The organism is Phenylobacterium sp., from assembly GCF_030698145.1.
In the GTDB taxonomy this organism is placed as follows: domain Bacteria; phylum Pseudomonadota; class Alphaproteobacteria; order Caulobacterales; family Caulobacteraceae; genus Phenylobacterium.
Genome location: NZ_JAUYNW010000020.1, coordinates 1 through 43,550 on the forward strand (window position 1 = coordinate 1; position 43,550 = coordinate 43,550).

45 protein-coding genes, 1 pseudogene and 3 riboswitches are annotated in these 43,550 nt (G+C 68.0%); of the genes and pseudogenes, 23 read left to right on the forward strand and 23 right to left on the reverse strand.

The genetic code is table 11. The features are described from left to right. On the reverse strand, positions 1-1,277 hold a 1,277-nt coding region (locus Q8Q77_RS02185; protein WP_305580723.1), incomplete at its 3' end, for an AMP-binding protein. Positions 1,278-1,459: 182 nt separating this feature from the next. On the opposite strand from Q8Q77_RS02185, the gene Q8Q77_RS02190 reads away from it, so the two are divergent. The 3 genes from Q8Q77_RS02190 to Q8Q77_RS02200 all read left to right on the forward strand — a co-directional run bounded on the left by Q8Q77_RS02190 (position 1,460) and on the right by Q8Q77_RS02200 (position 6,890). Then, a complete protein-coding gene (locus Q8Q77_RS02190) occupies positions 1,460-3,250 on the forward strand; it encodes a cation:proton antiporter (RefSeq protein WP_305580725.1) in 1,791 nt (596 codons plus the stop codon). Between the two features lie 532 nt (positions 3,251-3,782). Further along, positions 3,783-4,979 carry an OmpA family protein gene (locus Q8Q77_RS02195; RefSeq protein ID WP_305580727.1) on the forward strand — a complete coding sequence of 399 codons (1,197 nt, stop codon included), beginning with the start codon at positions 3,783-3,785 and terminating at the stop codon, positions 4,977-4,979. A 126-nt stretch (positions 4,980-5,105) separates the two neighbouring features. Next, the gene (locus tag Q8Q77_RS02200; protein ID WP_305580729.1) at positions 5,106-6,890 is read left to right on the forward strand and encodes an SLC13 family permease; all 1,785 of its coding nucleotides are present in this window, start codon (positions 5,106-5,108) and stop codon (positions 6,888-6,890) included. Positions 6,891-6,929: 39 nt separating this feature from the next. On the opposite strand, the gene Q8Q77_RS02205 is transcribed toward Q8Q77_RS02200, so the two are convergent. From Q8Q77_RS02205 to Q8Q77_RS02220, 4 genes are all read right to left on the reverse strand, one after another. After that, positions 6,930-7,379 carry an ester cyclase gene (locus tag Q8Q77_RS02205; RefSeq protein WP_305580731.1) on the reverse strand — a complete coding sequence of 150 codons (450 nt, stop codon included), beginning with the start codon at positions 7,377-7,379 and terminating at the stop codon, positions 6,930-6,932. A 110-nt stretch (positions 7,380-7,489) separates the two neighbouring features. Continuing rightward, positions 7,490-7,771, reverse strand: a complete 282-nt coding sequence (locus tag Q8Q77_RS02210) for an antibiotic biosynthesis monooxygenase (protein WP_305580733.1) — start codon at positions 7,769-7,771, stop codon at positions 7,490-7,492. A 5-nt stretch (positions 7,772-7,776) separates the two neighbouring features. Continuing rightward, positions 7,777-8,595, reverse strand: a complete 819-nt coding sequence (locus Q8Q77_RS02215) for a dienelactone hydrolase family protein (protein WP_305580735.1) — start codon at positions 8,593-8,595, stop codon at positions 7,777-7,779. 23 nt (positions 8,596-8,618) lie between these two features. Beyond that, entirely contained in the window at positions 8,619-9,071 is a 453-nt protein-coding gene (locus Q8Q77_RS02220; RefSeq protein ID WP_305580737.1) for a hypothetical protein, read from the reverse strand. 96 nt (positions 9,072-9,167) lie between these two features. Here Q8Q77_RS02220 and Q8Q77_RS02225 point away from each other — a divergent pair, with 96 nt between their 5' ends. Continuing rightward, positions 9,168-10,091 (forward strand): GlxA family transcriptional regulator, encoded by a 924-nt coding sequence (locus Q8Q77_RS02225; protein WP_305580739.1) that lies wholly within the window; start codon positions 9,168-9,170, stop codon positions 10,089-10,091. Between the two features lie 162 nt (positions 10,092-10,253). Beyond that, complete coding sequence (locus Q8Q77_RS02230) at positions 10,254-10,904, forward strand: glutathione S-transferase family protein (protein WP_305580741.1); 651 nt, start codon at positions 10,254-10,256, stop codon at positions 10,902-10,904. Positions 10,905-10,928: 24 nt separating this feature from the next. Here Q8Q77_RS02230 and Q8Q77_RS02235 read toward each other — a convergent pair whose 3' ends face one another. The 4 genes from Q8Q77_RS02235 to Q8Q77_RS02250 form a co-directional block, all read right to left on the reverse strand. Then, positions 10,929-12,008 carry a sensor histidine kinase gene (locus tag Q8Q77_RS02235; RefSeq protein ID WP_305580743.1) on the reverse strand — a complete coding sequence of 360 codons (1,080 nt, stop codon included), beginning with the start codon at positions 12,006-12,008 and terminating at the stop codon, positions 10,929-10,931. A 220-nt stretch (positions 12,009-12,228) separates the two neighbouring features. After that, complete coding sequence (locus Q8Q77_RS02240; protein ID WP_305580745.1) at positions 12,229-12,906, reverse strand: nitroreductase; 678 nt, start codon at positions 12,904-12,906, stop codon at positions 12,229-12,231. 163 nt (positions 12,907-13,069) lie between these two features. Beyond that, on the reverse strand, positions 13,070-13,459 hold the full coding sequence (locus Q8Q77_RS02245) for a hypothetical protein (protein WP_305580747.1): 390 nt from the start codon (positions 13,457-13,459) through the stop codon (positions 13,070-13,072). 366 nt (positions 13,460-13,825) lie between these two features. Further along, positions 13,826-14,380, reverse strand: coding sequence for a carboxymuconolactone decarboxylase family protein (locus Q8Q77_RS02250; protein WP_305580749.1), 555 nt, complete (start codon positions 14,378-14,380; stop codon positions 13,826-13,828). A gap of 88 nt (positions 14,381-14,468) precedes the next feature. Between Q8Q77_RS02250 and Q8Q77_RS02255 the strand changes: the two genes are divergently transcribed. Beyond that, positions 14,469-14,807, forward strand: a complete 339-nt coding sequence (locus Q8Q77_RS02255) for a helix-turn-helix domain-containing protein (RefSeq protein ID WP_305580751.1) — start codon at positions 14,469-14,471, stop codon at positions 14,805-14,807. Positions 14,808-15,772: 965 nt separating this feature from the next. Here the strand turns inward: Q8Q77_RS02255 and Q8Q77_RS02260 are convergent. Next, complete coding sequence (locus Q8Q77_RS02260; protein ID WP_305580753.1) at positions 15,773-16,336, reverse strand: TMEM165/GDT1 family protein; 564 nt, start codon at positions 16,334-16,336, stop codon at positions 15,773-15,775. A 137-nt stretch (positions 16,337-16,473) separates the two neighbouring features. Continuing rightward, a riboswitch (yybP-ykoY riboswitch) is annotated at positions 16,474-16,619 on the reverse strand. 311 nt (positions 16,620-16,930) lie between these two features. On the opposite strand from Q8Q77_RS02260, the gene Q8Q77_RS02265 reads away from it, so the two are divergent. The 3 genes from Q8Q77_RS02265 (at position 16,931) to Q8Q77_RS02275 (ending at position 21,297) form a co-directional block, all read left to right on the forward strand. Continuing rightward, the gene (locus Q8Q77_RS02265; RefSeq protein ID WP_305580755.1) at positions 16,931-18,793 is read left to right on the forward strand and encodes a ribonucleoside-diphosphate reductase subunit alpha; all 1,863 of its coding nucleotides are present in this window, start codon (positions 16,931-16,933) and stop codon (positions 18,791-18,793) included. A gap of 297 nt (positions 18,794-19,090) precedes the next feature. Next, on the forward strand, positions 19,091-19,882 hold the full coding sequence (locus Q8Q77_RS02270; RefSeq protein WP_305580756.1) for a lipid A-modifier LpxR family protein: 792 nt from the start codon (positions 19,091-19,093) through the stop codon (positions 19,880-19,882). Positions 19,883-20,259: 377 nt separating this feature from the next. Then, on the forward strand, positions 20,260-21,297 hold the full coding sequence (locus Q8Q77_RS02275; RefSeq protein ID WP_305580758.1) for a ribonucleotide-diphosphate reductase subunit beta: 1,038 nt from the start codon (positions 20,260-20,262) through the stop codon (positions 21,295-21,297). Positions 21,298-21,360: 63 nt separating this feature from the next. Here Q8Q77_RS02275 and Q8Q77_RS02280 read toward each other — a convergent pair whose 3' ends face one another. Then, positions 21,361-21,948, reverse strand: coding sequence for a YdeI family protein (locus Q8Q77_RS02280; protein WP_305580760.1), 588 nt, complete (start codon positions 21,946-21,948; stop codon positions 21,361-21,363). Beyond that, a complete protein-coding gene (locus Q8Q77_RS02285) occupies positions 21,945-22,541 on the reverse strand; it encodes a bifunctional 2-polyprenyl-6-hydroxyphenol methylase/3-demethylubiquinol 3-O-methyltransferase UbiG (RefSeq protein ID WP_305580762.1) in 597 nt (198 codons plus the stop codon). The genes Q8Q77_RS02280 and Q8Q77_RS02285 overlap by 4 nt, the downstream gene beginning before the upstream one ends. A 430-nt stretch (positions 22,542-22,971) precedes the next feature. Here Q8Q77_RS02285 and Q8Q77_RS02290 point away from each other — a divergent pair, with 430 nt between their 5' ends. After that, positions 22,972-23,940 carry an AraC family transcriptional regulator gene (locus Q8Q77_RS02290; protein ID WP_305580764.1) on the forward strand — a complete coding sequence of 323 codons (969 nt, stop codon included), beginning with the start codon at positions 22,972-22,974 and terminating at the stop codon, positions 23,938-23,940. 185 nt (positions 23,941-24,125) lie between these two features. Continuing rightward, positions 24,126-24,749, forward strand: a complete 624-nt coding sequence (locus Q8Q77_RS02295) for a class I SAM-dependent methyltransferase (protein ID WP_305580766.1) — start codon at positions 24,126-24,128, stop codon at positions 24,747-24,749. Here Q8Q77_RS02295 and Q8Q77_RS02300 read toward each other — a convergent pair. Genes Q8Q77_RS02300 through mddA form a run of 4 tightly spaced genes read right to left on the reverse strand, consistent with a single transcriptional unit; the run spans position 24,746 to position 27,921 of the window. Further along, the gene (locus Q8Q77_RS02300) at positions 24,746-25,129 is read right to left on the reverse strand and encodes a GFA family protein (RefSeq protein WP_305580768.1); all 384 of its coding nucleotides are present in this window, start codon (positions 25,127-25,129) and stop codon (positions 24,746-24,748) included. The genes Q8Q77_RS02295 and Q8Q77_RS02300 overlap by 4 nt on opposite strands. Next, positions 25,126-26,403 carry an MFS transporter gene (locus tag Q8Q77_RS02305; protein WP_305580769.1) on the reverse strand — a complete coding sequence of 426 codons (1,278 nt, stop codon included), beginning with the start codon at positions 26,401-26,403 and terminating at the stop codon, positions 25,126-25,128. The genes Q8Q77_RS02300 and Q8Q77_RS02305 overlap by 4 nt, the downstream gene beginning before the upstream one ends. A gap of 10 nt (positions 26,404-26,413) precedes the next feature. After that, entirely contained in the window at positions 26,414-27,154 is a 741-nt protein-coding gene (locus Q8Q77_RS02310; protein ID WP_305580771.1) for an MBL fold metallo-hydrolase, read from the reverse strand. Continuing rightward, positions 27,151-27,921: a methanethiol S-methyltransferase gene (gene mddA, locus Q8Q77_RS02315; RefSeq protein ID WP_305580773.1), complete on the reverse strand. Its 771-nt coding sequence runs from the start codon at positions 27,919-27,921 to the stop codon at positions 27,151-27,153. The genes Q8Q77_RS02310 and mddA overlap by 4 nt, the downstream gene beginning before the upstream one ends. A gap of 143 nt (positions 27,922-28,064) precedes the next feature. On the opposite strand from mddA, the gene Q8Q77_RS02320 reads away from it, so the two are divergent. The 5 genes from Q8Q77_RS02320 (at position 28,065) to Q8Q77_RS02340 (ending at position 30,433) form a co-directional block, all read left to right on the forward strand. After that, on the forward strand, positions 28,065-28,694 hold the full coding sequence (locus Q8Q77_RS02320) for a metalloregulator ArsR/SmtB family transcription factor (protein WP_305580775.1): 630 nt from the start codon (positions 28,065-28,067) through the stop codon (positions 28,692-28,694). Between the two features lie 77 nt (positions 28,695-28,771). After that, positions 28,772-29,137 (forward strand): hypothetical protein, encoded by a 366-nt coding sequence (locus tag Q8Q77_RS02325; RefSeq protein ID WP_305580777.1) that lies wholly within the window; start codon positions 28,772-28,774, stop codon positions 29,135-29,137. 151 nt (positions 29,138-29,288) lie between these two features. Beyond that, positions 29,289-29,504 carry a hypothetical protein gene (locus Q8Q77_RS02330; protein ID WP_305580779.1) on the forward strand — a complete coding sequence of 72 codons (216 nt, stop codon included), beginning with the start codon at positions 29,289-29,291 and terminating at the stop codon, positions 29,502-29,504. 178 nt (positions 29,505-29,682) lie between these two features. Continuing rightward, entirely contained in the window at positions 29,683-30,075 is a 393-nt protein-coding gene (locus Q8Q77_RS02335) for a hypothetical protein (RefSeq protein WP_305580781.1), read from the forward strand. 127 nt (positions 30,076-30,202) lie between these two features. Then, the gene (locus Q8Q77_RS02340; RefSeq protein WP_305580783.1) at positions 30,203-30,433 is read left to right on the forward strand and encodes a hypothetical protein; all 231 of its coding nucleotides are present in this window, start codon (positions 30,203-30,205) and stop codon (positions 30,431-30,433) included. 153 nt (positions 30,434-30,586) lie between these two features. On the opposite strand, the gene Q8Q77_RS02345 is transcribed toward Q8Q77_RS02340, so the two are convergent. Next, complete coding sequence (locus Q8Q77_RS02345; protein ID WP_305580784.1) at positions 30,587-31,000, reverse strand: hypothetical protein; 414 nt, start codon at positions 30,998-31,000, stop codon at positions 30,587-30,589. 15 nt (positions 31,001-31,015) lie between these two features. Beyond that, positions 31,016-31,096, forward strand: a riboswitch (ZMP/ZTP riboswitch). A 60-nt stretch (positions 31,097-31,156) separates the two neighbouring features. Between Q8Q77_RS02345 and Q8Q77_RS02350 the strand changes: the two are divergent. Continuing rightward, positions 31,157-31,534, forward strand: a pseudogene (locus Q8Q77_RS02350) (dihydropteroate synthase); the annotation flags it as partial. 3 nt (positions 31,535-31,537) lie between these two features. Beyond that, complete coding sequence (locus Q8Q77_RS02355; RefSeq protein ID WP_305580786.1) at positions 31,538-31,933, forward strand: hypothetical protein; 396 nt, start codon at positions 31,538-31,540, stop codon at positions 31,931-31,933. 314 nt (positions 31,934-32,247) lie between these two features. Here Q8Q77_RS02355 and folB read toward each other — a convergent pair whose 3' ends face one another. The 3 genes from folB to Q8Q77_RS02370 all read right to left on the reverse strand — a co-directional run bounded on the left by folB (position 32,248) and on the right by Q8Q77_RS02370 (position 34,628). Beyond that, positions 32,248-32,814: a dihydroneopterin aldolase gene (gene folB, locus Q8Q77_RS02360; RefSeq protein ID WP_305580787.1), complete on the reverse strand. Its 567-nt coding sequence runs from the start codon at positions 32,812-32,814 to the stop codon at positions 32,248-32,250. Between the two features lie 36 nt (positions 32,815-32,850). Continuing rightward, complete coding sequence (locus Q8Q77_RS02365) at positions 32,851-33,531, reverse strand: DJ-1/PfpI family protein (RefSeq protein ID WP_305580788.1); 681 nt, start codon at positions 33,529-33,531, stop codon at positions 32,851-32,853. A 23-nt stretch (positions 33,532-33,554) separates the two neighbouring features. Further along, a riboswitch (ZMP/ZTP riboswitch) is annotated at positions 33,555-33,636 on the reverse strand. 92 nt (positions 33,637-33,728) lie between these two features. Further along, on the reverse strand, positions 33,729-34,628 hold the full coding sequence (locus tag Q8Q77_RS02370; protein WP_305580790.1) for a hypothetical protein: 900 nt from the start codon (positions 34,626-34,628) through the stop codon (positions 33,729-33,731). 145 nt (positions 34,629-34,773) lie between these two features. On the opposite strand from Q8Q77_RS02370, the gene Q8Q77_RS02375 reads away from it, so the two are divergent. After that, positions 34,774-35,619, forward strand: coding sequence for a hypothetical protein (locus Q8Q77_RS02375; protein WP_305580792.1), 846 nt, complete (start codon positions 34,774-34,776; stop codon positions 35,617-35,619). A gap of 223 nt (positions 35,620-35,842) precedes the next feature. Here the strand turns inward: Q8Q77_RS02375 and Q8Q77_RS02380 are convergent, their stop codons facing one another. The 3 genes from Q8Q77_RS02380 to Q8Q77_RS02390 form a co-directional block, all read right to left on the reverse strand. Next, on the reverse strand, positions 35,843-36,223 hold the full coding sequence (locus Q8Q77_RS02380) for a hypothetical protein (protein WP_305580794.1): 381 nt from the start codon (positions 36,221-36,223) through the stop codon (positions 35,843-35,845). After that, a complete protein-coding gene (gene yghU, locus Q8Q77_RS02385) occupies positions 36,220-37,101 on the reverse strand; it encodes a glutathione-dependent disulfide-bond oxidoreductase (protein ID WP_305580796.1) in 882 nt (293 codons plus the stop codon). The genes Q8Q77_RS02380 and yghU overlap by 4 nt, the downstream gene beginning before the upstream one ends. A 77-nt stretch (positions 37,102-37,178) precedes the next feature. Beyond that, the gene (locus Q8Q77_RS02390) at positions 37,179-38,438 is read right to left on the reverse strand and encodes a dicarboxylate/amino acid:cation symporter (RefSeq protein ID WP_305580797.1); all 1,260 of its coding nucleotides are present in this window, start codon (positions 38,436-38,438) and stop codon (positions 37,179-37,181) included. A 120-nt stretch (positions 38,439-38,558) separates the two neighbouring features. On the opposite strand from Q8Q77_RS02390, the gene Q8Q77_RS02395 reads away from it, so the two are divergent. The 4 genes from Q8Q77_RS02395 to Q8Q77_RS02410 form a co-directional block, all read left to right on the forward strand. After that, positions 38,559-40,010: an AMP nucleosidase gene (locus Q8Q77_RS02395; protein ID WP_305580798.1), complete on the forward strand. Its 1,452-nt coding sequence runs from the start codon at positions 38,559-38,561 to the stop codon at positions 40,008-40,010. Between the two features lie 182 nt (positions 40,011-40,192). After that, a complete protein-coding gene (locus Q8Q77_RS02400; RefSeq protein WP_305580799.1) occupies positions 40,193-40,972 on the forward strand; it encodes a tyrosine-protein phosphatase in 780 nt (259 codons plus the stop codon). 335 nt (positions 40,973-41,307) lie between these two features. After that, a complete protein-coding gene (locus Q8Q77_RS02405) occupies positions 41,308-42,480 on the forward strand; it encodes an alanine--glyoxylate aminotransferase family protein (protein ID WP_305580801.1) in 1,173 nt (390 codons plus the stop codon). Between the two features lie 134 nt (positions 42,481-42,614). Continuing rightward, a partial coding sequence (locus Q8Q77_RS02410) for an MFS transporter (RefSeq protein ID WP_305580803.1) occupies positions 42,615-43,550 on the forward strand: 936 nt, incomplete at its 3' end.

Sequence of the window (43,550 nt, forward strand, 5' to 3'; positions counted from 1 at the left end):
GCCTCCACGGTCGCCCAGTCGCCGGGCACGCTCCAGCGGGTCCCCTCGAAGGTGCGGAAGGTCTTGGCCGACTTCTCCTCGTCCTTGTAGTAGCCGACCGGGGTGTGGCCGCCGACCGCCACCAGGCCGCGCACGCCCGACCCCGGCTGGACGCGCACGCCGTCCTCGGTGAACACCGCGGCGTTGGGGCCGGTGGCGAACTTCGCCGTGCCGGCCGCCGCGCCGCCGCCCGAGGTGGAGGCCGCCAGGCCGAGCGCTTCGGACGATCCCAGCGAGTCCATCAGCATGATGTGCGGAAGGTGCTTGAGCAGGCCTTGCTTGTTCTCCGCGCCCCACATGGCGCCCGACGAGACGATCCGGCGCAGGGAGGGCAGGGGCCAGCGGCCGGGATTGGCGTCGAGGGTCTCCAGCATCGGAGCGGCGAAGGCCGGGCCCACGATGATCAGGCCCGAGACGCCGAGGCGGTCGACTTCGTCGAACAGGTGGGCCGGGTCGAACCGGCGCGGAACCAGGGTGGCGACCGCCCCGCCGGAGATCAGGGTGCCGAACGAGATGAACTGGCCGGTGGCGTGCATCAGCGGCGCCACCGGGATGGTGATGGCCAGCGGCGCGTCCGAGGCGGCGACGGCGGCCGCGCGGACGCCGGCTTCCTCGACACTCTCCAGCGGCGGCAGGCCGAGCAGCAGGTTGGCCCCGCCGCCCAGCGCCTTGAACAGGTCCTCCTGGCGCCACATCACGCCCTTGGGCATGCCGGTGGTGCCGCCGGTGTACATGATCAGCAGGTCGTCGGCCGAGCGGCCCCAGGCCGCCTCGAACCGGTCGGCGCCGGGCGCGACGATGGCGTCATAGTCGGCGGCCCAGGCCGGGACCGGATGGCCGGGCTCGGCCACCGCGACCCAGGTCTTCACCTTGGGCAGGCGGGCGCGCACCTTGTCGGCCATCTCGGCGAAGGAGGCGTGGAACACCACGGCCTCGGCGTCGGCGTTGTCGAAGAGGTAGGTCAGCTCCTCGCCGCCATAGCGGTAGTTGGTGTTGAACGGCGCCAGGCCGGCCTTGAAGGCGGCGTAGTAGCTCTCGAGGTACTCCGGTCCGTTATAGAGATAGGCCGCGACCTTGGACTGCCGGGTCAGGCCGGCGGCGACGAAATGGGCGGCGAGCGCGTTGGCGCGGCGGTCGAAGGCGTTCCAGCTCAGCGTCCGATCACCGTGGATCAGGGCCGGGCGATCGGGCGTGGCGGTGGCCACCGCTTCCCACAGGTTGGCGTAATTCCAAACCAAGGCGTTCCTCCATTGCTTAAAATATGGCGGGCATAGGCGGGAAGACCGCGGGCGCTGTCAACGGCGCGAGGCCCTTGTTTCAATGCGGAAATCGAAGCTCAACGGGGCTTAAAGCGGCGCCTGCAGGGTTACGCGAAGCACCGATGCGCCGCATACTGTCGTTCATCCCAGAAGGAGAGCGCATGGAAGGCCACGTTTCGCCTGGCGAGTACAAGGACGTCATCCTGTTCCTGGCCACCGCCGGCGTGATCGTGCCGCTGTTCCGACGCTGGAAGATCAGCCCGATCCTGGGGTTCCTGGGGGCGGGCGTGGTGCTGGGGCCGTTCGGCCTGGGGGCGCTGTCCTCGACCTATGGCTGGCTGGCCTATGTGACCATCGACAATCCCGACGAGATCGCCCAGCTCGCCGAGTTCGGGGTGGTGTTCCTGCTGTTCATGATCGGGCTGGAGCTCTCCTGGGAGCGCCTGCGCCTGATGCGCAAATGGGTGTTCGGCCTGGGCGCCCTGCAGGTGGCCCTCAGCCTGGGCGCCATCGCCAGCGTGGCCCTGGCGTTCGGTCAGCCCCCGGCGGCGGCGGCGGCCATCGGCGCGGCCCTGGCGCTCTCGTCCACCGCCGTGGTCATGCAGATCCTCACCGAGCACAAGCGCCAGCATTCGGCGGCCGGGCGGGCGACCTTCTCGGTGCTGCTGTTCCAGGACCTGGCGGTGGCCCCGATCCTGGTCACCCTGGCCATCCTCGGCCGCGGGGCGGACGGGGAGACCTTCTCGCCGCGCCTGCTGCTGGCCTTCGCCCCGGCGGCGCTGGGCGTGCTCCTGCTGGTCGCCTTCGGCCGCCTGCTGCTGCGCCCGATGCTGAAGTCCGTCGCCCGGGCCAAGAGCGAAGAGATGTTCATGGCCGCCTGCCTGCTGGTGGTCATCGGCGCGGGCCTGGTCAGCGCGCTCACCGGCCTCTCCATGGCGCTCGGCGCCTTCATCGCGGGCCTGCTGCTGGCCGAGACCGAGTACCGCCACGAGGTCGAGGTCACCATCGAGCCGTTCAAGGGCCTGCTGCTGGGGCTGTTCTTCCTGTCGGTGGGCATCGGGCTGGACCTGTCGCTGCTGGCCGCCCAGCCCATCCTGATCCTGGGGATCGCGGGCGGCGTGATGCTGCTGAACCTCTCGGTGGTGTTCCTGCTGAGCCGCGTGTTCGGCCTGCCCTGGCGCGGGGCGGCCGAGGCCGGCCTGCTGCTCGCTGGCGGCGGCGAGTTCGCCTATGTCATCCTCTCCGCGGCCATGGGCGAGGGCATCGTGCCCAGCGCCATCGGCCAGACCATCCTGGTCGCCTCGACCCTCTCGATGATGTGCATCCCGCTGCTGGCGGCGCTGGGCCTGAAGCTGGGCGGACGCAAGACCGGGGGGCAGGGCGTCGCGTCCGAGCCGCCGATCCTGGACCACCAGCCCGAGACGCCCCGCGTGCTGGTGGTGGGCTACGGCCGGGTCGGCAAGCTGGTGGGCGACATGCTGGGCCGCCACGAGATTCCCTGGGTCGCCGCCGAGCGGGACGCGCGCCTGGTGGAGAGCGGCCGTCACGCCGGGGACGCCATCTTCTACGGCGACGCCTCGCGCGCGGAGTTCCTCAAGCGCTGCGGCCTGGAGACCGCGCCCGCCCTGGTGGTGACCATGGACGCTCCCGAGGGGGTGGAGGCGATCGTCGCCACGGCGCGGGAGATGCGCCCCGACCTGATCATCGTGGCCCGCGCCCGCGACGCGCGCCAGGCCCAGCGGCTCTACGAACTTGGCGCCACCGACGCCGTGCCCGAGACCGTGGAGGCCAGCCTGCAGCTGTCCGAAGCCGTGCTGGTGGAGATCGGCGTGCCCATGGGCCTGATCATCGCCTCGATCCACGAGCGGCGCGACGAGTTCCGCAAGGCGCTGAACCGGCCCGAGGCGCTCGGCGGCCGCACTCGCCGCTATCGGCGAGCGGCCGAATCCTGACCTAATTCCGCCATGACGGGTGAGGCAAAAGCGCCACCATCCCAACCTAAGCGGCGCAAGGCGTCGGCGACCCCGGAACCAAGCCTGGGAGCCGGCGTTGTCGGGATCGAGGCGCAAGGGCGTGCGCAGTGTTTTCATGGGGCTGGAATGTATCCGGACACGGACGAGTTGCGCGAGCAAACCGATCGGCCGGCCTGCGGCGTCGTGACAGATTTACAAGTATTTTCAAAGACATTCGCCCGTGGATCGCGCGGGCTTGACGCCCGCTCGCAGGTCTGGCCGAAGTCGTCTTTGCGAGTTTCGAAGCGATCGGGGCGCGCCAGGCGCTTCGCCCGTGACACGAAAGAGGGATTCGTCCCTCGCCCCGAAGTTGCTTGCAACGGGGAATATTTGTAGCGTCCTGGCGTGAGTTCGTGGGGCCTGGGGAATTGGTGAATGTGTTGCGCCTGCGACACTTTCGCTACGCTTCGGCCTTGATATAACACTGCTGAGGCTTAAGGCCGCGGCAAAGGGCAATGAGAGGGCTCTGAATATGAAATTCAAACTTCTGGCGGGAGCCGCCCTGGCGGCGGTGTTCGCCGCGTCCGGCGCTTCCGCGCAAGACGCCGGCTGGTATGGCGCCGTCGATCTCGGCTACCATATGCCTGAAGGCATCGAAGCCGCCTCGTCGAATAACTCCGCGGGTGGCTCGCCCTACAGCTGGGACTTCAATCAAGAAGAAGATTGGACCGGCTTCGCCCGTCTCGGCTACCAGCTGAACGAGCATTGGCGCGTCGAGCTTGAGGGCGGCTATCGCCCCGGCGACATCGAATCGATCCGCGGCGGCTCGTCCAACGCGATCCTCGGCCTCTGCACCGCCGGCGTGCTCCGCACCACGGCGGCGCCGTCCTGCGGCTCGCCCTCGGGTGAGATCGAGTCGTGGACCGTCATGGGCAACGTCATCTATGACTTCATGCCCGGCGCGACGATCAACCCCTTCCTGGGCTTCGGCATCGGGATCAACCACGTCTCGCTCGACACCGTCGGCCAGTTCTCCAGCGTGACCGGGGCCGTCACCGCGGCCAACCCGTTCATCCAGAACCTGACCATCGATGACGACGACACCGCGCTCGCCTATCAGCTGATCGCGGGTCTGGCCTGGAGGGCGACCGATCGCCTGAACGTCGACCTGACCTATCGCTGGCTCGGCGGTTCCGATCTCGACTTCGCGTCGGTCGGCAGCCATGCGCTCCAGCCCGGCGTGTTCTCCGGCGAATATCGCGACCAGTCGGTGACCCTCGGCCTGCGGTACTCCTTCGCCGCTCCGCCGCCCCCGCCGCCTCCGCCCCCGCCGCCCCCGCCGCCCCCGCCGCCTCCCCCGCCGCCGCCTCCCCCGCCGCCTCCGCCGGCGTATGAGGCCAAGCAGTTCATCGTCTACTTCCCGTTCGATCAGTACGTCCTGACGCCGGAAGCCCAGACGGTGGTCCAGGAAGCCGCGAGCTACGCCTCGGCCGGTAACGCCACCCGCGTGATCGTGGTCGGCCACACCGACTCGTCGGGCTCTGACGCCTACAACGCCCGCCTGTCGGAACGCCGCGCCAAGGCCGTCGCCGACTCGCTGGTCGGGCTGGGCCTCGGCGCCGACAAGCTGCAAGTCGATTGGAAGGGCGAGTCCCAACTCGCCGTTGCGACCGGCGACGGCGTGAAGGAACCGCTCAACCGCCGCTCGACGATCGACATCAACTTCTAAGATATCGATCTTCAGCGACTGAGCTGATCAACAGGGAGCCCGGCCGAAAGGCCGGGCTCTTTTGTTTTGCGCCGCAGCCTTCCACGGCTTTCCGCGTTTCCGAACCTGCACTGCGCGGGGACCTGGATGACGCTGCAACAAGGGCTGGCCTTCGGCCTGGTCGGATTGACGATCGCGGCCTTCATCTGGGGCCGGTTCCGCTACGACGTGATCGCCGTCTGCGCCCTGCTCGCCGGAGTGGTCATCGGGGCGGTGCCGGCCGACAAGGCCTTCGACGGCCTCTCCAACGACATCACCATCATCGTCGGCGCGGCCCTGATCGTCAGCGCCGCCTTCGCCCGATCGGGGATCATCGAGGCCGTGCTGCGGCCGCTGACCCCGCACCTGAAGACCGAGCGCAGCCAGGTTCCGGTCCTGACCGCCGCGGTGATGGCGCTCTCCACCGCCACCAAGAATGTCGGCGCCCTGGCGATCCTGATGCCGGTGGCCCTGCAGATCGCCCGGCGCACCGGCTCATCGCCCTCGCGCCTGCTGATGCCCATGGCCTTCGGGGCCATGCTGGGCGGGGTCGTGACCCTGGTCGGCACCGCGCCCAACATCATCGTCTCCCAGTTGCGCGAGCAGCTCCTGGGCAAGCCGTTCGGCATGTACGACTACGCGCCGGTCGGCCTGGGCTTCGCCCTGATCGGCCTGGTCTTCCTGAGCCTCGCCTACCGCATCCTGCCCACCGGCCGCGCGCCGGCCGTGAACATCGACGCGGCCCTGGCCGCCAACGCCTATTTCACCGAGGTCGAGGTTCCCGACGACTGGAACCCGGCCAAGTCCCGGATCGCCGACCTTCACGCCATGGCCCATGACGAGGCCCAGGTCATGGGCCTGCGCCGGGCCGGGCGGCGGATCTCCCGACCCCATCCGAACACCAAGGTCCGGCCGGGCGACACCCTGCTGCTGCAGGGCGAGCCCCAGGCGCTGGACGACCTCATCAAGCGCGCCAGGCTGCGCCTTACCCGCGCCCACCGTCCGGTGGTCATGGAGCAGCCCACCGAGGAGGTCCGGGTCCTGGAGGTGGTGGTCAGTGGCGAGTCGGGCCTGATCGGGCGCTCGGCCCAGCAGCTCGACCTCTATGGCCAGCACGGGGTCAACCTGCTGGCGGTCAGCCGGTCCGGCTACAGTCTCAAGCAGCACCTCAACCGCGTGCGCCTGCGGGCCGGCGACATCGTCCTGCTGCAGGGCGGCGAGCGCAGCCTGCCGGGCGCGCTGACGACGCTCGGCCTCCTGCCCCTGGCCGAGCGGGAGATGCGGCTGGGCGGCATCCGCCACCGGATCGCCCCGGCCGCCATCCTGGCCGCGGCGATGATCCTGGTGGCCTTCCAGCTCGCCCCGGTGGCCGTGGCCTTCTTCGGCGCGGCGGTGCTGGTGGTGGCGGTGGGCTCGATCCGCATGCGCGAGGCCTACGCCGCCATCGACGGCCCGCTGATCATCCTGATCGCCGCCATGATCCCGGTCTCCGGCTCCATCGAGACCACGGGCGGCGCGGACCTGATCGCCGACGCCCTGTCGGCGATCTTCCGGGGCCAGGAGCCGATAATCGCCCTGATCTCGATCATGGCCGTGGCCATGGCCGCCACGCCCTTCCTCAACAACGCCGCCACCGTGTTGATCGTGGCGCCGGTGGGCGCCAGCCTGGCGCAGAAGCTGTCGCTCAACCCCGACCCCTTCCTGATGGCCGTGGCCTTGGGCGCGGCGTGCGACTTCCTCACCCCCATCGGCCACCAGTGCAACACCCTGGTCATGGGTCCGGGCGGCTACAGGTTCAGCGACTACGCCCGGCTTGGCGCGCCGCTCACCCTGCTGATCCTGATTCTGGGCGGTCCTTTGATCGCCTGGTTCTGGCCCCTGACGGCGGTCTAGCGGCGCGCCGGCGAGAAACCGCCGGCGCGGCGCCGCCATCTAGGCCGCGCGGATCAGGCCGAGTTGGGTCAAGGCGCTGACCCCGTCGTCGAGGCCGATCTCCTCGACGATCTTGCCGTTCTGGAGCTTCAGCACCGTCGTTCCGGTGAAGCGCATCGCCCGGCCGGTGGCCGCCGGCAGGCCGCCCGTCAGGAAGTCGCTGAACGCCGGCCCGGTATGGGTGCCGCCGCCTTCCCAGCGGCCGACCACATAGTCGCCCTCGGCGATCAGGTCCGCCGCGCCCCAGAAGCTGAGGTCGGGGAAGGCCTCGCGGAAGCCGGTCATGAAGGCCTTGATGTCGTCGCGCCCGCGGCGCGGCTCATGCAGGGAATATTGCAGGAGCATGTCGGGCGCGGCGAGCTCGTCGACGATGGCCAGGTCGCAGGTCTGGCCCCAGAAATCGGTGAACCAGCGGCCGACGATGGCCTGGTTGTCTTCTTCCTTGGACATGGAGTTCTCTTCCTTGGCTGCTGTTGGGTGAGGCGTCCGCAGACGCCTTGCCCGACACCTAGGCCCCGCCCGGCCCGGCCGAACTCCGCTTGTTGCTTTGGAATCAGGCTTCAGAGATCGCCTCGATCCAGTTCGTCGAGATAGATGAACCGCGGCGCCCGCACCCCGGCCTGGCGACGGATCTCGGCCACCTCCGGCGACTCGAAGAAGCGCCGGGCGCCGTCCAGGCTCCGCCATCGCGAGAAATGCACGACCTGGTTGGCGTCGCCTTGCGCGCTCAGGACCTGGAAGCTGAGCTCGCCCGCGGCCTTGCGGATGTCCGCGGCGGCGTCGAACACCGCCTTCCAGGCCAGGTAGTCGTCGACCTCATGGAGGATCAGCACGTACGGCATGGGGCTCAGGCCAGGAGCCGGCGGCGGAAGAAGGCCAGGATCTCGTCGCGGGCCGCCAGCGTCGGCTGGCCCGCCTCGTCGATCAGGTGAGCGGTGACCACGCTGTGGGGGAAGGCCACGTGGCGCTGGAAGAACGGCGGCGGGTCGCCGTGGGCGGCGCTGTCGGGCAGCACCCGGCCTATGAACCGCTCGCCCAGCGCCTGCGACAGGGCCGCGAACCGCTCGGCCCGGCAGACCTGGTCGCCCGCGAAGCGGTAGGCCAGGACGGTCAGGTCGTCGGCCTCCAGGCGGCGCCCGACCGCGGCTAGGTCCTCAGGCGCGATGTCCAGCCCGCCGGGGTCGTCCAGGGGCAGGGACGGTTGGGAGAGCACCGGCGCCAGGACCGAGGACTCCAGCATCATGGTCAGCGCGAAATTGCCGGTGAAGCACATGCCGATGGCGCCCACGCCTGGCCCGCCGCAGGCCTCATGGGCCTGCCGCGCCAACGCGCGGAGCCAGACCGTCACCAGGCTCGACTGGTTGGCGCCGAAGGCGCGGAACTCGGCGCTGACGCAGGCCCGCCGGAACACCGCCGCGCCTTCCTCCGCGCCCGGGACCGCCCCGTCGCGCCCGAACAGCGAGGGCATGTAGACGCTGAACCCAGCGTCCCGGACCCAGCGGCTGAAGCGCGCCACATGCGGGCTGATCCCGGGCATCTCCGTCATGACGATCACCGCCGGCCCGGCGCCGGCCACGTAGACCACCTTCGAGGCGCCCTCGAAGGTGAACTCTCGCCGCTCGAAGTCCTCAAGGGGGTCGTCCTGCGTCATCGTCGGGTGCGTCATCGGCTTGGTCCTTTCCGCGCCGATCAGGCGGCGAGGTGTTGCAGGTGCTTGTAGCCGGCGGCCCTGGCCAGGTCGGGCAGGCGCCAGATGCCGCCGTTGCCGCCCCAGGTTCCGTCCGCCACCTCGGTCATGATCACCGAGGTCACGACCGGGCGCGGGTCTCCGGCCGGTTTGGTCGCGGCGATGACCTCCTGCAGCAGCCGCGCCGCATCGGCCCGCGCCGCGTCGTCCAGCACGCCGGCGGGATAGTGGAAGAACACCACCACCGGGATCAGCCGTTCCAGCGGGTCGTTCCCGCCGGCGTAGAAGGCGCCCGGCTGGAACTCGTCGATGAACACCCACGTCAGGGCCGCCTGGCTGGGATCGTCGCCGCCCTGCTCGACGGTCTTGGCGACCTGGGTCACCGCCTTGGCGAGCCGGTCGCGGGCGTCGGCGTCGAACACGCCCTGCGGCGCTCTGATGATGATGTTGGGCAAGGTCTCGCTCCTGTGGTCGGGATATGGTCGCAGACTCGCCCGCCGGGTCATTTCGCGATAGAGTCGAATACGACACCTTTCAGGGATAACTCGCCAATGACTCGCGTCCATGTCCTGGCGCTGCCGGACGGCATGGCCTCCAGCCTCGCCATCACCCTCGACGCCCTGGAGACCGCCAACCAGGTGAGCCTCAACGCCGGCCGCCGCGCGCCGTTCGAGGTGGCGACCTTGCGGACCGGCCGCGCCCCGACCGCCTTCGCCTCCGGCGACCTGCTGATCGCGCCCGGCCTGGGCGTCCGCTCCGAGGCCGAGCTCATCGCCCGCCTCGCCACCCCCGCCGTCCGGCGGGCCGCCGGGATCGCGGGCGAGGCTAATGCGGCCGGCGCCTCCGTCGCCGCCTCCTGCGCCAGCACCTTCATCCTGGCGCAGGCCGGCCTGCTGTCGGGCCGGCGCGCCACCACCACCTGGTGGCTGGCCCCGGCCTTTCGCCGCCTGCACCCCGATGTCGACCTGGTCGCCGACCAGATCGTCGTGCCCGACTGGCCGATCGCCACCGCCGGGGCGGCCATGGCCCAGATGGACCTCATGCTGGCGGTGATCGCCAAGTTCGCCAGTCCCGGCCTTTCGGAGGCCTGCGCCCGCTACCTCCTGCTGGACCAGCGCCGCTCCCAGGCGCCCTACATGGCGGTGACCTTCCTGGCGGGCCAGGACGCCCAGATCGCCCGCGCCGAGGCCTGGGCGCGCCAGAACATCGCCCGCGACTTCAGCATGGAGGAGTTCGCCGCCTCGGCGGGCCTGGCCCCGCGCACCTTCGCCCGCCGCTTGGCGGCGGTCTGCGGCCTCTCCCCGGTCAGGTTCGCCCAGCGCATCCGCATGGAGGCCGCCGAGCGCCTGCTGGAAACCACCCGCCTGCCGGTCGACGAGGTCGCCCGCCGCGTCGGCTACGCCGAACCCTCGACCCTGCGCCGGCTGATCCGCCGGGAAGCCCGACGCTCGCCGGCGGAGTTGCGGCGAAGATGAGGACGGCGCCCGACGGCGCTTCGCCGGAAAAAATCTGAGCGGCTGTCGTGAGGCCCGCCTGTCGTTCGTCCTCCGGATACGAAGACCCCGCAGAGAGACAATGCGGAAGCAGATCACCCATGCCACGCTGGACGGCGTCATGTCCTCGCCCGGAGCCGCCCCATGAGCCCCACCATCACCGCCTTCAAGAGTTCGCCCGATCGCGGCCGGGGTCTGGCGCGCGACATGCGCGTTCGCTGGGCGCTTGAGGAAGTTGGCCAGCCCTACGACGTTCGCCTTGTTTCATTCACTGAGATGAAGGAGCCCGCCCATCTGGCGCTGCATCCTTTCGGGCAGATTCCGACCTATGAGGACGGCGACCTCGCCCTGTTCGAGTCGGGCGCCATCGTGTTCCAGATTGCGGAGCGCCATGCGGGCCTGCTGCCGGACGATGCGAACGCCCGGGCGCGCGCGGTCACATGGATGTTCGCCGCGCTCAGCACGGTGGAGCCGCCGATCATGGATCTCCAGATCGCCAAGCTGGTGGAACGCGACAAGACCTGGTCCGAGCAGCGCCTTCCCCTGGTCGAGGATCGCATCCGCGCCCGACTGGGCGAACTTTCCAATCGCCTTGGCGACGCCGATTGGCTCGACGGCGCGTTCAGCGCCGGTGACCTGATGATGGTGTCGGTGCTGCAGAGGTTGGGCGGATCGGGCCTCGTGGACGAATATCCGAACCTCTCCGCCTACATCGCCCGCGCCGAAGCACGGCCCGCCTACAAGCGGGCCTTCGACGCTCAATACGCGGTGTTCCTCGCCGCATCGAGCGGCTGACAGAGGCCGGCGGCGGCCAGGCCCCTAGTCGGCGGACTTCGAGCCAGACGCCGCCCGAGGCTCGTCACCTTCGCGTTCGTCCGCGACGGCCGCGATCTGCGTGTGAGCCACCGAAACCAGCGTCCCCGGATGCGCATCGGCCATATGGACGCGGGCGCTTAGCTGGTTGGCGAGGGCTTCAACGATGCTGGTGCCGAGGCCTGGCGTGGAGCTCGCCTTATCCTTGGGCATGCCCACTCCGTTATCGGCGACCGACAGTGTCCAGTTGGGGCCGCGAGAGTGATAACCAACCTCGATCCTTCCCGGGCGACCGCCGGGAAACGCGTGCTTCAGGCAGTTGATCACCAACTCAGTCACGATCAGGCCCAGACTCACCGATACGCCCGGGTCGCTCGTGCTGTCGTCAGCTTTCACCTCCAGCACAAGCTGATCGTGGTCACGGATCATGGATGCGCCGATGCTGTCGCAGAGCTTTGTGAAGTAGGCGCGCAGCTCGACATCGCTGAGCCTGGAGGCCGAGAGTTCCTGTTGCAGGGCGGCGACCGACATCACCCGGTTGTGCGCATCGGTGAGGTGGAGGCGCGTTTCTTCCGAACTTACCTTGCGCGCGCTTTGCAGGATGACGCTGGCGATGATCTGCAGGCTGTTGGCGACGCGGTGCTGGACCTCCTGAAGCAGGATGGCCTTCTCCCGTAACAGGTCGTCCTTGAGCTTCACGGCGTGGCGCTCATCCGTAACGTCGGCGACGGACAGCAGGATGTAGCGATGCGCCTCGTCCCCGTAGTTCAGCTTTTGGGCGTTGAGCACCAGTCGGCGTGGCTCACCACGGGCGCTCTTCAGGTCCATTTCGTAGGCTTCGATCTCAGCATCACCGGAGGCCGTCGCCTTCAGCAGCGAGCGGAGCTGACGGACATTCCATTCGCCATCGCCAAGGTCGAAGATTGGAAGACCGGGCGCGGTGGCTGGGTCGATGTGAAACGCGCGGAAGAACGTCGCGCTGGCGCCAATGACCGTAAGATCACCGTTCAGCAGCACGAGGGGTGACGTTGCGGAGGCGACGACCGCAAAGGCCAGGCCGTGCACCGCATCTGGATGGACCGCCATGGCCGTCCTTTCATCTGACCGGCGGGCTCGCGGTGCGCAAGCCACTGCCGGGGCGGCTTGCCTGGAGGACCCACCGATAGCCCTGCTCACAATCCACTGCCTTTACTTATACCACGCTGTGAGCAGCTCTGCTGGAAGTTGCGCGAGGCGAGCCCCCGAAATTCCCCCCGAGCCGACCTGGCGAAGGTGCAAATCGAGACCGAAGAAGGCTGCCTCGCGCCTAGTCGCCGAAACCGACGAACACGGTCGCCTCAGCCACCGCCTTGCGTTCAGACACGACCGCATTCGCCGGGAAGCTTTCATCCGGCCAGCCCAGCGCGATACTTTTCATGATGACCTGATCGTCGGCGATTCCGGCGTGCTCACGAACCACCGGTGACTGCATGATGCCCTGGCTGTTGATCACCGCTCCGAGCCCGCGAGACCAGGCGGCATTGACCAGGGCCGTCGTCACGGCGCCGCAATCGAACGGCGTGTCGTCGCTGCCGTCCAGCACGCGGTCGTAGGTCACGATCACGCAGACGGGCGCGTCGAACTGACGGAAGCCGCGCAGCACCCAGTCCTGGCGCATCTCCTTGTCATCGCGCGCGATCCCCATCGCCGAGAACAATTGCTTGGCGACGCCGACCTGCCTGTCGCGGTGCGGACCTGCAAAGGCCTGTCCCGTGCGGAACTCGCGCGATTGCGGTACCCCCGTCACCATCCGCTCGGTATTGCCGGCGCGGATCCGATCCAGCGGTTCGCCGGTGATGACGTAGAAATTCCAGGGCTGGGTGTTCATCGACGACGGCGCACGCATCGCCAAACCGATGATCTCCTCGATCAGCGCCCTGGGAACGGGATCGGGCTTGTAACCCCGGATGCTCCGGCGACCGAGGATAACGTGGTCAAACTGCATGAATGTTCCCTGAGATAATTGGCGCGGTTTCAATCGGTCGAGAATTGTCAGCTTTCGTCCGTGAAGCCAATGTCCGGTTCTCCCGGAAATGGTGCGCGGGGCGCCCAATGATCTCTCGCCGGCCATGGGGCTGGAGCAAGTCTCGGGATCGACAGCCGTCTTTTCAGGAAGCACAGGCGGTGACGAGCGCGCTTGCGTCCGCCTTTGGGGCGGGCGGGGGAGCCCGGACTTCGTCGAGGGCGTGAAGTCGGATCAAACCTGTGCGCGCAAAGTTACGCACGACTGGGTGACCGACTGGAAGGGTGGCGTTGAACTGTACGCCGCCGTCATGCCCCATTGGCGCGTCGCGTCGGCGGGCGGATGCATTCCCCGACGTGACGGTGGCCACGAAGGGCAAAGGCTCGCTCATCGAGCGCCTAAGGTGCCACTGCTCGGCCAGCAACGAATCGGGCGGTCGACGGCGGATCAGGAAACCGAAGACGATGAACCCGTCACCCTTCCTGCAGCCTATCCACACCTCTTCCGGGCCGCCACCGGCTGTGTAGATCAGCATCTGCGTGTCCGGCAACGGACGCCAGGCCTCAGCGTCCGTTGCGGTGGCGGGCTTGAAGAGACCCGTCGATGGGATCGTCCGCGCGGACCACGCACCGTGATCCGCGGCGCTTGCCGTGGACAGCATGGCAAGCGAACCCACGACGGCTGCAAGGCTCTTCAGGGCCGTCGCGCATGGATGAATGCGTCGCACAAAACCAGTGTCACCTTGACCAGTGTTCGTCGCAAGCGTGGACCTTCGTGATGACGGCTCCTGGCGCAACGCAGACTTCGAGCAGCGCGCAAGTCCAGCCCCGCGCCACCTACCCCCAAACCAGCGCCCAGACCCCAACCGGTGGCTCGGGGCGTGGGCGTCGAGGCGAGAAAGTCATGCCGGTGCGTACTGGGCGAAGCGCGCGGCGGTAGGTTCAAGGGGAAGGTCGAGGCCGTTCGCGATGTAGGCGACGGTCCGGTAGAAGCCGGCGAGAAGCAGGACCTCCAGGATCTGGTCATTGTCGAAATGGCTCTGAAGGTCGGCGAACTCCGCGGCCGAGAGCGTCGCGCGGTCGTGCAGCGCATCGATGGCCGACACCAGGGCGTCCTCCTTGCGGCTCCAGCGGCCCGGCTTGGCGGGATGTTCCAGGGTTGCCGCGATCTCGGCCTTGTTGAGCTTCGCGGCCGTGGCGAAGGCCGCGACGTGCACGCCCCACTCGTACTCGCAGCCGGCGCGCGCGCAGGCCCGGTTGATGACGATCTCCCGCTCTCGAAGCGTCAGCAACCGTCCGTCGAGCAGCGAACCCGACCGGAACTTGCGCCACGCCCGCGCGCTGCTGGCCAGGGTGGTGAACAGCACCAGCGGCGGGACCCCTGGGGGCATGACCTGGTCGAAATTCTCCTGGACCTCGTCCGGGTAGGGGGCTTGCAGGGGAGGAATTCTTGTCATGGCTTGCGACTCCACGCTATCATTCTGGTAGCGGAAGGGTGCTACTATAATAGTAGCAAATGCAAGGGCGGTTTTCATGGGCGAACAGATGGCCGCCAAGCCGCCGAGGGTCGACGATCGTCGACCGATCATGGCGCTGCTCGAACGGCTTGGACGACGGTGGACGCTGCGCATCCTTTGGGAGCTGCGCGATGGGGCCCTGACCTCTCGCGCCCTGCGGGTCGCGGCCGGGGATATCTCGCCCACCGTCCTGCAGGCGCGCGTCAACGAACTGCGTGAAGCGCGGATCATTGAGCTGGGCGCCGCCGGCTATCAGCTCACCGCGATGGGAGGCGAGCTGCTGGACGCCTTCGCGCCGCTCTACCGGTTCGCTGATCGATGGGCCTTCGCGCTTCAAGAGACCGACGGCCCGCTGGCCGAGTCCTGATCGCGCCACCTACCCCCAAACCAACACCCAGACCCCAGCCGCCGCCCGCCGCCGGAATTACGGGGACACTATACTTAATTGGCGCGCGTCCCGCATTGGGCTGGACCCTTGCCCGGCGCGCCAGCGCGGCGTTGAATTGGGTATAGTGTCCCCGAAATTCCCGAATCATCACATCGAATCGGAACTTGGCGGCGCGCGGAAGCCCCCGTGAGTCAGCCCCCACGAGGGTTGGTATCAGTCCGGTGGTCCGAACCGCCCGGCGCGCCGTTCACCCTGTTCTTTGGGAATTGGGACGCAGTTCGGTATGTGGCCGCCGACGGGGGCCGCGTACTGACCTAGGTACGCGAGCCCGACGATGGCAGCCGCCTCGCGATGTGGACCGTTCGACCGCTGTCGGGCAGCCTTAGGGCAGGACGAAGCCGTGCGATCACTCACAGGCGATATTGGAGACACAGGTGAAGTGGCGACCGCGACAGCCGTTATCGCCCTCTATGCAAGCTTGCCGCTTATCTTTTTTGAACTTGTAGCACAGGTTTATGCAGCTCATCAGCTCGCGCTGACACTGTTGCATTTGCGAGCCTACGCTTGGGCCGCAACGCTCCGGTGGGTCGCGTAGTAAAGAGGTCTGAGCCGCAGACGACTGTTTGACAATCGTGTTGAACGTGGCCTCGGGTGTATCGGTAGCGCTCTTCGAACATCCCGCCACGAGCAAGATTGCGATAAGTGAGATCGCTGTACGCATGTCCCCTCCGTGCTTCTGCACCCTGACATGACGAACCCTGGTTAGTCGAGCGACGCAATCGATGGCACTGTTGGCGCGCCTGGGTGCGGCGTTGCGGACCTGCTGACCATTATCGGCGTGTTCCGACGTTGGGCCGAGCGGGGGGCAGGGTTGTGAAGGTCCGCTCCGGGTCGATGGGCCCCGTTGCGGCGGAGCTGACCTCGCCAATCGCCCAACCCCGCACCTACCCCCAAACCAACACCCACACCCCCACCGCCGCGAAGCACCCCGCCGCCGCCCAGCGGATGTGCCTGAGCGGCAGCCGCCCCGCCGCCGCCTCGCCCAGATAGACCGCCGGGACATTGGCGATCATCATGCCCAGCGTCGTGCCCGCCGCCACCCACAGGACCTGGTGGAACCTGGCCGCCAGGGCGACCGTGGCCACCTGGGTCTTGTCGCCCATCTCCACCAGGAAGAAGGCCACCAGGGTGGTGAGGAACACGCCGGCCCCAGCCCGCTCGCGCGGGGCGTCCTTGTCCTCGAACGTATCGGGGATCAGGGCCCAGGCGGCGAAGGCCAGGAAGGCTGCGCCCAGCAGCCACTTCATCCACGGGCCCTGCAGGAACTGGCCCGCCGCCACGCCCACCATCGCCGCCAGGGCGTGGTTGGCGATGGTGGCGATCAGGATGCCCAGGATGATCGGAACGGGCCTGCGGAAGCGGGCGGCCAGCAGGATGGCCAGGAGCTGGGTCTTGTCGCCGATCTCGGCGATGGCCACGAGGCCGGTGGAGACGAGGAAGGCGTCCATGGAAGCAGTCATCCGGGCGGGGTCGAGGCATACCAATGGCCTTCCGCGCCGCCGACCCCGCATGGACCGACGCACGAAAGCCAAAGGTCTCGCCAAGCACCCGGTCACGTGCGCAGCACGTGGCCAAGGACACTCAAAGTAACGCGCATTCCGGGCGGCGGACCGGAGACCACTCCGCCTGAATGCGCGTCGCCGGATGCGCCATGCGGGTCCGAGAACCCAGCAATTGTGTTGACGCACCCCCCGCTGGAGCTACGGGCGGCTACTCCCCAGTGACGGCGTGCTGGATAGGGGGGTGGGCGGACGGAAGCAACTGAGAACGACTCGCGCCTAGGGCGAGGCCCATTGTCACATGCGCGTGAGGGCGCCGCTGGATCACACGCTGAAAACCAAGGCGCTTCAATCCCTGGCGCAGCGCGTTAACCTTTGGGTAACGAAAAACACACGGGGACAACCCTCCGACCCCGTTGACGAGTCATTAGGCTTGATGCCCCATATGATGCGTAGAAGGGGCGGGGCGCCCACTAGATATAGTTGAGATGGGCGACGACGGGCGGGGGGCTCGAAGCGCCTGATAGTTATGGGTTTTGGGTCATGAGCAGCAGCGAAGCGGTAATTCGGACGGTTTCGGACGTGACCCCGGTCGCAGCCGGGCGATCCGAGCGACCGCAGCTCCAGCTGGTCCGCAAGGTCGAGGTCGACCGTTCGCGTGACGCCCTGCTGACCGATTTCGGCAAGACCACGCTGGAGGACCGCTACCTGCTGGCCGGCGAAAGCTACCAGGACATGTTCGCCCGGGTGGCCACGGCCTATGCCGACGACGCCGACCACGCCCAGCGCATCTATGACTACATCTCCAACCTCTGGTTCATGCCGGCCACCCCGGTGCTGTCCAACGGCGGCGCGGGCCGCGGCCTGCCGATCTCCTGCTTCCTGAACGCCGTCGGCGACTCGCTCGACGGCATCCAGAGCGTCTGGACCGAGAACGTGGCCCTGGCCTCCAACGGCGGCGGTATCGGCACCTATTGGGGCGGCGTGCGCTCGATCGGCGAGAAGGTGAAGGGCGCGGGCCAGACCAGCGGCATCATCCCCTTCATCCGGGTGATGGATAGCCTGACCCTGGCCATCAGCCAGGGGTCGCTGCGCCGCGGCTCGGCGGCGGTCTATCTCGACATCCACCATCCGGAGATCGAGGAGTTCCTCGAGATCCGCAAGCCGTCGGGCGACTTCAACCGCAAGTCCCTCAACCTGCACCACGGCATCTCGATCAGCGACGAGTTCATGGAGGCCGTGCGCGAGGGCGCCATGTTCGGCCTGCGCTCGCCCAAGACCAAAGAGATCATCCGCGAGGTCGACGCCCGGTCGCTCTGGCAGAAGATCCTCGAGGTCCGCCTGCAGACCGGCGAGCCCTACCTGATCTTCTCCGACACCGTGAACCGCGCCATGCCGCAGCATCAGCGCGAGCTCGGCCTCTCGGTGCGCCAGTCGAACCTGTGCTCGGAGATCATGCTCCACACCGGGACCGACCACCTGGGCCGCGAGCGCACCGCCGTCTGCTGCCTCTCCTCGGTCAACGCCGAGAAGTTCATGGAGTGGCGCGACCACCCGACCTTCATCGAGGACGTCATGCGCTTCCTCGACAACGTCCTGCAGGACTTCATCGAGCGCGCGCCGCCCGAGATGGCCAACGCCGTCTACGCCGCCCAGCGCGAGCGTTCGGTGGGCCTGGGCCTCATGGGCTTCCACACCTTCCTCCAGGCCCAGAACGTGCCGTTCGAGAGCGCGCTGGCCAAGTGCTGGAACGTGCGCCTGTTCAAGCACCTGCGTCGCCAGTGCGACGCGGCCTCCCGCACGCTCGCCGCCGAGCGCGGCCCGTGCCCGGACGCCGGCGAGCGCGGCGTCATGGAGCGGTTCAGCCACAAGCTGGCCATCGCGCCCACCGCCTCGATCTCGATCATCTGCGGCGGCACTTCGGCCGGCATCGAGCCGATCCCTGCCAATATCTACACCCACAAGACCCTGTCGGGCTCCTTCGCCGTCAAGAACCCCTATCTGGAGCGCCTGCTCGAGGAGAAGGGCTGCAACACCGCGGCGATCTGGGACTCGATCCTGGAGAACGAGGGCTCGGTCCAGCACCTGGACTGCCTCAGCCAGGACGACAAGGACGTCTACAAGACCGCCTTCGAGCTGGACCAGCGCTGGGTGATCGAGCTGGCCGCCGACCGCACGCCCGACATCTGCCAGAGCCAGTCGGTGAACATCTTCCTGGCCGGCGACGTCGACAAGTGGGACCTGCACATGCTGCACTGGCAGGCCTGGGAGCGCGGCTGCAAGTCGCTCTACTACATGCGGTCGAAGTCCGTGCAGCGGGCCGCCCATGCCGGCGGCGAAGGCGCCGCGGTGGTGGCGATGTCCACCGAACGCACCGATTACGACGAGTGCCTCGCCTGCCAGTAGAATCCTGCACGCGTCCCTGAGACTCGGCGTTATGGTCGTCCCGAACTCTTAGAGTCTTGAGCAAAATCCGCTTGGATTTTGCTCGGGGAGACCGAACGTCGCGGCTCGTGGGGGGCACATGCGGAACGTCCCGGCTACCCGATCCTGTCCAGGCCGCGAGGCCTTGCGCGCCAAGGGGTTGCCGCGCCCACAGCGGCGCCTGATCACGGGAACGTTTTCACACCTCGCGCAATTCATTCAGCATGGAAGCGTAGCTTTTAGGTCGCACACGAACGAGGCGATCTCGGGAGGTAGCGTATGAGGCAGTTGGCTGGACTGGCCATCGCCTGTTGTGTCACCGGCGCGTCGCAGGCCGCGCCCAGGGATGGCGCCAATGACCTGGTCGACCGCGAGGTCCGCCGCCAGGGCGCCGCAACGCTGGACTTGCGCAGCCAAGATTGGCGCACCCAAGACTGGCGCACGCAAGACTGGCGCACTCAAGACTTCCGCATCGGAGAGACCGCCAACGGCGCCGTCGACCGCCTGCGCGTCACCCGCGCCCAGCCCCAAGTCGGAGCCCCGCCGTTGGACGCCGAGCGCGCGCGGTTCGAGGCCGACGCCTACGACATCTCCGTGATCCGCGATTGGGCGGGCGTGAAGTTCGAGGCCGGCCCCTATGACCTGCGCCTGGCGCCCCATGCGGGCCTGGGCGTCACCAACGCCGGCGGCCAGGCCGAGGCCGGCGCCGTGCTCACGCTCGGCCAGCGCCGCGACAACGCGGTGAAGTCCCAGCTCAGCGCCATGGGCGTCCAGGACGGGGCGGCCTTCGGCGACCAGGGCCGCTGGTACCTGTTCGCCGCCGCCAGCGGCCGGGCCGTGGGGCTCAACATGCTGCGCAGCGACGGCGGCTGGGACCGCGCCGGCTGGTCCACCGACACCTCCAGCAAGCTGATCGGCGACGCCCAGATCGGGATCGGGTTCCGCAAGGGGGCGATGCAGACCTCCTTCGGCCTGATCCACCGCGAGGTGAAGGGCGAGCACCGCATCTGGGGCCAGGAGACCAAGGACGACACCCTGGCCGCCTTCTCCCTGTCCATCCGCCCCCGCTAGCCCATTCCAGATGCTCCCCTTTTGGGGGAGCTGTCAGCGAAGCTGACTGAGGGGGACTTTGACTCGCTTTCGAGCGCTTCAACCCCCACCGCTTCGCCGCGAAGGGCGGGGCCCCAATACGCGCTGCGCGCTGGGGGAGGATCTTGGCGCCTCACCCCATCCGCGAGGCCCACAGGGCGCTCAGCCGCGGATCCTCGTCGCCACGCCCCCGGAGCCCCGCGCCCCGAAAAGGGTCAATTGTCCGGTCATGGTTTATCCCCAGGTCCATTCACAACATCTTGGGGTACTGCGCCAACATGACCGCTAGATGTCGTCGGTTTCGCTGCTAACCTTATGGGCAAGGTTCCTCGATTCCGCTCCCGTTCGAAAGTCCGCCCGTGACCGCCAGATCCACCCTTCCAGGCCTGCTCACGCCGTCGTTCGCCTACAAGCCCTTCCGCTATCCGTGGGCCTACGACTTCTGGAAGAAGCAGCAGCAGGTCCACTGGATGCCCGAAGAGGTGCCGCTGGGCGAGGACCTCAAGGACTGGGCCGCCAAGCTCAACGACAAGGAGCGCAACCTCCTCACCCAGATCTTCCGGTTCTTCACCCAGTCGGACGTCGAGGTGAACGACAACTACATGGAGCGCTACTCCCGCGTCTTCAAACCCACCGAGGTGAAGATGATGCTGGCCTCGTTCTCCAACATGGAGACGATCCACATCGCCGCCTACGCCCTGCTGCTCGAGACGATCGGCATGCCCGACAGCGAGTTCACGGCCTTCCTGGATTACCAGGAGATGCGCGACAAGCACGACTACATGCAGAAGTTCGGCGTCGAGACCAACGCCGACATCGCCCGCACGCTGGCCATGTTCGGCGGCTTCACCGAGGGCCTGCAGCTCTTCGCCTCGTTCGCCATGCTGATGAACTTCCCGCGCCACAACAAGATGAAGGGCATGGGCCAGATCGTCTCGTGGTCGGTGCGCGACGAGAGCCTGCACTGCGAGGGCATCATCAAGCTCTACCACGCCTTCAACGCCGAGACCGGCGCGGTGACCAAGTCCGTGGCCGACGACATCGTCGACTGCTGCAAGACCGTGGTGGGCCTGGAGGACAACTTCATCGACCTGGCCTTCAGCGCCGGCGAGGTCCAGGGCATGACCCCCGACGACATCAAGGGCTATATCCGCTTCATCGCCGACTGGCGCCTGCGCCAGCTGGGCCTGCCGGAGGTCTACGGCGCCCGCACCAACCCGCTGCCCTGGCTGCAGTCGATGCTCTCGGGCGTCGAGCACGCCAACTTCTTCGAGGCCCGCTCGACGGAATATTCCAAGGCCGCCACCCGCGGCAAATGGGACGGCGACGGCGGCGTCTGGGCCGAGTTCGACAAGACCCTGGCCAAGCGCGGCGAGCCGATCCTGCCGGCGGAGTAGCCCTACCCCTCCTCCTTGTGGGGAGGGACGACCGCGCCGGCGGTCAGGGTGGGGCGGTCTCGGTCAGCCTTCGCCCGAACGGCCCCTCAGCGCCGCCATCACCTTGGCCAGCCGCGCCGCGCGGGTCGCGTCCGTCCGTGCCGTGACGATGTCGAGGATCATGGCGTAGCGCGCCGTGCGGCTCAGGCCTGAGAAGGCGCCCGCCGCCCGCGCGTCGCCCGCCAGCGCCGCCTCCAGCTCCGGCGGCGCCTCCGCCCGGCTCTGCGGCTCATAGGCCGATGCCCACCGCCCGTCGGCCTTGGCGGCCGCCACCTCCGCCAGCCCCGCGGGCGCCATCCGCCCCGCGGTGGTCAGGGCCTCGACCTTCTCCACATTGACCTGCGACCACCGGCTCCGCGCCCGGCGCGGCACGTACTTCTGCAGGTAACAGGTGGCGTCCAGCGGCCGGCGCTGGCCCGAGATCCAGCCGTGACACAGCCCCACGTCCACCGCCTCGTCGCTGGTCAGCGACGCCACCCCGGACCCCTTCTTGGCCATCTTCAGCCAGACCCCGGCCTGGAGCCCGGCATGGTCGGCGAGCCAGGTGTCGAACGCCGCGGCGTCGGCGAAGGCCAGGGTCTCGGCGGCGTCGGTGGGGGGCTTGCTCGTCATGTCGTCGCGATGACGTGCAGCCACACCCGCGGCTCGCGGTCATAGCCCCCGCCTGGCCCGGAGCGCAGCTCCAACTCCCCCCACGGCCCCGCCGCCTCATAGGCCGCGCGCAAAACCTGCTCGGTGGGGAAGTTGAAATAGCGGCCCAGCGCGTCGCGCCCGCCGCCGTCGCCGGCCTTGTAGCCCGCATAGAACAGCCCGCCCGGCTTCAGCGCGCGGCGCACCCGCGCCAGCACCGCCGCCAGCCCGTCCAGCGGCACGTGCAACAGGCTGGCGTTGGCCCAGACCGCGTCATAGGCCGCCACCGCCTCCAGCTCCTCGAACAGCATCACCCGCACCGGCCGCCCGATCCGCCGCTCGGCCTGGGCCGCCAGCCCCGGCGAGCCGTCGGTGGCGTCAACGTCGAACCCTTCCGCCAGCATGGCCTCGGCGTCCTGCCCGCCGCCGCAGCCCAACTCGAGGATCGTCGCGCCCTTGGCCAGGCGTTCAAGGAACACATAGACATAGCCCGCCCGGTCGCCCCGGTTGGCATAGGCCTCCGCCTCGCGGTCGTAGAAGGCCAGGGTGTCAGGGTCGTGGAATGGGTTGGTCATGGAGTCCCCGCGCGGCTCAGGTTTCGCCGGAGGGGCGATGCGGTCACGCGTCAAGGAGTATCCCCACACCAACCCCCGCTCGTCATCCCGGTTTCGGCGCAGCCGAAGACCGGGACCCATACGCGCCTGATCGATGTCGCGATGGGCGGAGCGCCAAAGGCGGGCGCATAGGCGCTTGTCCTGCGCACAGTGGTCATCCAGGGAGACGGCAGAAATTAGTATCGTATCCCCAAAATTCCCGGTTTCCCGAAGACGGCCCCCAAGCGCGGCGTGGTGAGACGCAGGTTGCTCGCCCGTGGTACTCGACATCGTGGGACCCGATCCGACCATCCTTGAAGTGCTGATGCGCGGCGGCGCTGTCGGCGCCTTCATCGGAACGGCCATCGTCATGGCGCGCCGGCCATTCGGCCCCGCGCGAGTCACCGGCGCCTTGTTCTGCCTGGCCGCCGCATCACACACCCTGACGCAGCACCCTCCTTTCGAGCAGGCGCTTGGCCCGGCCTGGCAACCCATCTGGGCGCTCTCCGTGATGGGCGCGGGCCTCTTCTGGGCGTTCGCCACGGAACTGTTCGAGGATCGTTCCGGTCTGCATCCGGTTCGGCTTGCCCCGGCGATGCTCCTGCTGGCCATCGGCGGGGCGACAAGGGTGGGCGACGCGCCGGTCGAGGGGCTGTGGCTTGCCCACAATCTCGTCGGCGCGATCCTCATGGTCCACGTGCTGATCGTCATCTGGAGCGGCTGGCGCAATGACCTGGTCGAATCCCGCCGGCGTCTCAGGGGACCAGTCCTCGCCGCCGCGGCGCTCTACGCAGTGATCGTGATCGCGGTTCAGACCTCGGAAATACTGTGGCGCCCAGCCGACGCGCTCGCGCCGCTGGCCGCCCTCATGCTGTTCGCCCTGGGTCTCGCTGGCGTTGGGACGCTTCTGCGGACCGAGCCTGACCTCTTCGCCTCGCCCGGCATCAGCGCTTCGCGTTCCACAGCGGGTTCGAAGCAAGACCTGGCAGGCGAGAACGCATGGATCGCCGAGAAGCTCGACCGTCTCATGGCGCAGGAGCGCGCCTATCGAGAGGAAGGCCTGTCGATCACGGCTCTGGCGCTGAAGCTCCGCGTTCCCGAATACCGGCTGCGCCGCCTGATCAATCAGGAACTTGGCCACCGCAACTTCAACGCCTTCCTCAATCAATGGCGCCTGGGTGACGCCAAGCAGGCGCTCGCCGACCCCGCGGAGCGCGAAGTGCCGATCTCCACCATCGCCTTCGACGCCGGCTATCAGTCCCTTGGCCCCTTCAACCGCGCCTTCAAGGCCGAGACCGGTCTCACACCGTCGGCGTTTCGGACACGGGCGCTCCGCTCCGCCAGCGGCGGCAGCGGTCGGGGCGCGACAAGCGCGGCTTGATTTGAAAGCGTATTTTCAAAGCCGGCCAATCCGCGCCGCATTCGGCTAGCCGGTTTTCAGATGCGGCGAGCCGGTATCGCGCGCTTGGACGATCTTCGTGACGCCGGAACTGGACCGGCGTGCCGGAGCGCAATCCTTGACACATCTGGAACTCGTCGCCGTCTCGACCGCAGGAGCGGGACATCATGCGTAGACCCCGCTTCATCGCAGAACAGGCGCGCGACGCGCGCGGGCCAGTGGGCCGCCTCATCGCCTTCATTATGGCGCGCGAGACCTGGGCGCAGAACATCCGCGCCATCGAGGCGCTCGATGTCGACGGGACCGACACCATCCTGGATGTCGGCTGCGGCCATGGTCGCAGCCTGGCGACCCTGGCGGCGCGCGCGCCGAACGGGCGCGTCGCCGGCGTGGATCCCTCCGAGCTGATGGTCGAGATCGCCATCGAGCGGAACCGGGCGCTGGTCAAGGCGGGGCAGGTCGATGTCGTGGTCGCCGGCGTCGAGGCCCTGCCCTTTCCGGATGGGGCCTTCGACAAGGCCCTATGCGTCCATGTCGTCTACTTCTGGAGCGACCTCGACGCGGCGCTTCGGGAGATCGCGCGCGTTCTGAAGCCGGGAGGGGCCCTTGCCCTGCTGTTCCGGACCAACGCCGATGCGGCCGCCGTCCGGAGTTTCCCCGCCGAGGTCTACAGCTTTCCGGCGTTCGACGAGGTGGTCGCCGCGCTCGGTCGGGCCGGCTTGGCGGTCGGCGCCGATGAATTCAACGGCGCGCCTGTCCTACTGCTGGCTACGAAACGCAGCGGTTCCTAGCCTTCCTTGCCTACGTTTCCGAGATGGACCCATGGCAGCCGCTCCTCGGGATTGACCTCAACCATCGGGGCGAGCCGTTCCGGCTGGTCGAAGGCTCCGATATGGAGATGCAGCTCGCCCGGTGACCGATCGCCTTCGCAGGTGAGCGTCGATCCGCACGTCGAACAGAATCCGCGAAGCACGCCGGGGGAGGATCTGAACTTGGTGATCTCGCCCCCGATCATTTCGACGACAGCCTCATCGAAAGCCGCGAAGGCCGAAGCCGGCGCGCCGCTGTGCTTTCGGCAGCTCTGGCAATGACACCAGATGGTCCATTTCGGCGCGCCGCTCGCACGGAAGCGGACTTCCCCGCAAAGGCAGCCGTCCCAGGTTTGAGTCATGAGCCGCTTCCCTTGCTCATCAGGTTCCCTTGTTCCCGCATGACGATGGCGACGAGAGCGCCAGAGGCGAGGGTCAGGACCCCGACCGAGCCGATGGCCCAGGCTGCCCCGAAGAGGTCCGCGATGACCCCGGCGGCCAGCGCGCCGACGGCGTAGCCCATGTCGCGCCAGAAGCGGTAGACGCTCAACGAGCGGGCGCGCCAGCTCGGATGGGACGCGTCGGACACCGAGGCGATCAGGGTCGGGTAGACCATCGCCGTGCCCAGGCCGAGCAGCACGCTTGCGGCCAGCCACCAACCGAACTGGCGAGTCGCCGCGGTCAGGAAGAGGCCCGCGGCCTGCACCCACATGCCCGCGACGATCAGGCCCTTACGACCCCAGCGGTCACTCAACGGTCCGGTGATGGTCTGCAATGCGCCCCACACCACCGGATAGACAGCCTTCAGCACGCCGATGCGTTCGATGCCGAGGCCGAAGCCGGCGTAGAACAGCGGGAAGATTCCCCAGCTCATGCCGTCGTTGAGGTTGTTCACAAGCCCCGCCTGCGAGGCGGCGAAAAGATTGCGGTCGCCGTACGACGTGCGCCGGAACACCTCCCAGAATCGCAGTGGCTCGGCGGCCACGGCGTGGCTGGCGCTCTCCAGCCCCACGTGATGGCGGGTGTCGCGGATCAGCACGATCGAGAGGACAAGCCCCAAGGCGGCGTAGCCGATGCCGATATAGAAGGGCGCAGGCCGCAGGCCATAGCGCTGGGCGATATAGCCGGTCGCCAGCGCCGTGAGCCCGACCGCCACATAGCCGGCGAACTCATTGAGGCCCACGGCCAGGCCGCGCGACTTGGGGCCGACCAGGTCGATCTTCATGATCACAGTCATCGACCAGGCGAGGCCCTGGCTGACCCCGAGGAGAGCGTTGGCCGCGACAATCCATCCCCAGCTCGGACCCCAACCGATCATGAACGGGACCGGCAAGGCGACGAGCCAGCCGAGCACCAGGAGGTGCTTGCGGCCGTAGATGTCGGCGAGGTGTCCCGAGACCAGATTGGTGAAGGCCTTGACCACGCCGAAGCTGACGATGAACGACGTCACCAGGGTCGTCGACGCGATCCGGAATTCTTCGGAGCCGATCAACGGCACGACCGTGCGTTCCAGCCCAACCATGCCGCCGACGAACGCGTTGACCAGGATCAGCAGGGAGAACTGCCGCCAGTTTTCGGCCAGGCCCAGTCGTAGGCCGGCAGGGGCGTCGGCGGCCGCTCTCCCATCGGTCGACATGGGGCTGCGCCTAGGCCGCCGCCGAGGTGAATCCGGAGTTGAGCGCCCGCAGCTCGGCCGCCTGGGCGGGGGCGTCCGGAACGTCCGCGAGCATGGCGCGGACGAAGGCCTCTTCGTCGTCGATCCGGAAGGCTTCGTTGTATCGCCGCTCGAAGCCGATGGTGGAGGATGGCTTGCCGCTCAGCCGCCGGCCGCAGACCGAGCCGGAATAGGCGCCTGGGAGAACTTCCACATGGTCGGGCAGCGCCTTAAGCCGCGCGATGGACCGGAACAGGGTTCGCGCCCCCTCCTCCGCCGATACAGCCAGCTCGGTGCGGCCCAGATCTCCGACCATGAGCGTGTGGCCGGAGAACACGAACCACGGTTCGCTGGCGCGGGTCCGGTCGGTTATGAGCAGGCTGACATGCTCCGGCGTGTGGCCGGGCGTGTGCAGGACTTCGGCCACGACATTACCGAGTTCGAGCACATCGCCGTCCCGCACCCCCTTGAATGGCGCCGCGGCCGGCGCCTCCGCGAACAGCACGTAGGGCGCGCCCACCGCGTCGGCCAGCCGGCGTCCCGCCGACAGGTGGTCGGCATGGATGTGGGTGTCGATCACATAGTGGATCGCCATGCCCGTCTCGTCCGCGGCGCGCAGGTAGCGGTCGATGTCTCCCACCGGGTCCACGACCGCGGCGGCCGACTGGCCGCCGCAGCCGAAGAGGTACGAGATCGCGACTGGATCGGTATGCAGGAACTGACGCAGGATCATCGCAGCGTTGGGCCTCGGACAGATTGTTCGCGGGTGGTCGCGGACCCACGCGCAGGAAGCGGGATCAGCATCGAGACCCGCTTGCGATAGCCGGCGTATTGCTCGCCGAATATCGCGATCAGGTCGCGCTCTTCGAGCTGGATGCCGATCAGGATGTAGGCGGTGGTCGCCAGGGCGAATAGCAGGTGGCCAACCGTCATGGTCGGGATCGCCCAGAAGGCCAGGATGAAGCCCAGATAGATCGGGTGGCGCACGGCCTTGTAGAACCAGGGCGTCTTGAACTCGGGCGGCGGCCCTTCGCGCCGGGCCCGATAGTCCCAGACCTGCTTCAAGCCGAACAGGTCGAAGTGGTTGATCAGGAATGTGCTCAGCAGGACCAGGGCCCAGCCTAGCCCGAACACCGTCCAGAGCGCCTGGGCCCAGACGCCGGTGGCCGTCCAGACCGGCTGAGCCAGCGGTCGCCATTGCCAGAAGAGCAGGATGAGCGCGAGGCTGGCGAGCAGCACATAGGTCGAGCGTTCGACCGGTGGCGGCACAAACTTGGTCCACCAACGCTTGAAGGCGGGCCGCGCCATGAGGCTATGCTGGACCGCGAACACGCCCAGCAGGGCGAGGTTGACGATCACCGCTTGCGCCAGACCTGCCGGCTCGCCGGAATCGATCGTCTTGGGAACCGCCAGGCCGCCCACGAAGCCTATGGCGTATAGGAACGTCAGGAAGAAGACGGCGTAGGCGACGACGCCGTAGAGGACAGCGAATGCACGCATTGAACAGCTCCCCAGTCTTGGTCCATCGAGGACCCCGGTCGCGGGACCGCAAGGCGATTGGCCTTGACAGCCTTGTGCGATCAATCAATTAAGTGATTGAACGATTGACTGGAGAATCCACACTGTCAAGCCCCAAGCACGCGGTGTTCGCCGGCCTCGCGGAATTAGCCAAGGCGCTGGCGAGCCCCCATCGCATCGAAATCATCGAGGTGCTGGGCCAGGGCGAGCGCAGCGTAGAGGGCGTCGCCGCGCGCGTGGGGCTCTCCGTCGCCAACGCCTCCCAACACCTGCGGCTCATGCGCGCCTCCGGCCTGCTGGCCTCGCGGCGCGACGGCAAGCACGTGCTCTATCGGCTGAGCGGCCCGGCTGTGGTGGACCTCATGAGCGCTCTCGGCCGGCTGGGCGAGCGCAACCAGGCCGAAGTCCGGGCGACCATGGCGGGCTATTTCCATGACAGGGACGCCATGGAGCCGGTGTCGCGGGCCGAGCTCACCGATCGGATCAAGGACGGGCTCGTCACCGTCCTCGATGTGCGCCCCGAAGACGAGTTCGCGGCGGGCCGCCTGCCGTCGGCTGTGAACATTCCGCTGCGCGACCTCACACGGCGCCTCGCTGATCTGCCGAAGGACCAGGAGATCGTGGCCTATTGCCGAGGCGCCTACTGCGTCCTGGCCTTCGAAGCGGTCGCGTTGCTGCGCGAGCACGGCTTCAAGGTGCGCCGGCTGGAGGACGGATTCCCGGAATGGAAGGCGGCTGGCCTGCCGGTGGCTTGACCCGCCTGGCCGTCCCGAAAAGCTGCCCGATGGGGAATTCTCGTGACAGCCCCGCCTTACGGGCGGAAAATGGCGTCATGGCGCGCATTCTTATCGCCATTCTTGCCCTTCTGGCCCTCGCGGCCAGCCCGATCACCGCTTTGGCGGCGCCGATGGCCTGCGGCATGGATACCCCCCAGGCCGTCACCTCCAGCATGGCGTCGATGGATGCGTCTGCCGATCGGCACGCCGCGCCCGTCAAATCCGATCCCTGTTGCGACAAGATGCTCAAGGGCTGCGCCAGGTCCTGTTCGATGGCCTGCGCCGGCGGCGTCGCAGTTCTGGCGGTGATCTCGACCATCGCAGTCTTCGAAGTCCCGATGGCGCTCGACGCGCCGAAAAGCCAAGCTTGGCGCTCCCACCGGCCCATTGGGCCCGATCACCCTCCGAAATCGATGGCCTGAAGCCGTCGGCTCTCGCCGTCGGTTCCGCCGCGCCGTTGGCGGTGCGCTCAAGCGCCTGGAACATCAGGCGCGAGACCTGGGTCCGCCGCGGCTCCGTCCTGCCAAGACGGCCCGACCGTCTGGCGAAACTGCAGATTTCGGAGAAACCTCAATGACCACTCGCTTAATCCTCACCGCCCTGATCCTCAGCCTGCCGCTGGCGATCGGGGCCTGCGCCGCCTCAGGAACGGAGGGGGCGTACGCCTACCGCACTGGGCCACCGCCCTCGAACGCGAAGGATGTCTTCCGCACAGCGATCCGAACGCCGCTCGCGGCCGACGCTCACGCAGCCGACGCCTCCGCGGTCGAACCCGAACGTCCTCGCTGACCGACACCGGCATGGCGCCACGGAGGCGCCATGCCGGCCGCCGACCCTCTCGCGCAGCAGGAGTGGGCGCGGGCGGCCTGATCGGCGCCTTCGTGCAAGGCTCCCTTAACGTCGCGCGGTCCATGTTACCGAAACGAAACTTGCCCCAAGTCGGAGCCTGGCCTAGGTCTGTCGTACCATGTGGAACCTGATCCGCTGTCTTGTCGCTGCGCTCGCCCTGGTCGGCTTTGTCGGCCAGACAACGGCGCGCGCCATGCCGATGGCGATGACCGACACCGCGCCGGCAGCCACGCAGACGGCTCCCGCGATGATGAACTGCGTGGACATGCCCGGCATGTCGGACATGACCAAAGCCGCCCCGCCGCAGTCCCCGGTCAAAGGCCCGTGCAAGGGCATGACGGCCGACTGCATCGGCAAGATGGGCTGCGCGACGGTGGCGATTCCGCTGCCGGCTTCGTTCGGTGTGTCGGGGTCCGTGGCCTATGAGAGCGTGACCTTCGCCGACATCAACCAGATGCGCGAGGGCGTGACCACGCCCCGCCTCTACCACCCTCCCAGACCGCTGGCCTGACCGCAGGCGTCAACGTTGGCGTGGGCTCTCCTTGAGCGCTCGCCGACGTGCGAACGACGCCGTCAGCCCAGAATTGCCTGTCCGGACGCCGTCCGGCGGGCGCTCAATCGGAATGGAGGATGGTCCCATGACCTCCCGCAATCTCATTGCGATCAGCGCCGCGGCGCTGACGCTTGGCCTCTCGGCCGCAACCCTGGCCGTCGCGGCTCCCGCTGAGTCCCAAAGCGACTTCACCTATCGCGCCTCCCCGCCGTCTTCGAACCCGCACGACGTGTTCCGCACCGTGATCAAGGTCCCGCGCGCGGGATCCGAGCACGCGCGGACGGCCAACTGCGACTGCCCGATGATGAAGGGCTAGCCGGCTCCAAACCCCGCGCCTGATTTATCCCCGGGCGCGGGGACGGAGGGGCGTCGGCGGCTCACGACTCCGCCGACGCTTCCGGTTCGGGGTAATTCGGGAAGGTAATTCGGTAATTCGGGTAATTCGGGGGGTAATTCGGGGACGCTATACTTAATTGGCGCCCCCTGATCGCGTCGTGGCGGGGAGGGGGCCGCCCACATCCTGCGCGCCTTCGCCCATACCCAGACAACGCGCCGGGCACGGCCCGGCGAACGTAATGCGCAGCACCCCCGTCTCGGCGACCCGGACCGCCTGTGAGGCGCTCGGGCGGGCGATGATCGGTCCGTAGGCGGACGGGCGCGCGGCCCCCGGCGCAGGCGCGAACCGGCGGGCGTCGGCCACGTCCTGCGGGCTCATGGTGGCGGCGAGCGCCTCGAGGGCGCGGTCCGCGGCCTGGCGCGTCGCCGGGTCGGCCGCGCCGTTGGCGGCGGCGAGCGCGGTCCAGACATAGGCCTCGACCCGGTCCTCGCGGCGGCCCTGGGCGTAGATCGCGCCCAGTTGAAGCTGGGCCTTGCCGACGGTCATGGATGCACTAGGGTAACACCGCTACGCGACTGGCGAATCTAGGTGGAGCACCACTAGGGAGCGTAGCGTAAATGGCCGTTCGCCTGGGCCGCCGAGCCAGCTCGGTGAAACTTCCACGTGGAAGTCGCCAATGGGCCACGACGTCATTGCTGCCTTTTTGCTCGGCCGCTCTCCGCCTTGAGACGGAGCGGCGTCGCCCCTCACCGGCTCATCCTCGATCCAGGGATGGGATTCTTCTTGAGCCCTGCACCGGAAACATCGCTGCACGTGCTGGCGAACCTCCAAAGGCTGAAGTCGGCGTTGGGGCTTCCGCTATTGGTCTCGGTGTCACGCAAATCCTTCTTGGCCGCCACCGTTGGGCTTCCCGTGAAGGATCTGGGTCCAGCAAGCCTGTCGGCCGAACTTCACGCGATCGGCAACGGCGCTGACTACGTGCGCACCCACGCGCCTGGAGATCTGCGTAGCGCAATCACCACCTTGGAGGCTCTCGCCAGGTTCGCCGTGGAGAAGCCGGAAGCTCAGGCTGTGGATTAGATCATGCTTGGCATTCACATTCCGGCCCGATTTTGGTCCGTTTGCTACGATGGAGATCGCATTCCAGATGCGTTCAATGATCTTTCTGGTGGCGCGAACTGTCAGCGCTTCGCTTATGCCCTACTGGCGGTGAATGGTGTCAGGCTGCCGCCGTTCCGATCGAGTGAATTGTGGGCCGACGAGATCCACACCGTTCGAGTGCAGGCACCCGAGCAACTCGACCTGCTGCTCTTCCACGACGGTCCCGACGCCTTTGGCGCGCATGTCGCCGTGTGTACAGGCGGCGGCAACGCCATTCACCTTTCGAAGGATGTGGGCAGTCCGCAAATCTTGGCCCTTGATGATTTCGCTCATTCTCCGAAGTACCGATATTACATCGGTGCGAAACGAGCGCTCTAGCGGCGAATTCGACCGCTCGATTTGACAGGGCCGCGATCAAAACGTCCGGACAGACAGAATCCAACCGGGGTCATCAAACGCGCAGACCCGCTGCAACCTGGCGCCTTGGACGTCGGCTTCAGTCTCGGTGTGGCGGAAGACGAGGCTTTATTGTCATTTTCGCCACAACGCTTAGCTGGCGCCCGTCCAGCTTGGCCTTGAAGTCAGCCGAGTACCGCTTCCGCTTCCAAGTCATAAAGTCCGCCCTTCAATGAGGTCGAACCTACCTTAGCCGCCTGTCCGATTTTCCGGCGCCGCCTCACCTAATGGCTCGCCTATTGTGCTTGCGTGAGTTCGCAGCGCCGAATGGAAACCTCGACCCCGACTTGATCGATTGTGTGCGGGATGGGAGGGCTCTGTTTCGAGACCGCGACAACAACGCTCTCCATTAGTTCGAAGCGACCCAGAAGGCCCAGCGCGATTGTCTCACCGAGCGCTTCCAACGTCTGGAACCGCGAGGAGCCGGCGATCATAATGGCCTCCTCGACAACGGCGTCATACCTCACTGAGGAATTCAGTTGGTCGTCCCGGTGCGTCTCGACATCTTGCAGCTTGGCGGCGATATCGAAGGTGAATTTTTGTCCGAGCGTCCTCTCCTCGTCGAAGAGCCCATGATAGCCGTAGGTCTTCAGGCCCGTGATGTTGATGGAAGTCAGCATTCCGAATCTCCTATTTGGCGTTGCGGATGGTGGGCTTCGGCGCGCGTTCTGGATCGGGTCGACGACGGCGAACCTGGTGAGGGCCTCAGAGAGGATGATCGCGCCAGGCAGGTCTCCAGGCGCGTGGGTGGTCACGTCGCTCCAGACAACTGGATGCCGGCCCGAGCCGTCATCGTCCTCCACGCTCTTCATTCTGGGCGAGCAGCACGGCCGCCATGGTCAGCGCAGCCTTAGGGCCGCGGCGGCTCTCTGCGCCGCCTCTTCGCGTGTCTTTTGAAACGGAGCTGCGAGCTTCGATAGCTTCGCCAGCAACTCAGGATCGGCGCTTGCCGGCGATCCGCCGGGAAAGGGAGGTTCCGGGTCGTACTCCATGGAGAGCTGAACAAAGCGGGTGCGTTCCTCTCCGAATAGCATCGCGCCGAGGGTCAAGGCGAAGTCGATTCCGGAGGTCACCCCCGCGCCGGTGATGCGATTGCGGTCGATGACCACGCGCTCGGACGTCGGTTCGGCCTGAAAAAGGGAAAGCTGGCTCAGCGAAAGCCAATGGCAAGTCGCGCGGTATCCGGTGAGCAGCCCGGCGGCGGCGAGCACCAGAGAGCCTGTGCAGACCGAGGTGACGTACTTTGCTTCCACACCCTGCCGTCGGACAAAATCCAGCGTCTCGGCATCATCCATCAGACTCAGCTGCCCCGGTCCCCCAGGGACAAACAGGATGTCGGCCTGCGGGCAGTCGGCAAAGAGCGTAGTCGGGACAATCTGCAAGCCACTGCCGTCCACCACAGGCTCCATGCTCTTGGCCGCCAGGTGGATCTTGAGCTCCCTGTACCTTGCGAACACCTCGTAGGGTCCGGTGAGGTCAAGTTGCGTCATCTGTGGATAGGCCAGCATCACAACGTCCATGGGCGCTCCTGCGGTATGGCTGCAGAGGGTGCCCAGGCGAGCGGCGCTTCAAATTCGTGCTTCCCAGTGGTGGCCCACCTGAAATCGCCAGTCACACGAACCAGTTCAAAGTGCGCCGGCTTGCACGCAAATGAAAGCCGTTCCGGTGGACAGCATGGTGAATTCTGTTCCGTGCGGGTAATTCGGGGACGCTATACTTAATTGGCGCCCCCTGATCGCGTCGTGGCGGGGAGGGGGCCGCCTACATCCTGCGCGCCTTCGGCCATACCCAGACAACGCGCCGGGCACGGCGCGGCGAACGTGATGCGCAGCACCCCCGTCTCCGCGACGCGGATCGCCTGTGAGGCGCTCGGGCGGGCGATGATCGGTCCGTAGGCGGACGGGCGCGCGGCCCCCGGCGCAGGCGCGAACCGGCGGGCGTCGGCCACGTCCTGCGGGCTCATGGTGGCGGCGAGCGCCTCGAGGGTGCGGTCCGCGGCCTGGCGCGTCGCCGGGTCGGCCGCGCCGTTGGCGGCGGCGAGCGCGGTCCAGACATAGGCCTCGACCCGGTCCTCGCGGCGGCCCTGGGCGTAGATCGCGCCCAGTTGAAGCTGGGCCTCCCCCTGGCCCTGGGTCGCCTCGGCGCGCAGGGCGGCGAGCGCCCGGTCCGCCGGGGTGGGGTCGGCGACCGTCCACCTCAGGCCGGGCGGGGAGAAGAGGCCTCCGGCCCCGCGGTCGTAGGGGTCCAGGTGGAGGTGCGGGCCCTGGGAGCCATGGGCGGCCTCCGGGAAGATGGTCCTGAACGGCGCGCCCGCGCGGCGCAGCCTGGCGGCGGCCTCGAACGGGCTGAGCCCCGCCACCACCACGTCATAGGCGCCGGGCGCGGCGGGCCCACCCACCGAATGGCGCGACACCGCCCCGAGGGGCACGGTCAGGGCGCCCTGGGCGCGCAGCTCGTTCTCGCGGGCCTCCGTGCGATAGCCTCCGGTGATGCGCCAGGCCTGCGCGCCGAAGACCTGGTCCATGGTGGCGCGGAAGCGCGCGTGCGTGGCCTCGTCGGCCCTGGCCTCGCCGGCCACCAACGCGAAGCTCACGATGAGCGCGGCCCTGACACCCACGGCCCTTCCCCCGCTTCGAAGATCAGGCGGAGAGCCTATGCCCGAGCGCCGCGCGGGGGAACCGTGTTCTCCTGAGGGGCGGCGTCGGGCGCAGAAATGTTCATGAATTGTTCGGGTCCAGCCCGGTCCGCGCTAAACTCCGCCCATGCCCGCGCGCGCCTATGTCAGGACCCATCCGGAAGCCCGCCAACAGCTCCTCGACCGGGTCGCGGCGGGCGAGCTGACCTCCCACGTCTGCGCCGAGCCGGGCATGCCCAGCTATGCCAGCGTCTACGCCTGGGCCCGCGCCGACCCGTTCTTCGCCGAGGCCCTGGCCGACGCCCGGCGGCGGGGGGACTTCCGGCGCTGGCACGCCTTGGACGAGGCCAAGGCCGGGGCGCTGTTGGCCCGGCTGGCGGCCGGGGAGGGGATCGTCTCGATCCTGCGCGATCCGACCATGCCGAGCCGGCGCCAATACGCCTATTGGCGCGCCACCCAGGCGCCGTTCCAGGAGGCGGTCTGGCGGCTGAACCAGGTGACGGTGGTGGAGCGCGCCCGGCGCGGACGCGCCCGCTGGCGGCCCTTCGATCAGGCCCTGGCCGACCAGATCGTGGTCCGGGTGTCGCGGGGCGAGGGGTTGCAGGCCATCCTCAATGCGGGCCAGGGCCTGCCCTGCCGCAATGTGGTGATCCGCTGGCGCAAGGCGCAGCCGCAGTTCGCCCAGGCCCTGCGCATCGCCGTGCGCGTGGCGCGCCGCCGCCGCGACCAGGCTCGCGCGGTCTGCCCGGACCACCTGGTCGAGGCGATCTGCGACGGCGTCGCCGAGGGCGGCACGCTCAACACCGTGAGCCGGCTGTCGGGCATGCCCTGCGCGGCCACGCTCTATGCCTGGATGCGGACCCGGCCCGACTTCGCCCAGGCGGTGGAGCAGGCGCGGGCCCGGCGGATGTCGAGCGCCGATGTGAACGCCGCGCTGGCGCGCATGGCGGCCCGGGCCGCGGCGATGGGGTGAGCCCCTAGATCCTCCCCCAGCGCGCAGCCGGAGGGGGTTGCAGCCCGCAAACGAGAGTCAAGGTCCCCCTCACCCGGCCATTCGGCCGGGAGCTCCCCCAGGAGGGGAGCATCTGGGATTGCGCCGACCTTGGATCCTCCCCCAGCGCGCAGCGCGTTTTGGGGGAGGTGGCGCGTCGCCTTCTTCGGCGACGTGACGGAGGGGGTTGGAGCGCGCGAGCCTATCAGCCCTTCGCTTCGGCCCGATCCGCCAGGTCGATCAGGGCCTTGCCGAGCGCCCGGGACTCGCTGGCCGGGAACACGAACGACACCCAGCCCAGGCCCGGATGACGCAGGCTGAGCACCGGGCCATGGGGCGTGGACAGGGTGGTCCAGACCGGGTTGTTGGTGGCCTCGATGCGGCCCATGGGATCGATGGCGGCGGCGACCGGGGTCTTGAGCTGGGCGCGGTAGAGGGCCACGGCCTCGATATGGGCCTCGGCGTCGGCGGCGCTCAGGGCCACGTCGCCCAGGGTCTCGCCGTCGCGGTTCAGCTGGAGGACCACGTGCTCGGCGGCCGCGTCGGCGCCCACCACCATCTGCATGAAGGTCATCGGGCTCGTCACGTCTTGGCCTCGGCTTGAACCTTATCCTGCGTCTTCGTCTCGAAATCGCTGGCGTCGTGGCGTTCCCAGAGCTGGTTGGCGGGGTCGCCGAAGGTGCGGTTGACCATGCGGCCGCGCTTGACCGCCGGGCGCTTGGCGATGGCGTCGGACCAGCGCTGGACGTGCTTGTAGTCCTGCACCGAGAGGAACTCGCCGGCCTCGTAGAGCACACCCTTGGCGAGGCTCCCGTACCAGGGCCAGATGGCCATGTCGGCGATGGTGTAGTCGTCGCCCGCGATGTGCTCGCTCTGCGCCAGGCGCTGGTCCAGCACGTCCATCTGGCGCTTCACCTCCATGGCGAAGCGGTCGATGGCGTATTCGATCTTGGTGGGCGCATAGGCGTAGAAGTGGCCAAGGCCCCCGCCCAGATAGGGCGCCGAGCCCACCTGCCAGAACAGCCAGGACATGGTCTCGGCCCGCTGCGCCGGGTCGGTCGGCAGGAAGGCGCCGAACTTTTCGGCCAGGTGGACCAGGATGGCGCCGGACTCGAACACCCGCATCGGGGTCGAGCCTGAGTGGTCCACCAGGGTGGGGATCTTGGAGTTGGGGTTGGCGGCGACGAAGCCGCTGCCGAACTGGTCGCCGGCGCCGATATTGATCAGCCAGGCGTCGTATTCCGCGCCGGTGTGGCCCAGAGCCAGCAGCTCCTCCAGCATCACCGTGACCTTCACGCCGTTCGGCGTTCCCAGCGAATAGAGCTGCATCGGGTGCTTGCCGATCCGCAGCTCCTTGTCGTGGGTGGGGCCGGCGATGGGGCGGTTGATGCTGGCGAACCGGCCGCCGCTGTCCTTGTTCCAGGTCCAGACCTTGGGCGGGGCGTAGTCGGTGGTGTCGGTCATGCGTGCGGCTCCAGGCGTCCGTGGGGGCGCAAGGTCGCCCGTCGAGGTTTCGATGTGGGGGCTCTGAGCGCGCGCCGCTAGACCTTGGCCGGCGCGGCGGCGGCGAGGGGGTCAGGGTCCTCGATCTGGCCTTCCCACTTGGCGACCACGGCGCTGGCCACCGAGTTGCCGAGCACGTTGGTGGCCGAGCGGCCCATGTCGAGCAGGTGGTCGACGCCCAGGATCAGCAGCAGGCCGGCCTCGGGCAGGTCGAAATAGGTGAGCGTCGCGGCGATGACCACCAGGGAGGCGCGCGGGACGCCGGCCATGCCCTTGGAGGTGACCATCAACAGGGCCAGCATGGTGATCTGCTGGCCGATGGACATGTCGATGCCGTAGGCCTGGGCGATGAACAGCACCGCGAAGGTGCAGTACATCATCGAGCCGTCGAGGTTGAACGAGTAGCCGAGCGGCAGGACGAAGCTGGCGATGCGGCGCGAGATGCCGAACTTCTGCAACTCCTCCAGGGTGCGCGGATAGGCCGCCTCCGACGAGGCCGTCGCGAAGGCCAGCAGGGCCGGGCCCCGGATGGCGCCCAGCAGCTTCATGGCTCGCGGCCCCACCACCAGCAGCATCGCCCCGATCAGCAGCGCCCAAAGAACGCCCAAAGAAAGGTAGAAACCTCCGACAAACTTGGCATAATCGACCAGGACGCTCAGCCCCTGGGTCGAAATTGTCGCTGCAAGAGCTGCGAAAATCGCGAGCGGAGCCGTCTTCATAACGTAGCCCGTGACCTTCAGCATGATGCTGGCGATCTGGTCGACCAGGGCGATGACGGCCGGGGCCCGGTCGTCGAGCGACGCCACGGCGGTGCCGACGAAGATCGAGAACACAACGATCTGCAGGATCTCGTTGTTGGCCATGGCCTCGACGATGGACTTCGGCACCAGGTGGGTGATGAACTCCCGCAGGGTCAGCTTGGAGGCGTCCACGGCGCCGGCGGCGTTGGCCGCCTCGTCGATCAGGTCCATGCCGACGCCAGGCGCGATCAGGTGGACCATCAGCAGCCCGATGGTCAGCGAGACGATCGAGGCGCTGATGAACCAGCCCATGGTCTTGATGCCGACCCGGCCGATGCTGGCGGCGTCCTCCATGTGGGCGATGCCGGCCACCAGGGTGGAGAACACCAGGGGAGCGATGATCATCTTGATCAGCCGCAGGAAGACGTCGGTGATGATGGTCAGGTTGCCGGCCACCGTCTTGGCCTGGACCGGGTCCAGGCCCTGGTTCACGCCCCAGCCGACCGCGACGCCCAGCACCATCGCCACGACGATGAAGATGGTGAAAAGACGATTCATGGGGGCTCCTCGGCGTTCAGGCCGGCCTTTGTCGCCGAGAATGGGGCCGTTCGTCCAGAGCGTCGCGAAATCGAGGCAGGGGCATCTCGCAACCGTCACCGGAGCGGGCTAAACTGCCCCATGTCCATCGAGAACAAAGCGGCCGCCATCGTCGAGCGGCTGGACGCCGAATACCAGGCCACCGTCGAGGCGCTGCGCGCCGCCCTGAAGATCTTCCTCGCCGGGGGGCCGCCGCCCGATCCCAGCGTCCGGGCCAGCGGGGCCTTCGCCTATCCCGAACTGAAGCTGTCCTGGCCGCCCGGCGAGGTCTATCCGCGCCTGGGCCGGGCCTACGCCCGGCTGTCGCAGCCCGGCGACTATGCGGTCACCGTCACCCGGCCCGACCTCTACCGCGACTACCTGATCGAGCAGATCAGCCTGCTGATGACCGACTTCAACGTCACCATCGAGGTGGGCCGCTCCCGGCAGGAGATGCCGTTCCCCTATGTGCTGGACGGCGCGGTCGACATCGCCATGGCCGACATCGGTTCGGCCGACATCGCCCGGCACTTTCCGACCACCGAGCTGGCCCATATCGGCGACGAGATCGCCGACGGCATGTGGAACGCCAGCCTGGAGCCGGCCCGGCCGCTGGCCCTGTTTGACGGCCTGCGCACCGACTTCTCCCTGGCCCGTCTGACCCACTACATGGGCACCCCGGCCGAGCACGTTCAGCAGTACGTGCTGTTCACCAACTACCATCGCTATGTGGACGAGTTCGTCCGCTGGGGCTGTTCGCAGCTCACGGCGGGCGGACCCTACACCGCGCTCTCGGCTTCGGGCCAGGTGATGGTCACCGCCGATACGGAGAACCCGGAGCAGGCCGTGGCCGACGGCCCGTGGCGGCGCCACCAGATGCCGGCCTACCACCTGATGGCGCAGGGCCGGGCGGGGATCACGCTGGTCAATATTGGGGTCGGTCCCTCCAACGCCAAGACGGTCACCGACCACCTGGCGGTGATGCGGCCCCAGGCCTGGATCATGATCGGCCACTGCGGCGGGCTGCGCGGCTCCCAGACCATCGGTGACTACGTCCTGGCCCACGCCTATCTGCGCGACGACCACGTGCTGGACGACGTCCTGCCGCCGGAGATCCCGATCCCGCCCATCGCCGAGGTCCAGGTGGCGCTCGGCCGGGCCGCCGAGCTGATCACCGGGGAGTCCGGTGAAACCCTGAAGCGCCGGCTGCGGACCGGCACGGTGGTCACCACCGACGACCGCAACTGGGAGCTCCGGTTCTCGTCCAGCTCGCTACGGTTCAACCAGTCGCGCGCCGTGGCCATCGACATGGAGAGCGCCACCATCGCCGCCCAGGGCTACCGGTTCCGGGTGCCCTACGGGACCCTGCTCTGCGTGTCGGACAAGCCCCTGCACGGGGAGATCAAGCTGCCGGGCCAGGCCAACGCCTTCTATGAGCGCGCCATCGGCCAGCATCTGCAGATCGGCATCGCCACCATGGACCTGCTGCGCAAGGAAGGTCCCCGGCTCCACTCCCGCAAACTGCGCAGCTTCGACGAACCGCCGTTCAGGTGACGTGAGGTCATACTTGCGGGGGCGTCCTGGGCGTCGACGGCGACGAGGGGTTCATCGCCGAACTGCTGGCCATGGTGGCGTCGGGGTAGGGCGGGGCCGATTGAGCGGGCGATCGCGACGGAGCGGCGCGAACACGAACGACCCCCTCGCAATCCACCCTCCGTTTCGCTAAATCCAGCCTCATGACGCCCAAGCACATCGACTTCGAAGGTATCGAGAACTTCCGCGACTTCGGGGGTTACGCCACCGCCTGCGGCCGGGGGCTGAAGGCCGGGCGGCTGTTCCGGTCGGCCAACCACGCCTACGCCACCGACGAGGACCTCGCCAAGCTACGCGGCCTGGGCGTCGAGGTGATCGTCGACCTGCGGCGGCGGCGCGAGCGCGAGCGCGAGGTGTCGCGGCGCTGGGAGGGGTTCTCCGGCACGGTGATCGAGAACGACATCGAAGGGACCTATGCCGACTGGCAGGAGGCCATGGCCCAGGCGGAGAGCATCGACGCGGCCTGGTTCTACAATGACAGCCTGACCTATTACCGCCGCGCGCCGCACGAGCCGCGCCACGTGGACCTGTTCGCCCGGTACTTCCTGGCCTTGGCCGAGACCGACGGCGCGCTGGTCGTCCACTGCGCGGCTGGCAAGGACCGCACCGGGATGATCTGCGCCTTCACCCACCACATCGCCGGCGTCCATCGCGACGACACCCTGGCCGACTATCTCGCCACCAATGACGAGGCGCGGATGGCGCGGAAGACAGGCTTCCTCGGGCCGTGGATCAAGGACCTCACCGGGCATACCGTGGACGACGCGGGCCTGCGTCGGGCGGTCAGCGTGGACGAGGCCTATCTGGCCGAGGCGCTTTCGGTGATCGACGAGACCCACGGCTCGGTGGATCGCTACCTGGAAGAGGTGCTGGGCGTCGACGCCGCCCTGCGCCAGCGGATCGAGGCGCGCATCCTGGGTTAGGCTCCAAGATCCTCGTGGGATGGGGCTGAAGCCCGCAAGCAAGAGTCAAAGTCCCCCTCAGTCAGCTTCGCTGACAGCTCCCCCAGGAGGGGAGCATCTGGGTTTCGCGCTGATCTAGATCCTCCCCCAGCGCGCAGCGCGTAGAGGGGGGGTGGCGCGTCGCCCTCTTCGGCGACGTGTCGGAGGGGGTTGAAACCCACCGAGTCAAAGTCCCCCTCACCCGGCCATTCGGCCGGGCGCTTCCCAAAGAGGGGAGCATCTGTCGGTTGTCGCGGGCTGACAGGGGCCTCGCATTCCCCTAATCGTCCCCGCCATACTGAGGGGGACGGATTTCCATGCAGAGCTTCCAGCCGCCGCGGCGCATCCTGATGGGGCCCGGCCCCTCCGACGTCAGCCCTCGCGTGCTGGCCGCGCTCGGCCGTCCGACCATCGGCCACCTGGACCCCGCGTTCCAGGACCTGATGGAGGAAATCAAGGGCGCGCTTTCCCGCCTGTTCAACGCGCCCGGCTATGCCTGCGTGCCGCTGCCGGCGCCGGGGACGGCGGGGATGGAAGCGGCGATCATGAACCTGCTGGAGCCCGGCGACCGCGCCGTGATCGCCATCAACGGCGCCTTCGGCGGCCGCATGGCCGACATGGCCGACCGGGCCGGGGCCGAGGTGATCAAGGTCGAGTTCGAATGGGGCAAGCCGGTGGATCTGGCGGCGGTCGAAGAGGCCCTGAAGGCGGCGGGGAAGGTGAAGGTCCTGGCCTTCGTCCATGCCGAGACCTCCACCGGGGCGCGGTCGGACGCCGCCAGCCTCTGCGCCCTGGCGCGGAAGTACGGCGCGCTCTCCATCGTCGACTGCGTGACCTCGCTGGGCGGCATCGTGGTGGACGCCGCGGCCTGGGACGCCGACGTGATCTATTCTGGGACCCAGAAGTGCCTCTCGGCGCCCCCCGGCTTGTCGCCGATCTGCCTGTCGCCGCGGGCCCAGGCGGCGATCGCGGCGCGGACCACCAAAGTCCGCAACTGGCTCTGCGATTTCAATCTGCTGATGAGCTACTGGGGCGGCGAGGGCGGCCGCACCTATCACCACACAGCGCCGATCAACGCGCTCTACGGCCTGCACGAGAGCCTGGTGGCTCTGTTCGAGGAGGGCCAGCAGGCGGTGCTGGTGCGCCATGCCCGCACCCATGAGGCGCTGGCCGCCGGGATCGAGGCGGCGGGGTTGAAGTTCCTGGTCGCCGAGCCGCACCGGCTGCCGCAGCTCAATGCGGTGATCGTGCCGGACGGGATCGATGAGGCGGCGGTGCGGTCCTACGTCCTGGCCAAGTGGGACCTGGAGCTGGGCGCGGGCCTGGGTCCGCTCAAGGGCAAGGTCTGGCGCATCGGCCTGATGGGCGCCTCGGCGACGCCCTGGCACGTGCGGCTGTGCCTGACGGCGCTGTGCGAGGCCTTGGCGGCCCAGGGCTTTGCGGCCGACGCCAAGGCGGCGTTGGCGGCGGCGGATAAGCGGCTGGGCTAGACCCTTCCTCCGCTCATCTCGGCCTTCGCCGGGGTGAGCGGGGTTGGGAGTGGTCAATTTCCGACTCCCCATCGTCCGCCGAATGCGTACCTTGCCTTCGAACGCCGCCGGGACGAGCGGTCGAGGGGAGCGCCATGACCACCGTCGTCGAAGCCAGCGGGCCCGGGTCCATCGCCGACATTCCGATCGAGGCCGAGCTGATGGGGGACGGAAAGCTGTCGCGGGGGGCGGGCGCCTGGGCGGTCTTCGAGGGGGCGCGGATCCCCTATGTGATCCTCATCACCATCTACATCTTCATGCCCTATGTGGCCGCCGTCATGGTCGGCGACCCGGTGCGGGGCCAGGAGATCATCTCGCGGTGGAGCCAGTATTCCGGCTGGTTCATCATGGCCACGGCGCCGTTCCTGGGCGCATCCATCGATAAGCTGGGGCGGCGCAAGACGTGGCTGGCCCTGGTCACGATCCTGATGATCCCGATGATGTGGGCGCTGTGGTGGGCCAAGCCCGACGGCTCGGGGATCTCGGTGCTCACCGTGATGATCCTGACCACCCTGGTGGGGGTGCTCTATACCTACTCGGAGGTGCTGCATAACTCGCTGCTGGTGCGCGCGGCGGGGATTTCGGCGGCGCACAAGGCGTCCGGCCTGGCCCTGGCGCTGGGCAACGCCTTCGCCCTGCTGACGCTCGGCTTCACGGCCTGGGCCTTCGCCCTGCCGGGCAGCGGCCTTCCCTTCGTGCCCGAGAAGCCGCTGTTCGGGTTGGACCCCCTGCTGCATGAGCCCGAGCGCATCGTCGGGCCCATGGCGGCGATCACCTTCGCCATCGGCGCCATCCCGCTTTTCCTGTTCACCCCCGACGCCAAGCCCACCGGGGTTCCGGTGTTCCGCGCCCTGGGGCAGGGCGCCGTGGACCTGTGGCGGATGGTCTCGGGCATGAAGCATTACAAGGACGCGGCGATCTTCCTGATCAGCCGGATGTTCTATGTCGACGGCATGACCGCCATCCTGATCTATGGCGGCATCTACGCCAGCGGGGTGATGGGCTGGGGCGCGCTGGAGATGCTGATGTAC

Coding starts and splice junctions, on each gene's coding strand:
- Q8Q77_RS02345 (WP_305580784.1), bottom strand. CDS start 31,000: ATGACCGTCGGCAAGGCCCAGCTTCAACTGGGCGCGATCTACGCCCAG.
- Q8Q77_RS02310 (WP_305580771.1), bottom strand. CDS start 27,154: ATGATCCTGCGTCAGTTCCTGCATACCGATCCAGTCGCGATCTCGTAC.
- Q8Q77_RS02195 (WP_305580727.1), top strand. CDS start 3,783: ATGAAATTCAAACTTCTGGCGGGAGCCGCCCTGGCGGCGGTGTTCGCC.
- Q8Q77_RS02225 (WP_305580739.1), top strand. CDS start 9,168: ATGACTCGCGTCCATGTCCTGGCGCTGCCGGACGGCATGGCCTCCAGC.
- Q8Q77_RS02340 (WP_305580783.1), top strand. CDS start 30,203: ATGACCTCCCGCAATCTCATTGCGATCAGCGCCGCGGCGCTGACGCTT.
- Q8Q77_RS02280 (WP_305580760.1), bottom strand. CDS start 21,948: ATGACGAGCAAGCCCCCCACCGACGCCGCCGAGACCCTGGCCTTCGCC.
- Q8Q77_RS02365 (WP_305580788.1), bottom strand. CDS start 33,531: ATGGACGTTGTGATGCTGGCCTATCCACAGATGACGCAACTTGACCTC.
- Q8Q77_RS02355 (WP_305580786.1), top strand. CDS start 31,538: ATGCTTGGCATTCACATTCCGGCCCGATTTTGGTCCGTTTGCTACGAT.
- Q8Q77_RS02335 (WP_305580781.1), top strand. CDS start 29,683: ATGTGGAACCTGATCCGCTGTCTTGTCGCTGCGCTCGCCCTGGTCGGC.
- mddA (WP_305580773.1), bottom strand. CDS start 27,921: ATGCGTGCATTCGCTGTCCTCTACGGCGTCGTCGCCTACGCCGTCTTC.
- Q8Q77_RS02260 (WP_305580753.1), bottom strand. CDS start 16,336: ATGGACGCCTTCCTCGTCTCCACCGGCCTCGTGGCCATCGCCGAGATC.
- Q8Q77_RS02240 (WP_305580745.1), bottom strand. CDS start 12,906: ATGCAGTTTGACCACGTTATCCTCGGTCGCCGGAGCATCCGGGGTTAC.
- Q8Q77_RS02200 (WP_305580729.1), top strand. CDS start 5,106: ATGACGCTGCAACAAGGGCTGGCCTTCGGCCTGGTCGGATTGACGATC.
- Q8Q77_RS02300 (WP_305580768.1), bottom strand. CDS start 25,129: ATGACTCAAACCTGGGACGGCTGCCTTTGCGGGGAAGTCCGCTTCCGT.
- Q8Q77_RS02205 (WP_305580731.1), bottom strand. CDS start 7,379: ATGTCCAAGGAAGAAGACAACCAGGCCATCGTCGGCCGCTGGTTCACC.
- Q8Q77_RS02255 (WP_305580751.1), top strand. CDS start 14,469: ATGGCCGCCAAGCCGCCGAGGGTCGACGATCGTCGACCGATCATGGCG.
- Q8Q77_RS02375 (WP_305580792.1), top strand. CDS start 34,774: ATGCCCGCGCGCGCCTATGTCAGGACCCATCCGGAAGCCCGCCAACAG.
- Q8Q77_RS02305 (WP_305580769.1), bottom strand. CDS start 26,403: ATGTCGACCGATGGGAGAGCGGCCGCCGACGCCCCTGCCGGCCTACGA.
- Q8Q77_RS02270 (WP_305580756.1), top strand. CDS start 19,091: ATGAGGCAGTTGGCTGGACTGGCCATCGCCTGTTGTGTCACCGGCGCG.
- Q8Q77_RS02295 (WP_305580766.1), top strand. CDS start 24,126: ATGCGTAGACCCCGCTTCATCGCAGAACAGGCGCGCGACGCGCGCGGG.
- Q8Q77_RS02330 (WP_305580779.1), top strand. CDS start 29,289: ATGACCACTCGCTTAATCCTCACCGCCCTGATCCTCAGCCTGCCGCTG.
- Q8Q77_RS02405 (WP_305580801.1), top strand. CDS start 41,308: ATGCAGAGCTTCCAGCCGCCGCGGCGCATCCTGATGGGGCCCGGCCCC.
- Q8Q77_RS02235 (WP_305580743.1), bottom strand. CDS start 12,008: ATGGCGGTCCATCCAGATGCGGTGCACGGCCTGGCCTTTGCGGTCGTC.
- Q8Q77_RS02390 (WP_305580797.1), bottom strand. CDS start 38,438: ATGAATCGTCTTTTCACCATCTTCATCGTCGTGGCGATGGTGCTGGGC.
- Q8Q77_RS02265 (WP_305580755.1), top strand. CDS start 16,931: ATGAGCAGCAGCGAAGCGGTAATTCGGACGGTTTCGGACGTGACCCCG.
- Q8Q77_RS02210 (WP_305580733.1), bottom strand. CDS start 7,771: ATGCCGTACGTGCTGATCCTCCATGAGGTCGACGACTACCTGGCCTGG.
- Q8Q77_RS02245 (WP_305580747.1), bottom strand. CDS start 13,459: ATGCTGATCTACACAGCCGGTGGCGGCCCGGAAGAGGTGTGGATAGGC.
- Q8Q77_RS02400 (WP_305580799.1), top strand. CDS start 40,193: ATGACGCCCAAGCACATCGACTTCGAAGGTATCGAGAACTTCCGCGAC.
- Q8Q77_RS02230 (WP_305580741.1), top strand. CDS start 10,254: ATGAGCCCCACCATCACCGCCTTCAAGAGTTCGCCCGATCGCGGCCGG.
- Q8Q77_RS02285 (WP_305580762.1), bottom strand. CDS start 22,541: ATGACCAACCCATTCCACGACCCTGACACCCTGGCCTTCTACGACCGC.
- Q8Q77_RS02395 (WP_305580798.1), top strand. CDS start 38,559: ATGTCCATCGAGAACAAAGCGGCCGCCATCGTCGAGCGGCTGGACGCC.
- Q8Q77_RS02190 (WP_305580725.1), top strand. CDS start 1,460: ATGGAAGGCCACGTTTCGCCTGGCGAGTACAAGGACGTCATCCTGTTC.
- Q8Q77_RS02325 (WP_305580777.1), top strand. CDS start 28,772: ATGGCGCGCATTCTTATCGCCATTCTTGCCCTTCTGGCCCTCGCGGCC.
- yghU (WP_305580796.1), bottom strand. CDS start 37,101: ATGACCGACACCACCGACTACGCCCCGCCCAAGGTCTGGACCTGGAAC.
- Q8Q77_RS02215 (WP_305580735.1), bottom strand. CDS start 8,595: ATGACGCACCCGACGATGACGCAGGACGACCCCCTTGAGGACTTCGAG.
- Q8Q77_RS02250 (WP_305580749.1), bottom strand. CDS start 14,380: ATGACAAGAATTCCTCCCCTGCAAGCCCCCTACCCGGACGAGGTCCAG.